Origin of the sequence: Mesonia maritima, from assembly GCF_042433895.1 — a bacterium.
Classification (GTDB): domain Bacteria; phylum Bacteroidota; class Bacteroidia; order Flavobacteriales; family Flavobacteriaceae; genus Mesonia; species Mesonia maritima.
On the sequence record NZ_JBHLUA010000006.1, the window covers coordinates 57672 to 115342 of the forward strand.

At 33.4% G+C, this 57671-nt stretch carries 51 protein-coding genes and 1 tRNA gene (2 of these 52 cut by a window edge); 23 read left to right on the plus strand and 29 right to left on the minus strand.

All coding sequences use genetic code 11. From position 1 onward, the window contains the following. The 4 genes from tamL to ACFFGL_RS04715 all read right to left on the minus strand — a co-directional run. A protein-coding gene (gene tamL / locus ACFFGL_RS04700) for a translocation and assembly module lipoprotein TamL (RefSeq protein WP_309727950.1) crosses the window boundary here: on the minus strand, nucleotides 1-1280 show its 5' portion. Its footprint begins 1003 nt before the window's first position; 1280 of the gene's 2283 nt are visible here — the first part of the coding sequence; the start codon lies at nucleotides 1278-1280; its stop codon lies beyond the left edge, outside the window. Beyond that, the gene (locus tag ACFFGL_RS04705; RefSeq protein WP_309727952.1) at nucleotides 1280-6352 is read right to left on the minus strand and encodes a translocation/assembly module TamB domain-containing protein; all 5073 of its coding nucleotides are present in this window, start codon (nucleotides 6350-6352) and stop codon (nucleotides 1280-1282) included. Before ACFFGL_RS04705 ends, tamL begins: the two co-directional genes overlap by 1 nt. Before the next feature lie 337 nt (nucleotides 6353-6689). Then, entirely contained in the window at nucleotides 6690-7361 is a 672-nt protein-coding gene (locus ACFFGL_RS04710) for a response regulator (RefSeq protein WP_309727954.1), read from the minus strand. A gap of 5 nt (nucleotides 7362-7366) precedes the next feature. Continuing rightward, nucleotides 7367-9262, minus strand: a complete 1896-nt coding sequence (locus ACFFGL_RS04715; protein ID WP_309727956.1) for a tetratricopeptide repeat-containing sensor histidine kinase — start codon at nucleotides 9260-9262, stop codon at nucleotides 7367-7369. Nucleotides 9263-9450: 188 nt separating this feature from the next. Between ACFFGL_RS04715 and ACFFGL_RS04720 the strand changes: the two genes are divergently transcribed. Continuing rightward, complete coding sequence (locus ACFFGL_RS04720) at nucleotides 9451-13059, plus strand: ShlB/FhaC/HecB family hemolysin secretion/activation protein (RefSeq protein WP_309727959.1); 3609 nt, start codon at nucleotides 9451-9453, stop codon at nucleotides 13057-13059. A gap of 69 nt (nucleotides 13060-13128) precedes the next feature. Here ACFFGL_RS04720 and ACFFGL_RS04725 read toward each other — a convergent pair whose 3' ends face one another. The 3 genes from ACFFGL_RS04725 to ACFFGL_RS04735 are packed head-to-tail and all read right to left on the minus strand — an operon-like array spanning nucleotide 13129 to nucleotide 14932. Then, nucleotides 13129-13503, minus strand: coding sequence for a response regulator (locus tag ACFFGL_RS04725; RefSeq protein WP_309727961.1), 375 nt, complete (start codon nucleotides 13501-13503; stop codon nucleotides 13129-13131). After that, complete coding sequence (locus ACFFGL_RS04730) at nucleotides 13493-14353, minus strand: phytochrome family protein (protein ID WP_309727962.1); 861 nt, start codon at nucleotides 14351-14353, stop codon at nucleotides 13493-13495. Before ACFFGL_RS04730 ends, ACFFGL_RS04725 begins: the two co-directional genes overlap by 11 nt. Nucleotides 14354-14356: 3 nt before the next feature. After that, the gene (locus tag ACFFGL_RS04735; protein ID WP_309727964.1) at nucleotides 14357-14932 is read right to left on the minus strand and encodes a carboxymuconolactone decarboxylase family protein; all 576 of its coding nucleotides are present in this window, start codon (nucleotides 14930-14932) and stop codon (nucleotides 14357-14359) included. Nucleotides 14933-15627: 695 nt separating this feature from the next. On the opposite strand from ACFFGL_RS04735, the gene ACFFGL_RS04740 reads away from it, so the two are divergent. The 6 genes from ACFFGL_RS04740 to ACFFGL_RS04765 all read left to right on the plus strand — a co-directional run bounded on the left by ACFFGL_RS04740 (nucleotide 15628) and on the right by ACFFGL_RS04765 (nucleotide 23429). Continuing rightward, nucleotides 15628-16233: a TetR/AcrR family transcriptional regulator gene (locus ACFFGL_RS04740; RefSeq protein WP_309727966.1), complete on the plus strand. Its 606-nt coding sequence runs from the start codon at nucleotides 15628-15630 to the stop codon at nucleotides 16231-16233. Between the two features lie 163 nt (nucleotides 16234-16396). Further along, nucleotides 16397-17707, plus strand: coding sequence for a TolC family protein (locus ACFFGL_RS04745; protein ID WP_309727968.1), 1311 nt, complete (start codon nucleotides 16397-16399; stop codon nucleotides 17705-17707). Between the two features lie 7 nt (nucleotides 17708-17714). Further along, nucleotides 17715-18779, plus strand: a complete 1065-nt coding sequence (locus tag ACFFGL_RS04750) for an efflux RND transporter periplasmic adaptor subunit (RefSeq protein ID WP_309727970.1) — start codon at nucleotides 17715-17717, stop codon at nucleotides 18777-18779. Between the two features lie 8 nt (nucleotides 18780-18787). Continuing rightward, nucleotides 18788-21919 (plus strand): efflux RND transporter permease subunit, encoded by a 3132-nt coding sequence (locus tag ACFFGL_RS04755; RefSeq protein WP_309727972.1) that lies wholly within the window; start codon nucleotides 18788-18790, stop codon nucleotides 21917-21919. A 59-nt stretch (nucleotides 21920-21978) separates the two neighbouring features. After that, the gene (locus tag ACFFGL_RS04760) at nucleotides 21979-23040 is read left to right on the plus strand and encodes an adenylate/guanylate cyclase domain-containing protein (RefSeq protein WP_309727974.1); all 1062 of its coding nucleotides are present in this window, start codon (nucleotides 21979-21981) and stop codon (nucleotides 23038-23040) included. Nucleotides 23041-23042: 2 nt separating this feature from the next. Beyond that, nucleotides 23043-23429: a hypothetical protein gene (locus ACFFGL_RS04765; RefSeq protein ID WP_309727976.1), complete on the plus strand. Its 387-nt coding sequence runs from the start codon at nucleotides 23043-23045 to the stop codon at nucleotides 23427-23429. A gap of 74 nt (nucleotides 23430-23503) precedes the next feature. On the opposite strand, the gene ACFFGL_RS04770 is transcribed toward ACFFGL_RS04765, so the two are convergent. Both ACFFGL_RS04770 and ACFFGL_RS04775 read right to left on the minus strand, forming a co-directional pair. Beyond that, nucleotides 23504-23577 (minus strand) — tRNA-Arg (locus ACFFGL_RS04770). A 105-nt stretch (nucleotides 23578-23682) separates the two neighbouring features. Then, nucleotides 23683-25041: an NAD-dependent succinate-semialdehyde dehydrogenase gene (locus tag ACFFGL_RS04775; RefSeq protein ID WP_309727978.1), complete on the minus strand. Its 1359-nt coding sequence runs from the start codon at nucleotides 25039-25041 to the stop codon at nucleotides 23683-23685. A 167-nt stretch (nucleotides 25042-25208) separates the two neighbouring features. Here ACFFGL_RS04775 and ACFFGL_RS04780 point away from each other — a divergent pair, with 167 nt between their 5' ends. Further along, nucleotides 25209-25616, plus strand: a complete 408-nt coding sequence (locus ACFFGL_RS04780) for a glyoxalase (protein WP_309727980.1) — start codon at nucleotides 25209-25211, stop codon at nucleotides 25614-25616. A 15-nt stretch (nucleotides 25617-25631) separates the two neighbouring features. Further along, on the plus strand, nucleotides 25632-26714 hold the full coding sequence (gene corA / locus ACFFGL_RS04785; protein WP_309727982.1) for a magnesium/cobalt transporter CorA: 1083 nt from the start codon (nucleotides 25632-25634) through the stop codon (nucleotides 26712-26714). A gap of 47 nt (nucleotides 26715-26761) precedes the next feature. On the opposite strand, the gene ACFFGL_RS04790 is transcribed toward corA, so the two are convergent. From ACFFGL_RS04790 to ACFFGL_RS04865, 16 genes are all read right to left on the minus strand, one after another. After that, nucleotides 26762-27271: a hypothetical protein gene (locus tag ACFFGL_RS04790; protein WP_309727984.1), complete on the minus strand. Its 510-nt coding sequence runs from the start codon at nucleotides 27269-27271 to the stop codon at nucleotides 26762-26764. A 55-nt stretch (nucleotides 27272-27326) separates the two neighbouring features. Beyond that, nucleotides 27327-28025, minus strand: coding sequence for a TVP38/TMEM64 family protein (locus ACFFGL_RS04795; protein ID WP_309727986.1), 699 nt, complete (start codon nucleotides 28023-28025; stop codon nucleotides 27327-27329). Beyond that, the gene (locus tag ACFFGL_RS04800; RefSeq protein WP_309727987.1) at nucleotides 28022-28813 is read right to left on the minus strand and encodes a tRNA pseudouridine synthase A; all 792 of its coding nucleotides are present in this window, start codon (nucleotides 28811-28813) and stop codon (nucleotides 28022-28024) included. The genes ACFFGL_RS04795 and ACFFGL_RS04800 overlap by 4 nt, the downstream gene beginning before the upstream one ends. Nucleotides 28814-28819: 6 nt before the next feature. Next, nucleotides 28820-29497 carry a DUF2461 domain-containing protein gene (locus tag ACFFGL_RS04805; RefSeq protein ID WP_309727990.1) on the minus strand — a complete coding sequence of 226 codons (678 nt, stop codon included), beginning with the start codon at nucleotides 29495-29497 and terminating at the stop codon, nucleotides 28820-28822. A 15-nt stretch (nucleotides 29498-29512) separates the two neighbouring features. Further along, nucleotides 29513-30328: a prohibitin family protein gene (locus ACFFGL_RS04810; protein ID WP_309727992.1), complete on the minus strand. Its 816-nt coding sequence runs from the start codon at nucleotides 30326-30328 to the stop codon at nucleotides 29513-29515. A gap of 10 nt (nucleotides 30329-30338) precedes the next feature. Further along, nucleotides 30339-32363 carry a VWA domain-containing protein gene (locus ACFFGL_RS04815; RefSeq protein WP_309727995.1) on the minus strand — a complete coding sequence of 675 codons (2025 nt, stop codon included), beginning with the start codon at nucleotides 32361-32363 and terminating at the stop codon, nucleotides 30339-30341. A gap of 23 nt (nucleotides 32364-32386) precedes the next feature. Further along, on the minus strand, nucleotides 32387-33133 hold the full coding sequence (fabG, locus tag ACFFGL_RS04820; protein WP_309727997.1) for a 3-oxoacyl-[acyl-carrier-protein] reductase: 747 nt from the start codon (nucleotides 33131-33133) through the stop codon (nucleotides 32387-32389). Nucleotides 33134-33263: 130 nt separating this feature from the next. Beyond that, on the minus strand, nucleotides 33264-36248 hold the full coding sequence (locus ACFFGL_RS04825) for a M16 family metallopeptidase (RefSeq protein WP_309727998.1): 2985 nt from the start codon (nucleotides 36246-36248) through the stop codon (nucleotides 33264-33266). 101 nt (nucleotides 36249-36349) lie between these two features. Further along, on the minus strand, nucleotides 36350-37222 hold the full coding sequence (gene sucD / locus ACFFGL_RS04830; RefSeq protein ID WP_309728000.1) for a succinate--CoA ligase subunit alpha: 873 nt from the start codon (nucleotides 37220-37222) through the stop codon (nucleotides 36350-36352). A 64-nt stretch (nucleotides 37223-37286) separates the two neighbouring features. Beyond that, a complete protein-coding gene (locus tag ACFFGL_RS04835) occupies nucleotides 37287-37691 on the minus strand; it encodes a nuclear transport factor 2 family protein (protein WP_309728002.1) in 405 nt (134 codons plus the stop codon). An 11-nt stretch (nucleotides 37692-37702) separates the two neighbouring features. Then, complete coding sequence (locus tag ACFFGL_RS04840; protein WP_309728004.1) at nucleotides 37703-38626, minus strand: UDP-3-O-(3-hydroxymyristoyl)glucosamine N-acyltransferase; 924 nt, start codon at nucleotides 38624-38626, stop codon at nucleotides 37703-37705. Between the two features lie 14 nt (nucleotides 38627-38640). Continuing rightward, a complete protein-coding gene (gene efp / locus ACFFGL_RS04845; RefSeq protein ID WP_309728006.1) occupies nucleotides 38641-39207 on the minus strand; it encodes an elongation factor P in 567 nt (188 codons plus the stop codon). Between the two features lie 10 nt (nucleotides 39208-39217). Beyond that, nucleotides 39218-40000 carry an acyl-ACP--UDP-N-acetylglucosamine O-acyltransferase gene (gene lpxA / locus ACFFGL_RS04850; protein WP_309728008.1) on the minus strand — a complete coding sequence of 261 codons (783 nt, stop codon included), beginning with the start codon at nucleotides 39998-40000 and terminating at the stop codon, nucleotides 39218-39220. Between the two features lie 4 nt (nucleotides 40001-40004). Beyond that, a complete protein-coding gene (locus tag ACFFGL_RS04855; protein WP_309728010.1) occupies nucleotides 40005-41411 on the minus strand; it encodes a bifunctional UDP-3-O-[3-hydroxymyristoyl] N-acetylglucosamine deacetylase/3-hydroxyacyl-ACP dehydratase in 1407 nt (468 codons plus the stop codon). Next, nucleotides 41404-42432, minus strand: a complete 1029-nt coding sequence (gene lpxD / locus ACFFGL_RS04860; protein ID WP_309728012.1) for a UDP-3-O-(3-hydroxymyristoyl)glucosamine N-acyltransferase — start codon at nucleotides 42430-42432, stop codon at nucleotides 41404-41406. Before lpxD ends, ACFFGL_RS04855 begins: the two co-directional genes overlap by 8 nt. A 23-nt stretch (nucleotides 42433-42455) precedes the next feature. Next, on the minus strand, nucleotides 42456-43685 hold the full coding sequence (locus tag ACFFGL_RS04865; protein WP_309728014.1) for an HD domain-containing protein: 1230 nt from the start codon (nucleotides 43683-43685) through the stop codon (nucleotides 42456-42458). 35 nt (nucleotides 43686-43720) lie between these two features. On the opposite strand from ACFFGL_RS04865, the gene porX reads away from it, so the two are divergent. The 7 genes from porX to ACFFGL_RS04900 all read left to right on the plus strand — a co-directional run bounded on the left by porX (nucleotide 43721) and on the right by ACFFGL_RS04900 (nucleotide 48541). Continuing rightward, nucleotides 43721-45271 carry a T9SS response regulator signal transducer PorX gene (gene porX / locus ACFFGL_RS04870; protein ID WP_309728015.1) on the plus strand — a complete coding sequence of 517 codons (1551 nt, stop codon included), beginning with the start codon at nucleotides 43721-43723 and terminating at the stop codon, nucleotides 45269-45271. A 5-nt stretch (nucleotides 45272-45276) separates the two neighbouring features. After that, nucleotides 45277-45687 carry a tRNA (adenosine(37)-N6)-threonylcarbamoyltransferase complex ATPase subunit type 1 TsaE gene (gene tsaE, locus ACFFGL_RS04875; RefSeq protein WP_309728017.1) on the plus strand — a complete coding sequence of 137 codons (411 nt, stop codon included), beginning with the start codon at nucleotides 45277-45279 and terminating at the stop codon, nucleotides 45685-45687. A gap of 188 nt (nucleotides 45688-45875) precedes the next feature. Continuing rightward, nucleotides 45876-46052: a hypothetical protein gene (locus tag ACFFGL_RS04880; RefSeq protein ID WP_309728019.1), complete on the plus strand. Its 177-nt coding sequence runs from the start codon at nucleotides 45876-45878 to the stop codon at nucleotides 46050-46052. Continuing rightward, nucleotides 46045-46509, plus strand: coding sequence for a hypothetical protein (locus ACFFGL_RS04885; RefSeq protein WP_309728021.1), 465 nt, complete (start codon nucleotides 46045-46047; stop codon nucleotides 46507-46509). The genes ACFFGL_RS04880 and ACFFGL_RS04885 overlap by 8 nt, the downstream gene beginning before the upstream one ends. A 57-nt stretch (nucleotides 46510-46566) precedes the next feature. Beyond that, the gene (locus ACFFGL_RS04890) at nucleotides 46567-47763 is read left to right on the plus strand and encodes an alanine dehydrogenase (RefSeq protein WP_309728023.1); all 1197 of its coding nucleotides are present in this window, start codon (nucleotides 46567-46569) and stop codon (nucleotides 47761-47763) included. Between the two features lie 4 nt (nucleotides 47764-47767). Further along, nucleotides 47768-48145 (plus strand): hypothetical protein, encoded by a 378-nt coding sequence (locus tag ACFFGL_RS04895; RefSeq protein ID WP_309728025.1) that lies wholly within the window; start codon nucleotides 47768-47770, stop codon nucleotides 48143-48145. 84 nt (nucleotides 48146-48229) lie between these two features. Then, nucleotides 48230-48541 (plus strand): hypothetical protein, encoded by a 312-nt coding sequence (locus tag ACFFGL_RS04900; RefSeq protein ID WP_309728027.1) that lies wholly within the window; start codon nucleotides 48230-48232, stop codon nucleotides 48539-48541. Nucleotides 48542-48560: 19 nt separating this feature from the next. On the opposite strand, the gene ACFFGL_RS04905 is transcribed toward ACFFGL_RS04900, so the two are convergent. Together ACFFGL_RS04905 and msrA are read right to left on the minus strand one after the other, a co-directional pair. After that, nucleotides 48561-48851, minus strand: a complete 291-nt coding sequence (locus ACFFGL_RS04905) for a hypothetical protein (protein ID WP_309728029.1) — start codon at nucleotides 48849-48851, stop codon at nucleotides 48561-48563. A 69-nt stretch (nucleotides 48852-48920) separates the two neighbouring features. Further along, on the minus strand, nucleotides 48921-49469 hold the full coding sequence (gene msrA / locus ACFFGL_RS04910) for a peptide-methionine (S)-S-oxide reductase MsrA (RefSeq protein WP_309728031.1): 549 nt from the start codon (nucleotides 49467-49469) through the stop codon (nucleotides 48921-48923). A gap of 133 nt (nucleotides 49470-49602) precedes the next feature. Here msrA and ACFFGL_RS04915 point away from each other — a divergent pair, with 133 nt between their 5' ends. From ACFFGL_RS04915 to ACFFGL_RS04945, 7 genes are all read left to right on the plus strand, one after another. After that, complete coding sequence (locus ACFFGL_RS04915) at nucleotides 49603-50265, plus strand: ABC transporter ATP-binding protein (protein WP_309728033.1); 663 nt, start codon at nucleotides 49603-49605, stop codon at nucleotides 50263-50265. Between the two features lie 4 nt (nucleotides 50266-50269). After that, a complete protein-coding gene (locus ACFFGL_RS04920; protein WP_309728035.1) occupies nucleotides 50270-51034 on the plus strand; it encodes a TIGR02757 family protein in 765 nt (254 codons plus the stop codon). A 94-nt stretch (nucleotides 51035-51128) separates the two neighbouring features. Then, nucleotides 51129-52358, plus strand: coding sequence for a sensor histidine kinase (locus ACFFGL_RS04925; protein ID WP_309728037.1), 1230 nt, complete (start codon nucleotides 51129-51131; stop codon nucleotides 52356-52358). Between the two features lie 65 nt (nucleotides 52359-52423). Beyond that, a complete protein-coding gene (locus ACFFGL_RS04930) occupies nucleotides 52424-54361 on the plus strand; it encodes a BatA domain-containing protein (protein WP_309728039.1) in 1938 nt (645 codons plus the stop codon). Between the two features lie 10 nt (nucleotides 54362-54371). Beyond that, nucleotides 54372-55622: a dihydroorotase gene (locus tag ACFFGL_RS04935; protein ID WP_309728041.1), complete on the plus strand. Its 1251-nt coding sequence runs from the start codon at nucleotides 54372-54374 to the stop codon at nucleotides 55620-55622. Between the two features lies 1 nt (nucleotide 55623). After that, nucleotides 55624-55965, plus strand: a complete 342-nt coding sequence (locus ACFFGL_RS04940; protein ID WP_309728043.1) for a DUF4870 domain-containing protein — start codon at nucleotides 55624-55626, stop codon at nucleotides 55963-55965. Continuing rightward, nucleotides 55965-56621, plus strand: coding sequence for an alpha/beta hydrolase (locus ACFFGL_RS04945; protein WP_309728045.1), 657 nt, complete (start codon nucleotides 55965-55967; stop codon nucleotides 56619-56621). The genes ACFFGL_RS04940 and ACFFGL_RS04945 overlap by 1 nt, the downstream gene beginning before the upstream one ends. Here the strand turns inward: ACFFGL_RS04945 and ACFFGL_RS04950 are convergent. Beyond that, nucleotides 56618-57118: a hypothetical protein gene (locus ACFFGL_RS04950; protein ID WP_309728048.1), complete on the minus strand. Its 501-nt coding sequence runs from the start codon at nucleotides 57116-57118 to the stop codon at nucleotides 56618-56620. The two genes, ACFFGL_RS04945 and ACFFGL_RS04950, sit on opposite strands and share 4 nt — an antisense overlap. Next, nucleotides 57118-57671 carry the 3' portion of an MBL fold metallo-hydrolase gene (locus tag ACFFGL_RS04955; RefSeq protein WP_309728049.1) on the minus strand. It continues 208 nt past the right edge of the window, so the window shows 554 of its 762 coding nt (coding positions 209-762); its start codon lies beyond the right edge, outside the window; the stop codon is at nucleotides 57118-57120. Before ACFFGL_RS04955 ends, ACFFGL_RS04950 begins: the two co-directional genes overlap by 1 nt.

The window sequence follows — 57671 nt, forward strand, 5'->3', positions numbered from 1 at the left end:
GTGAGCGAAGTATTTAATCCCAATTGCAAACTGCTTGCGCCAAGCCGATTTCCACCAAAAAATTGTTGCTCGTAACCAACATTTCCAGAAATTCGTAATAATTCTCCGCCTTTAAATAAATTGCGATTTGCATACGTGACGCCCAAACCTGGACCCGTAAAATTATTAGACTTTGTAACACCTTGCAATTCTAACCGAATTGAACGTTTGTTAAGTGGCGATAATTCAATTTCAGCATCAAGATGACGAAAACCATTTTCATCGGCTACCGAATCTTTTTCTTTATACTGAATATTTACGAATTTATAAGTTCCGATAGAAGATAATCTTCTACTGGTATATTTTGAAAGTGTTGGGTTATAACGATCTCCCGGTTTAATTAATAAGTAAGGCTCTAAACGTTTGGGTTTAAAAAAAACTTCTTTTTGAATAAAATTAATACTATCAACAACCGTGGTATCTTTTATAACTTCATCTTTAACCGTTTTATTAGGATAAACATTTACTTCATCAATTATATAAGGAACTAAGGATTTTTCGGGAACATTTTTCTTCAACCGTAAAAATAAATCAAATCTTCGGTTGTCGTAACGATTGGTATCGGCTTCAAAAAGTAAAAAATCTGAATTGAAGTTGTAATACCCTTTATCTTTCAAATACGTATCAATTCGCTGGCGTTCGGCTTTCATCGCATCAAGATTAAAACGCATATCTTTTTCTATAATCGATTCTGAAAGTGAGGCTGAAATTGCATCGTACATTGCTAAAGAATCTAACGTATCTCGCTCTAATTGAAAGGTTTCAAGTTTGTAAGGTTGTGCTAATGAAACTTGATAATTTACTTTAGCAGTTTGCGCCGAACTATCTTTTTTTACTTCTGAAGTTACGCGACTATTAAAAAACCCATTGTTATCTAATCGATTAATAATTAAATCTTCGGTAGAAGGAATTTCTACATCTGAAAAATAAACCGGCTCCTCTCCTATTTTTTTATTTAAAAATTTATTGATGAATCCCGGTTTTTCGCGTTGTGCTTTATAATAAAAATATAAGCCGGGTCGCATTCCTAAGAATTTAGTATTGGGTTTTGGAACCAACAATCCGTTTAATTCGGTTTGTAAACCACTTTTATTTTTGATATCGAGCGTATCAATTAATTTAATATTTCCGCCGTTGTAAAGTAATTCATCTTCGGGAATGAATTTTTTTACGCTACAGGAATATAAAATTCCTATTAAAAACAGCGCGAGAAAATAATATTTATATGAAGTTTTTTTCATTAATTTTCTTCGTTTTCTTCTTCAGTTGAAGTGGCTTTTTTATTGTTTTCTGAAGTATTTTCCTCTTCTGGTTTTTCTTCAGATTCTTGATTTTTCTCAGTTTCTTCTTTTACACTTCCATCCCATAATTCTTTGAATTTATTAAATTCTCGGGTGAAAATTAATGCGATCCCGCTTACAAAAACCTGTCCGTCAATTACATTTTCGTATTCACTTTTTCTGAATCCTCTTATGCGCCATCTTCCGTTTTCCGTTAACAAATATTCAATACTTACATTTCCAATTACAGGATTTGCTTCACCTGGACGATTTTCACCTTGAACGCTCACATCACTTCCAGCCTGTACAATTAAACGATCGTCTAATAATTTTTTCTGGGCATTTATAGCAACATCGGTTCGTTCTTGCGCGCTATTTCCTTGATAATCGGTATAGCTATTTACGCCAAAACTCAATTCCACACCGGTATTTCCGGTGAATTTATCAGAAAGCATATTTAATTGATCGGTTAACGCCTGATTAATATTTTCTCGTGCAATATTTGCCGCACCACCTTGACTTCCATCACTACCGGATTCAGGATAAAACCGATTCAATACCAACAATGAAAAAACCTGTTTGTTAAGCTGATCTTCTTGCTGATTTAACTGTGAAACTTTTCCGTAAACCGAACCGCCAATCGCACCTTGTGAATCTTCAGGCATATCGATACTGAACGTTAAACGCGGTTGCATTAATTCACCATCGACATTTAAATACACTAAAAAGGGAAGTTTCTGTTTATAGCGATTTCTTACCGCTAAACTTTCACCCGCAGTTTGTGATGACATTAATGAAGAAGCTGAAGTTTCTACACGATAAATGGCTTTAATATCTAAATCTGCATTCATCGGGTCGCCTTGCCAAGTTACACTACTCGATTTGTCAATCTCAAATTTTCGTTTAACCAAATTGTAAAGATTCATTTCGTAATGACCATCGCTTACATCATAACGACCAGTTAAGGTGGTTCTTCCGTTTCTCGCGATATTAAATTTTAAATCGCCTTCTCCTGTAAATTGTAAATTGTCGCCTGTACGTTCATTAATTACAATATTGAACGTAGCGTTTGGTTCAACTTTTAAATTGGCATTTAGCTCAATTCCGGTAATAATTGCTGAAGCCTCTTCATCGGTATTTTCGGTTAAGATATTATCAGGGTTTTCTTTATTCACAAAAATTACCACGCCGTCCCGTTTTTGAATACTTAATTGCGTTTCGGGAATTACGTAGGTAAGATCGGTTTTTTCGTTTACCGTTAAATCTACATCGAGTTTCGGGAAATTTAAATCGCCTCGAAGTTTTGCATCGAGGTCGAAAATGGCTTTTCCGTAATATAATTCGTTATCTTCTTTAGTTGAATTTAAAGCTTGAAAATCTTTCGCAGTAACGTCTAATTTAAATTTCGGATTGGTTAAATCTTCAGTTAACACATCGCCGGTAAGCGTGAATTTGTTACCATCGACATCGGCGATAGAAAAAGTGTTGAAATAAATTCCGTCGTTATCAATATTAATTCGTTCGTCTGCTAAGGTGAATTTCGTATTTAAACGACTTACGTTAAATGCGGCATTATTGAATTGGAAATATCCTTTATAATCGGGTTCGGTGGTAGTTCCGCTTACAGCAATTTTACCTGATAAACTACCTTCAGAATTTTTAAGTTCTTTGCTTAAAAATTTTTCAATCGTGGTTAACTGAATTTCATTAATCGCTAAATCTAAGTTCAGTTTCGGTCCGTTTTGGGAAACTGCATAATCGCCGGTTAAATCTAGATCGACTTCACTTCCTTTTAAGCCTAAATCGAAATCGTATTTTTCACTTCCTTTCGATTTTGCATTAATACTTAATTTACCGAGTGGAATTTGCGTGATTTTAAAATCATTCACGCCCAAATCAGCGATCATTCCCCAATTCGTAAACGGATCTACAATAATAAAATTCCCGTTCATTTCGCCGGAAGCCAAATATTCATCGGGATTAAAATAACTCATTAAGGTTGCTAACTTGAAATTTTTCAACTCAACGCCCCAATGTTCTTTTTCTTGCCCAAGTTGATCGCTCAAGGTTAATTCTTGTCCGTTTCTACTGACGGTAAAATCGGTAAACGCAATTGTTTCATCCTGAATTACCATAGCATTTGAAGCCGGAATTGACCACGAATTTTTATTCAAAATCAATTTTTCAGGATTTATATGAACCGCTAATTTATTTTCTCTGGTATCTATTTCAGATTGAATATGATATAATTCGGTTGTTTTATCGAAAGCGCTAAAATTTAGGGCGAGTTTTTCATCTTGAAAATTCCCGTCGATAGTAGTTTTCGCAATTTGTAGCGGACCGGCTTTTACATTGGCAAAACCGACATCGAAAACCGCACTTTTACTATCAGAATCTATATTTATTGCTAAACTATCTACCGTATTTCCTTGAAAATTTAAATGTGGTAAACGAATATTCGCTTTTAATTCTTGCTTCTGCTCACTAAAATCTACTTGCGCAGTAAGCGTATCCATTTCCTGTAAACCTTCAGCAAAAACTTCAGAAATAATTGGTGTTTCGTAAAAACGAAGATCCATTTTTAAATTTACCGGTTTTTGTAACGTATCTACTTTTGCCATAGAATCGGTAAAATAATGTTTCATATGGCGTTGCAAAGCTTTCCCGATTTGAGTAGGATTTGCATTGGAATTTAAACTCGATTTTAAAAAACTGCTCGAAATATCTAAAGAAGTACTGTCTTTTCTTACTGAAGAATTTACGGCAAAATCACCTAAATAATAAGGCTTATTATCATAAACCGCAACGCCATCGGTAAACGTACTTTGCAAATCAAATCTTTCTGCATTTCCTTTAAATGTGGCGTTCAAATTTACTTTGGTGCGAATGTCTTTTTTAGTAATTCCAAGCGCGTAAAGATTAGCGCCGATTAAATCTAAATCCACTACAAATTTTGGCGCGACAGAATCTAATTCTACTTGCGAATCGAATTTAAAATTTAAGTTATCATCTTTAAAAGCCATTTTTACATTTCCGCTTCCGTTGGTGATTTTTCCATCTAATTCTAAAGCTGAAAAATCGTACCCGCTATATTCTAATTTTGAAAATTTTGAAGAAAGTTCTGCATCTAACGTATTAATATTTTCGCCACTTCCAGAAGTTTGTAGCGTGAGCGAAATTTTCCCGATATTGGGATTTTCAAGTAATTTTCCTAAATCTAGTTCAATTGCTTCTAACGTAGAATCAAACGCTAATTTTCCTTGATTGGTGAAATTTCCGTTCACCTTAATTTCTCCTTCAGTAATTTTTAAGGTGGTATTTGTTTTAAAATCATTCATCGTTCCAGAAACCGAGCCGTTAAGCTGAATGTTTTCGGGAACTGAAATTCCTAAGTCTTTTTCAGAAACAAAACGCAACACATCTTTTCGAACCGTTTTAATGTTGAAGTTTGGTAAATTTAACCGCACATTATCGGGTTCGGTTAAATTGGCGATTGTTCCGCTAGTTGAAATTCGGGTTTGATTTCCCCAATTTAGTTGTAATTTTTTAATAGAAGCTGACGATAAAGTTCCTTCAGCTATAATTGAACCTTGAAAATCGTTTTTTGCGAGTTGCTGAAATTGCGGATTTTTTTTGAGTTCCGGTGAAAAAAGATAAGCATCGCTTGGCGCGATATTAAAATTTTGTAATTCCGCAGCAAAAGAAGTTTTTTCAGGATTTTCAATAAAATTTTCAATAGAAGTATAATTTGCTGAAAAATTTCCGCTTAAATTACTGTTTCCTGTTGCTATCGATAAATCATTCAACTGAAATGATTCGTTATTTAATTCTGCTGAAAAGGCTAATTTTTTCAGGTTAAAACCGCTTGCTTCTTGAAACGATAATTCTTCAATGGTCGCGATTGCCTTTTTATTTTTTCCGAGGAAAAGGTTATTGGCTTTAAAATTGAAATCTGCCAAATCGATCGCTTGCGGATTAAAATTGCCTTCTTGCGGTAAATTCCCATTCTGTTGAACGCAAATGGAATTGTTTTCTAACGAAATTGAATTCAGTTTCACCTTCCATTCCGGCCACGAAAATGCTTGTGAAGTTTGCTGCGATGAAGTTTCAGTATTTCTAGGCTCTTGTTCGGTTTGAAAAACTACATCGGAATTATTGAGCACCAAGTTATCTACACTAATGCTTTGCGTAGGTAAATTAGCATCTGCATTTTCTACCAAAAATTCTCGCAAATCGACCGAAGCGTAAGTTTTCTGTGGAATTGATTGGTAATTGGCATAAACTTTTTTCAGAATTAACCGATCAACTTTTAAAATTGGCATCGCTACTTCGGAAGAATCGCTGGGCGGAATGGGTTTGGTTTGCGCATAATTAATATCGGTATTCTCTAAGGATAATTCAGCAACGTGAAATTTCATTTTTTCTAAATCGACTTCTTCTCCTTCTAAAGCTAATTTTCCTAATTTAGCATCGGCTTTTAAACCGGTAACTTCATCATTATAACTTAAATCGAAATTTTCGAAATTTACCGATCCAACGCTAAGTTGCATTGGCTTTTGACTAGTTTGTTTTTTTGTAGCGGTAGAATCTGAAGCAAACGCATCAACTAAAAATTGATAATTGAATCCACTAACGGAATCTTTTCGATAAATATTCGCTTTTAGACCGTTCCAATCTACGCCATCTATCCCTATTGCATTGCCTTTAATAATGGGCCAAATAGGAATATCGGCTTCTAAACTTTTAGAATAAACTAGCGTATCGCCTTTTTTGTCTTCTAAGTATAAACCTTCTAAACTAATGTCACCTGAAAAAGTAATGTATAATTTTTCTATTTCAACCTTAGTATGGGTTTTATTAGAAACGTAATTGGTAACTTTATTTACGATAATATCTTGTCCCCACGGACTACGAAAAAAAAGCACTACCACTAAAAAAAGTAGGAGAAGAATAAAAATAAACCATGCAAAGATTTTTAAAATCTTTTTTCGTTTCGAGGTTTTCTTTTTGTTTTTATTTTCTTTTTTATGCACTTATTGGGGATGTCAAGATAAGCTCCAAATTTATTGTTTCCTTACGGTTTACAAAGATTTAGGTGTGTTTAAAATAAGTTAAAATGTAAAGATTCTCGTTAAATTTTGACAAAAAATTGGAAGAAAAAAGAATGGCTTCACGTTTACCCTACACAATACCCCAAATTCTGTGTTTGTATGTATGATTTACCAGCGAAAAAGAATGAAGAAAGTAAAACATATTCGTGTAAGCCATTCTCATTTACTAAAATGAAGTAATGCATTTTTAATGATTACTTGAATTCAAATATATAGAAGCTAATATTACTATCCTTACGGTTTTCCTCAACTTTGAAAATTAAATTATGCCAATATCTTTAGCTTTTGCAATAAGATTGACAGAATTTTTTGCTCTAAAATAAATTTTAAGTGTATTAATTCTCTTTTCTATTGCACTTATACTGGAAGGAGAAATATTTTCTGCTTTAAAACATTTTGAGATTTCAGCTTGATTTTTTCCATCGGCAAGATAAGTTAGTAAATTAACATCATAATTATCGATTTCGATAGCGTTCTTTTGCTGTAATCTCGTTTTTAATTGTGGAGAAATATACTTTTTATTTTGTTTTAGAGCTTGTATAGCTTCTATTAAATCTTTTTTATCATTTCTTCCTTTTGAAACAAAGGCTTCTACCGATTCGGTTTCAATTATATTTTTTACGAACTCCCGTCTATTTTCAATTGAAAAAACCAGAATTTTAATCGGTATTTTTTCTTCTCTAATTTTCTTAATTAAATCGACACCTTCATTCAAATTTCCTTTTCGGTAATCTTCACTAAAGGAAAGATCGGTTATTAATAAATCAAAAGCATTTTCTTCTTGAACAGCTTTTTTTAAATGAAGGTACGCGTCGTCACAATACTGGACAAAAGAAATATTATCGATTTCTTGCTCCTGAAGCGCTTGTTCTACTCCCGCATTTATAATTGAGATATCTTCAGCAACGAGTACTTTTTTGATTTTGCTCATACGTTTTACAAAGGAAATTGAATGATAATTTCTACGCCTGTCGCGTGCGTAGGCTCAAAAATAAGTTTTCCGTTGTTCATTTCAATACGGTTTTCCACATTCTCAAAACCATTTTTTTGAAGTGGTTGTTTATCAAGTCCTTTCCCATTATCTCTATATTTAATTTCTAAAAAGTTGGTTTGTTTTTGAAAGGAAATGACCACCAAATCTGCATTACTGTGCTTTTTCATATTCACCAACAGCTCTTGCAGAATTCTATAACAATTTAACTTTAGTGCATCAGAAATGCCATCCCACAATTGTGGAGTTAAATTTTGAATGAACAAGTTGATTTTTTCTGATTGAAAACTTTCGAGTAGGCTTTTTAAATTTTCAGTATAATTTTCAGTTATTTCTTCTGAATTAACTTCGCGTGATATAGCTCGCGTTCTCATATAAATATATTCCAATCGGTCAATTATATCTTTTGTAGAAATGGTCTTATTGTATTCCACTGCGTTCATTAGTTGGTAAACATCGTTGGCGACTTCATCGTGAATTCGTTTAGAAATTTCACTCTGCGTATTTAGCACCGCAATTTTTTGTTTTTTGTGATGTTGATTTCGATAAACGAAGAATAAAATTAAACCTACAATAATTATAAAAATAGAGGAAAGAAAAAAGATGATTTTTCTGTTCTCTTCACTTGCTAACATTAGTTCTTGCCGTGCTTTTTCAGCTTGTAAATTAAGGATTGTTTCTCGATTTGTTTTAGATTCATATCTTATTTTGGCAAATTGATCGGTCGCGTTTTTTCGAGCTTCAAAAATGCTATCTTTTATATGAATATATTGCTCTAAATATTCTGTTTTATCGTTCGAGAGATCGGCTAAAATTTCTAAGGCTTGCAAATCATCGTCAGGATTTAAAGATATTTGTAAACCTTTTTCTGCATATTCTTTTGCTAACGGACGATTTTTATTTTTATAAAACCGTGCTAAATTAAGATAACTGCTTACTAAACCACCAACGTCATTAATTTCTTCCCTAATCGAAAGCCCTTTCTTTAAAAGGGATAAGGCTTTGTCTTCTTCTCCGATTTTAAAATAAGTTAACCCAGAATTATCATAAAGTCGGGCTTTACTTTTGGGGTTTTCTAATAGTTTTTCTTCGGAAAATAAATCATCATAAATTTCGATTGCTTTTTTATAATTTCCTAAATTTCGGTAAGCCAACGCCATATTGGTTTTTAAAGCCGGAATATAGTTTGCGTCTGGTTTAATGGCAATTCCTTTCTTGTACCAATAAATAGCATTTTCGTAATTTCGTTGATCGTAAGAAGAATATCCCAGTACGTTATAAGCAGAAATTTTATAAATATCTTTTACATTTTCATTTAAATAAGAAATTCCTTCTACCACCGATTGTTCACAACCTAAATAATCACCTTTTGCGCTCTGGATCATTCCCATTTTAATGAGTGATTTCGCTACCGAAAGGCTGTCTTTAATTTTTAAATAGTGATTTTTAGCGGTATTGAAATGGTAATAACTACTATCGAATACAAATTGTTTTTTAAAGTATAACCCTAATTTGTAATGACTTTCTGCAATGTGTTCAATTTCATTACTCTTAACAGCAAACAACTTTAAGGAATCCAGTAATTTTTTTTGTTGAATTTCAGAAATACTATCATTAAGAACTTCGTGTTTTTTTAGTTGATATTGATACGCTTTTTTAAAGTTTCCTTTTTGGATAGCTTTACCGAGGTAATATTGTAAACTATCTATATTTTCAGTAGAAATTTCTTCTATCGCTTTAGGTTTCGTAAGTGGTATATTTTCATTTTTACCCGTATTCTCTTTACACGATAAATGAAATAAAAACACAAGAGATACAAATACAGTAAAGCTTTTTCGCATGAATATTTTTTTAGCTGGCAATCTAACGATATAGAATACGTAAATTATTTGATTTTATTTTATCTAAATTTCCGTTTTAACATTTCATTTCAGAATTAAGTTTTCAAATGTTATAGTGCGTTAAATAAAGTATTTATCTCATCTATTTTTTAGATTTTTACTTTTCTAACTACTAACTAGAATTTTATATGGTTGTTTGCTACTTAAAATCAAGACACTTATGTGTTGGCTTTTCAAAAGCTATTTTATTTACCTTTTTCTTAATTTTTTCTATCACACTTTCCGCTCAAGAAAAGTCGAAAGAAATATCCAAGACATTTTATTTATCTGGAAATACCAGTGAAAATCCGGAAGAATCTAAAGAATTATTTAAAGCCGTTAATGAATTGTCGCAATACGATAAAAACGCTACTTTATTATTAATGGGAAATATTCTACAACCGGGAGGATTTCCACCTGAAGATGAAGAAAAAAACCGTGAAGAAGTAAAAGGTTTTCTTAAAAAAAATTTACTAGATCCTGTAAAAGATTTTAATGGTGAAATTATTTTTAATCCAGGACCTAATGAATGGAATAAACTGGGACACGAAAATATTGATGATTTAGAGTCTTTTCTACAAGATAACAGCAACGCGGAATTTTGGCCAAATGATGGTTGTTCACTAAAAAATGAGAGTTATGATGAAATAGAACTCTTAATGGTAGACTCTCAATGGTTTCTTGAAGATTGGGACGATCATCCATACATTAATAATAAATGTGAAGAAAAAACACGTGAACAATTTTTTCTTCAGTTTAAAGATGATATTAAAGATGTTCAAGGTAAATTAGTTATTGTGGCGGTACATCACCCGATTATGACTTCTACCAAACTCGGCTTTTTTGAAAATCTTGGTGGTTTTACTTCATCTTCTTACTATGGTTCAAAACGCAAACAATTACGTGGAAGAATGGAAACAATCGCCCGTTCTTTTGAAGATGTGATTTTTGTATCAGCAAGCGATCATAACCTCCAATTAATGGTAGATGATGCGTTACCACAAATTATTAGTGGTGCTTCTACCAAAAAAACCGATAAATTAAGAAAACAAGATGAATCACGTTTTGGAAAATCCACACAAGGTTTTGCTAAACTAATTGTTTATAAAGATCAAACTTCTACAGTTGAATTTTATGAAGTTAATAACGGAAAAGCAAATTTAATAGGAACAGAAGATATTAAACGTGACCGAATTGCTAAAGACGAAGTAAATTATCATACCAAAGATGAATTTGGCGATACCTATAAAGCTTCTATTTATACTGAAGAAGAAACCGATAAAAGTGGCTTGCATAAATGGTTTTGGGGAGATCATTACAGACAAATTTATAGTAGAAAAATTGAAGCGCCCGTATTTTGGGCAGATGAATTACCGGGAAATCCAAAGGCAACGCGTGAAGGAGGCGGAAACCAATCGCGCTCACTCAGAATTGTTGATGACGAAGATCACGCTTATACCTTACGTGAACTTAGAAAAAGTGCATTGCGTTTTATTCAGTCTTCCATAAATACGCATTACGTTCAAGATTATATGGAAAATACGGTTGCAGAAAGTGTTGTTCAGGATTTTTATACTACCGCTCATCCTTACGCGCAATTTGCAGTTCAAGAATTGCTAGATGATGTAGATATTTATCATACCAAAACCGATATCTATTATGTTCCAAAACAAAAAAATCTTCATATTTATAATGAAGATTATGGCGATAAACTTTATATGGTTGAAAAACACATAGGTGATGAAAATAAAGAGTTTGAAATATTTGGTTCTCCAGATGATATTTTAAGTACATCTGATATGAAATTGGAAGTTAGAGAATCGAAAAAGGACGTTAAGATTGATGAAGAAGTTTTTATTCGTGCTAGATTAATGGATATGCTTATTGGTGATTGGGATAGACATTCAGACCAGTGGCGTTGGGCAGAATTTGACCAGGAAGACGGAACTAAATTATACAAAGCTATCCCGAGAGATCGTGATCAAGCCTTTCCAAAATATGACGGAGTTGCAATACATCTTTTAAAATTAGCTTCTCCACTTTTTAGAAATATGGAAAATTACGGACCTGATGTAAAAAGTGTAAAATGGCTTAATAAAGATGGATATGAATTAGATAAAATTTTTATTGAAGAAGCAGATTTGTCTGTATGGAAAAATCAAGCAGAATATATTCAACAACAACTTACCGATGAAAATATTGATGAAGCTTTTGCTACACTTTTAGATGATGTTCAAGATGAAAGTATAGAGCAAATTAAAAAGGATTTAAAAGCCAGACGTGATAATTTAGTTGATATAGCCATGCGTTATTATAAATACTTCAAAAAATTTGAAACCGTAATCGGAACCGAAAATGAAGATGAATTTATAATTGAACGTAAAGATAATGGTGTAACCACTATTCAAATTAAAGATGAAGATGGAGAAATCGTTTTTGACAATTCATATAATAAAGACGAAACCAAAGAAATATGGATTTACGGTTTAGATGATGATGATAAATTCACCATTACTGGCGAAGCAGATAAATATATTAAACTGAAAATCTTAGGAGGAGAAAATAACGATGTATACGATTTTCAAAATTCAAAAAATGCAAAAGTCTACGATTATAAAAGTAAGAAGAACACCTTTAAACAAGAAGGTACCAAAAAATGGTTAACCGATTCTTACGAAATTAATAGATACGATCCTGCAAAGAAAAAATATAATTATAATTTACTCTTACCAAGTATCGCTTTCGATCCCGATGCTGGTTTTCAAATAGGTGTAAAAGATATTTATACCACCTATGGTTTAGCTAGAAATCCGTTTACTACGCAACAAAGTTTAGAAGCAAAATATTACTCTGCTACCAATGGTTTTTCTTTTGCTTATAATGGAGAATTCGCTCATATTTTTTATAATTGGAATTTTGGGATAGAAGCTATGTTTACCTCTCCTACCTATGCAATTAACTACTTCGGAAGTGGAAACCAAACCACTTATAATGAAGATGCTGTAGATAAAGACTACAATCGTGTAGGTTTAAAACAAGCACGAATTGCTCCATCTCTAATCTGGCGTCACGAACAAGGTTATAATTTTTACGTAAAACCAATGGTAGAAACTTTTGAAGCTGAATTTACCGAAGGCGAAACAACCGATCAGTTTTTTTCTGAAGATGACGATTTATTCACTGATCAATATTATGCCGGTGGGGAAGTTGGCTTTAATTATTCTAATAAATCTAACAAACTTGCTTATATAAGAAGAGGAATGGAATTCGGTTTAATTACAGGATATAAAACAAATATCGATGATAATAACAATGAATTCGCTTACGTGCAACCCACGATTTCTGTAGATTATCCGCTTCACGAAAGTGGAATTGTAGTTTTGGCTACCAAACTTTCAGGAAAAACACTTATTGGCGATAATTATGAATTTTATCACGCTGCAACTTTAGGGGGAAATAATAGCTTAAGAGGATTTAGAAATGAACGTTTTAACGGTAAAACTTCTTTTTATCAAAGCACAGATTTACGAGTTGGAATTACACAATTTAAAACCAATTACGTGCCTTTAAGACTTGGAGTAACCGCTGGGTTTGATTATGGTCGCGTTTGGGTTGAAAATGATAATTCAGAAAAATGGCATAATAATTACGGAGGTTCTGTTTGGGTGAACGGCTTTCAAGCGTTAACCGGAAATTTAGGACTTTATCACAGTGATGAAGGGTATCGTTTAATGTTTAGCGTTGGTTTTAAATTCTAAATCTCAACAATTTTCAATAAAAAATCCCTGAGTTTTCTCAGGGATTTTTTTGTTTAGTAACGTAAAATTCTATTCAAATATACTTCTCATAACCTCTTCAGAAAGGGGTTTTGTTTTATAATCGATTACTAAATCGTATTCTTTGGCGCGTTCTCTGTCAATAGGACTATCGCTTGAAGTAACAATAATAACTTTAGAGTAAAATTCATTTTTCTTCATTTCCTCTAAAAATTGCCAACCATCTAATTGAGGCATATTTAAATCTAGTAAAATATGACTGGGCTCAAATTTTGAAAAATCTTTTAAAGCATTTATAGGATTAATAAAATCCATTATTTTTACTTTAATCTTACTTTTCTCGATTAATTTTTTATTGATAAAATTTGTTATTTTTTGATCGTCTACTAAAAAAATAACAGGATCTTCAGGTAAATTATTGGTCATTTTTTTCAGAAAGTAAATTAATATCTTCGCTGCTTTTCTTTATTAGATTTTTAAAAATATCGTCTAATTCTAAAGCGGTTTCATTAAGATAAGGTAAAATACTCATTTTAAATTCATCTTGGGTAGAATTTTCAGCTAAATTTAACAAACCTAATATTCTGCTTAAAGGTTCCTGCAGATTATGAGAAATGGATTGCAGAATATCAATTAAGCGCTCATTTCGTTCCACAACGTGTTTTGTTCTTACTTTTATAATTGCTTTTTGTGTGTTTACAATAGATTCAATTTCTCGATTTTTATGATCGATTTCGGTTAACGCAATTTCTAAATTTTTGTTCTTCTCCTCTAGCCTATTTTGAAGTCGAATTTGTTTTATTTTATTGAAAAAAGCATCTATTAAAATGCGTAAAATTTCAACATCGTCCATCCCGAATTTTCGGTTTTCATCAGAAATTATACTTACACAAATATTTACGGAATTATAGTCAAAACATGACGCATACATTTCAGGATTAGTTAAAGCATTAGTTTCTAACTGAATGTATTTTTGCGCTTCTGCGTTAGAGAGTTGCTTTACAACCGGAACTTTTCTTTCTAATAAATCTTTTTCAAATTCAAATACTTCAATTTCTTTCGATAAATACCTGAATTCTGGAACGGAAAATAAAAAACAAAGCGGAGAAACTTCAGAAATATAATTAATTCGCACGTAGTGGTAATTGAAAAAATATTTGAGGTTTTTATAAGTAACCTCAAGCGCTTCTTCTAAAGTCGTTGCTTTACTTAATTTGCTCGAGTATTTTGAAAAAGCTTCATAAGTAATGCGATATTTAGATTGATTGAAATTCAAGAATTAGGCTTGCGCTTCCATTAATTCATTATCAATCTTTATTCCCGATAAATCTGCGATGGTGTTTAACATATTTACCAAATCTGCTTGTGCCATTAATTCTTGAACTTCATCAGCATTAAAACCAGCATTTTTGAGTTCTTCAAAATCTTGATCATTTATTTCTGAATGATTTAAAGCAGCTTTGGTAACGATTTGAATCGCTTTTTTATAGCTATCTGGAATTAAAGGCGAATCTAAATTTTCAGTAATTTTAAAATTGATATTTTCATCAATCATATCGGTCATACTATTCGCGAAAATACCGTGTGCTTGCTCGCAGTAATTGCAATTTCGTTCTTTAGAAACATTAAATATAATTAATTGTTTGAGAACGTTAGGAACATCTCCTAATAATAGTGTTGCTTTCAATTTTTCCCAATTTCCTTTTAATAAAACAGGATTACTTCCTTGACACTTAAACCAGTTTAACACAAACGGAATTTGCATACTTTTCATAGTATCATCATAAATTGCTTTTACCTCGGGTTTAGCCTCTTCATAAGAAACTACTTTAAAACGGGTTGGTGTATTTTCCATATAAAATATAGTGATTTAAAAAGTTTACAAAATTAACTTACGAATACTTCAAAATATCCAAATTAATATTATTTTAACAGGATTCATCTATCATAATTGCTGATAATAGAATAATCTAGGATTATTAAGTAAAATTATTTAATAACATACGTAAATTTTAAACTAATAGATTTTTAAAAAAAAATATATTATTAATCTTAATATGCGAAATTATAAGAGGAAATACTATTGACTTATTAAAATCGTTAGACTAAAGTTATCTTTCGGTAAAAAACTCAAATCTTTAGGTAAAAAGTTGTAAAAGAAACGTTGCTACAAAAAGTTTTTATTTACATGATAAATATGTTACAAAGCTCGAACCAATTAATAGAAGATGTAAAGCTTTTAGCCCATGTATTGGCCGCTTAAAAAAGTAAATCTCTTATTTACCAATACTCAAACAAGTAATTTTGGGTAATGCCCCCTTATTGTCCCTTTGAGAAACAGAGCCTTTTCAGTATATATCTCTCGCTATAACCCCTTTTTTATTCTCAAATTATCGTTACACATAAAAAAGTAGTTATTGTCTATAACAACATGTTCTTGGGCTTCCCTACAATTATAGCGACAAGTTGTATTGATAAAGAAATAAATTTCACCTTTCCATTGGCAGTAAAAAAAATATTTCTACATTTGCATACCAAACGTTCGGTTTCATGAAAGACTCTAAAGGACAGATATTAAAAACCTCCCTGCTTCTTTTTTTACAAAAAGGTTTTAAAGAAGTAACGATGAAAGAAATTGTAAAGAGTTCCGGCTTTTCAAAAGGAGCTTTTTATCATTATTTCAGCAGTAAAGAAGAGGTTTTTAAAGAAGTGATAGACGTTTATTTTAAACAAATGCTTCATTTGGATTATGAAACGCTCCCCTCCGATTCGTTAAAGTCTTTTTATCAGGCTAATTTAGATATTCACCAAAAACGGGACAAAATGATCCGTAGCTGGTACCAGGAAACTTTTGAGGGGGATTTCCCTAATAATATATATTACATATTGTTTGATGCCCTCAGACTATTGCCGGAAGTTAGAGAACAACAACAAAACAGGATTAAAGAAGAAGTAAAAGCCTGGGAAAAAGTAATTGAAAAAGCAAAAGCTAACGGAGAAATTAAAACGATAATTTCTTCGGAAAATTTAGCTAAACAGTTTGTATATAGTAGTGACGGGATTGCTATGCATATGGTAATGTTAAGTAGTTCTGATGAACTTTTTAAGGAAGTGAAAACGGTTTGGGAAAGTCTCTATGAGAGTATAAAAACTTAAAAAAATTTAATACAATACATACCGAATGGTCGGTTTTAACAATTTAGTACTAATTAATCACATCTCTATTTTTTTTTTTAAACTTAAACATACCGAACAGTCGGATTAAACTATGAAAAGAATTAAAATACATAAAAAACTTCACCTGCTCTTCGGGGTACTGATGCATACTTTTCTGATAGCCAATGCTCAGGAATCAAAAGAGTTATCCTTAAAAGACGCGCTGAATTATGCGCTCAGCCACAAAGCAGAAGCCAAAAAAGCGCAGTTAGCTATTTCTAAAAGTGAATATCAAATTCAGGAAAAAAGATCAGAAATAATGCCCACCATAGCTTTAGATGGTAACCTGATTAATAATCCGATTCTTCAGGAAACCGCTTTGCCCGGTGAAATTCTGGGAGAACCCGGCAGCGTAGTAATGGCTCCTTTAGGACAAAAATGGAATGCCGATGGTGGAATTAATTTAACTCAGAAATTATTTGATCAATCGGTTTTTATCGGATTGAAAGCGGCAAAATCCAGCCGGGAGTTTTACCAGATCAATCAGCAACTTACCGAAGAAAATGTAATCGAAAAAGTAGCTTCACAATATTACCACACCCTCATTTTACAAGCCAATCTGACTACGGTAGATACTACCTATCAAAATACCGTAAAGATTCAGCAAATCATTATAAGTCAATTTGAAAACGGACTGGCTAAAGGAATAGATGTCAAGCGTATTCAGGTAAAAGTGGCTAACCTTCAGGCGCAGCAACAAGAACTTCGGAACTCCATTCAAATCAGTAAAAACACCCTCAAGTTTTTAACCGGTTTACCTATGGAGATGATGATTACTTTAACGGAAGAGTCCTCTCCCCGCTTACCTCAAAATGAAAAAGAAGCTTTTGACTTCAGTTCACTCAACGCTTATCAATTGCTAACGACAGAGAAAGAGTTACGCAACTATGCGTTACAGGAAAGCAAGGCAGCCATATATCCTACCCTTAGTCTTAGCGCTCAGTATCATTATCAGGGGTTAGGCGATACCTTCCCCATTGGAAAGGATGAAACCCAGCAGGTGTACTGGACGGATTATTCCAGTATCACCCTTAACCTGCACATCCCTATTTTTTCAGGATTGAAAACACGCGCTAAAATAAGACAGGCACAATTAGATGTAGAAACCCTTCAACTGGACATAGAAGATAAAAAACAATCACTTCAGGCCGATTTTGAAAACGCGAAAAATCAAATCAGAACTAGTGAAATTACGATTAAAAATCAGCAGCAAAATGTCGTGTTGGCAAAAGAAGTTGTAGAAGATATTCAGAACAACTACACGAACGGGCTCGCTCCGTTGACCGATGTACTGGATGCCGAAACTTCCCTGATCGAAGCACAAAATAATTATAACAAGGCGGTACTCGATTATCGACTGGCACAACTAGACTATTTAAAATCAAAAGGTGAATTACAAACCCTCCTAAAATAAGCAGAAAATGAAAAAAATAATATACAGCATAATCATTGGTGCCATAGTCCTTGGTGGGGCGATATACCTCCTTCTTTCCAACAAAGAGCAAAACCAGCAGGAAACCGCTTTGATTACTCAAAAGAACGACGCTATTAGCGTTAAGGTAGATACGGTAAAACGCATTACCCCGCAACTCAGCTACAGGAGTAACGGAACTTTTAAACCGGAACAGGAACTCATCGTCACCCCTGAAACTACAGGCACTATTTTAGAAATTATGGTCAAAGAGGGCGACCAGGTACACAAAGGACAAACCCTGGCCTATCTCAAAAAAGATCAGGCCAAGGTATCCTATCAAAATGCCAATGCCAACTACCAAAATGCCTTAGAAAATTACGAACGTTACCAACGGGCGTACAAGACAGGCGGAGTAACCCAGGAGCAATTAGAACAAATGCAATTGCAGTTGGATAACGCTAAATCCAGCTTGGAAAATGCCAATCTGGATATTGAGGATACCCGCATTAAGGCTTCGATAAACGGTGTGATCAATAAAAAATTCGTAGAAACGGGAGCTGTTGTAAATACAGGTACGTCCCTTTTTGAAATTGTAGATATCACTACTTTAAAACTTCAGGTAAGCGTCCCGGAACTACAGGTTTCTAATATTCAGTCAGGGCAGCAAGCGCAGATTCAATTAAACGTTTATCCTGATACCACATTTACCGGCAACGTTTCTTTTGTAGCCGCAAAAGCAGATGGTTCCCTTAATTTTCCGATAGAAATTACCTTACAAAACAGCCAAAATCATTCTTTAAAAGCCGGAATGTACGCCACGGCCATTTTTAATTTCTCTTCTGAAGAAATACAACCGATCAGCGTTATTTCCCGCAATGCCTTTACTGAAGGTTTGGGCGAAAGTGATGTTTTTGTGGTAAAAAACAACCAAGTCCACCTGCAAAAAGTACGAACAGGTAGAAACCTTAATAATCAGGTAGAAATTCTTGATGGCTTACAAGTTGGAGACGTGGTTGTGACTAGCGGACAGATCAATTTAGAAAATCAATCTGCTATACAAATTATTCAATAAAAAAAGATATGAAACTAGCAGCAATACCTATCAAACGTCCTACAATTGTAGTGGTTCTTTTTACCATTCTTATTTTAGGCGGATTTTATAGCTACAGTAGGTTGGGCTATGAATTGTTACCAAAATTCAGCCTCAATTTAATTACTATTTCCACTCCATATCCCGGAGCTTCTTCCAGCGAAGTGGAAAATTCAGTAACGAAGAAAATAGAAGATGCTATTTCTTCGGTAGAAAATGTCAAAAAAATAGAATCGAAATCTTTCGAAGGGCTTTCCACCGTAAGTTTAACCCTGACTTCGGATGCCGATGAGAATGAATCTTTGAATGATGCGCAGCGTAAAATCAATGCGATTGAAAAAGACTTACCGGAAGATGTAGATCCGCCTTCACTTAGTAAATTTTCGCTTAGCGATTTGCCCATTATCACCATTGGTGCTACTGCCAATATGGAAGAAACCGAATTCTACGATTTACTGGATAAAAAGATAAAACCGGTACTTTCCAGTACCAAAGGCGTAGGCCAGGTCACTGTGATTGGAGGTTCTGAAAGGGAAATACAGGTGAATATTGATCCTGAAAAAGTAAAAGGTTTCAATCTGACCTTGCCCCAGGTGGTCAGTACCATTTTGGCTTCTAATATTGATTATCCTACCGGAAATTTAAAGACTCGGCACAACCGGGTGCTCATCCGTTTATCGGGTAAGTATGAAAATGTGGAGGAGCTACGCAATTTGGTGGTGAGTTCCACCGATGGAATTCAGGTACGGGTACGCGACATCGCTGAAGTAAGGGATACCCAAAAAGAGGTCAATAAAATTGCCCGTGTTAATGGCAAAGATGCCATTATAATGCAGGTGATGAAACAGTCTGATGCCAATGCTGTAGAAGTGAGTGAAGCCATTCACCGCAGTTTACACCAAATGGAGGCGCAGTATGCCGGCAATCAGGTGAAATTACCCGTTGTAGATGACAGCAGTGAATTTACCTTGCAAGCCTCTGATGCGGTAATGCACGATTTGATTTTAGCGGTGGTATTGGTCGCCGTGGTAATGCTGTTTTTCCTACATACCATACGTAACGCTTTTATTGTAATGGTTTCTATTCCCGCCTCGCTTATCGCCACGTTTATCGGGATGTACCTCTTGGGATATACGCTAAACCTGATGAGTTTATTAGGCCTTTCGCTGGTGGTGGGTATTCTGGTAGATGATGCCATTGTAGTATTAGAAAACATTTACCGCCATATGGAAATGGGGAAAAACCGGGTGCAGGCCGCTTATGACGGGATGATAGAAATCGGGTTTACCGTTTCAGCAATTACCCTGGTAATTGTGGTGGTATTTCTCCCCATCGCGATGAGTACCGGATTGGTTTCCGATTTAATTGCGCAATTTTGTGTTACTGTTATCCTGGCGACCTTATTCTCCTTACTTTCTTCCTTCACCATTGTTCCCTGGCTTTCTTCCCGCTTCGGCAAACTAGGAAAAATCACCGGAAAAAATTTCTTTGAAAGAATCATTTTAGGTTTTGAAAAAGGACTGGATAGATTCACCCATTTGGTAAGTGGTTTATTAAAATGGTCGCTGGTTCACAAAGGAAAAACCACCCTGATTGTGATGGTATTATTTATAGGTTCGTGTTCGCTTTTGGTAACAGGCTTTATTGGTGGTGAATTTCTTCCTCCGGTAGATCGCGGACAGTTTGTGGTACAATTGGAACTTAACAAAGATGCTTCTTTGGAAACCACGAATCTGGCTACTCAAAAAGCGGAAAAAATACTGAGTCAACATCCTGAAGTAAACCGCTTAGTCACTACTGTGGGGCAAAGTAGTGACGGGACTGTCGGCACTCAGGAAACTCCTTTTAAATCTGAAATTACGGTAGCCTTAGTCGATAAAGCTGAGCGGAAAGATAAAACCACCGTATTTGCCGCCCAAGTGAAACGGGAATTACAAAAAGCCCTGGTTGGGGTGAAAATTAAAACCGCTACGGTAAGTATTGTAGGAGGTGCTGACGACGCCCCGATATCCTTGACCATTACTGCTCCCAATTATGCAGATGCTTTAGAATTTTCTAAAAAAGCGCTGGATTCTTTGGCAAAAGTTCCGGGAGCTACCCAAATAAAAAGCAGCGCAGAAAAAGGGAATCCTGAAGTACAGGTTTCCATAAACCGGGATAAAATGGCGGCTTTAGGTATTGCCTTGCAGGATGTGGGAATGGCTATGCAAACCGCTTTTAACGGCAACACCGACGGGAAATTTCGGGCGGGAGCTTATGAGTATGACATCAACATTAAATACAATGCAGGGCATCGGTTGTCTATTCAGGATGTACGAGATATTTCTTTTGTGAATGCTGAAGGCAAACGGGTACAACTCTCCCAATTTTCGACTATTACTGAAGGTACCGGACCTAGTTTTCTAGAACGTCGGGACAAAAGTGCCGCTGTAACTATTTCTGCACAAGCGGCAGGAAGACCTTCCGGCGATATTGCAGCCGAATGGGAAGAAGCTTTTGTCAAGATTCCGCGAGACAATGGCGTAAGTTATATCTGGGGTGGCGATATGGAAAACCAGTCGGATAGCTTCGGAACTTTACTCGTCGCTTTATTAGCCGCTATTATTCTGGTCTATCTTATTCTGGTGGTTTTATATGACAGTTACCTCTACCCATTGGTAGTGCTATTTTCCATTCCGCTTTCCTTTATTGGCGCACTTTGGGCCTTGGCACTTACTAATAATGCGCTGAACATATTTACCATTTTGGGAATTATTATGCTTATTGGATTAGTGGCAAAAAATGCCATTCTTCTAGTCGATTTCGCCAATCATCAGAAGGCAGAAGGGCAAGATACTTTTACGGCCCTGGTGAATGCCAATCACGCCCGCTTACGCCCTATTTTAATGACGACCATCGCAATGGTGATTGGGATGATTCCTATTGCGCTGGCCAGTGGTGCCGGTGCTGAATTGAACAACGGATTGGCCTGGGTAATTATTGGCGGACTTATCAGTTCACTGCTGCTCACCCTGATTGTGGTACCGGTAGTTTATGCCGCTTTCGATAAGCTGGCTCTAAAATTTAAAGGGAAAAACCATAATGCAGAGGCCATCAATAATTTGGTCACCTCAAAAAATTAAGGGAATGCCCACTCGTCTTAAAGAAAAAAACAAAACGAATAGGATAATCTGGTACAACGATGTATATCAACAATTATAAAGTAACCGAAATTGCTATCATTGTATGTAGTTGGGTGTTGGCGCTTCTTCTTTTTGTTTATTTAAAATTTGGAGATGTTAATGATGCTTTTTTAACCGAATGGTACGATAAACAAGTATTTTTTAATAAGAATATCTATAGTGTTGCCTTGGCATACGGCCTTTTGTTGGGATCGCTTTTAAGCATTATACATTTATATGTTTATCCTAGAATTATCCAGACCCCTTCTTTTACCAAAAACATCATTGCGAGAAGCGTATCTTTTTTAGTCTGTTTTAAAACCGCTGAAATTCTTATCAGCTTATTGTATAACGGACTTGATGATTTTCATTTAAGCTATTCCAACCCAAATAGCATTTTAAAAAGCTTATTTCTATACGCTGTAATTATCAATTTTCTAACTGATTTTTTTCTATTAATGCGAAAAAATTTAGGCCCAGGTTACTTTTTCAACCTTATAAGGGGGAAATACTATAGACCCCGGGAAGAAAACAGGATTTTTATGTTTTTAGATTTAGCTTCTTCCACTACCATAGCGGAAAGAATAGGCCATATTGCTTATAGTTCTTTGTTACAGGACTGCTTTAGAGAGCTTACGCCCTTACTACTTAAAAACAAAGCCAGCATATATCAGTATGTGGGAGATGAAGCTGTGATCACCTGGAAAATCAATAAGCATACGAATAGGGAGCTATGTTTAGATTTATTTTTTTCTTTTCAGCAAAGATTACAGGAAAAGAAAGAGGATTTCTGGCAAAAATACCATACTACTCCTTTTTTTAGAGCATCCATCAATGAAGGCAGGATCGTAATGTCGACCGTGGGGGAACTAAAAACGGAAATCGTATATCACGGCGATGTTCTAAATACCGCTGCCAGAATACAATCCCTTTGCAAAACGTACGATACTGCTCTTTTGATTTCTGAAAATTTCTATGAAAAAATCAACGACAAAAAAATATTCCAATTCAAGTGCTTCAGCAATATAGCCCTTACCGGAAAAGATGAAAAAATCAATATTTATAGTGTAAATCGTAACTAATAATGAAAAATATAAAATGGAAAACTAGTTTGGCCATAGCCAGTGGATTTTTTACAATTGTCTTTCTTTCCATCACCTTCGCATTGCTGGAAAGTCAGATATATCCGGAATCCACTGAATTATTTGGCAAAACCAGTCTGAACATTCACGAGTGGTATTTACTTCTTTTAAAATTAAGCGCTAATCTATTTAGTTGTTTTATAGGCGGGTTGGTCATCACTTTTATAAGTAAGAAAACACAGAATATTATTTGGGTAAGTGACTTTATTACCCTAATTATTATTTGGTTATGGTATAGCACAAAGCATCCAACCCTATTTTGGATGGTTTCTATTCTTGGGATTTTTCCCAGTATGTATTTGGGCCACCGTTTGGTAAGAAAAAAATGAGCGATTTTTATCTGATTAGATCAAATCAAAAAGCCTTCAAAATCAATGAATTTGAAGGCTTTTATTTTCTTAAGTGATCGCACCAGGATTCGAACCTGGGACCGCCTGCTTAGAAGGCAGGTGCTCTATCCAGCTGAGCTATGCGACCTAAAGCTTAAAAGCGGTGCAAATATATTAATACTTCGGAATATTACAACCCAAAGTTCTTTAAAAATTTTGAATATTTTTTAAATCGTTCAAAATCAGTTAGAAATTAATATTTATTTATATAAACCGTCTTTCTATTTACAAATTCTTTTATTCCGTGCGAAGAAAGCTCTCTTCCGTAACCTGATTCTTTGGTACCGCCAAAAGGTAACCGCGGGTCACTTTTAACCAATTCATTTACAAAAACAGCACCATCTTCAAACTGGGGAATTAATGCGTTTGCGCGTTCTATATCTTCAGTAAAAATGGAAACTCCTAAACCAAATTTAGAACGGTTTACTAAATCGATAGCTTGCATATCATTATTAAAAGAAGTTACCGAAATTAACGGACCGAATGTTTCTTCTTCAAAAATTCGCATTTTTTTGGTCACGTTTATAACTACCGTAGGTTCAAAATAAGCTTTTCTTCGCTTTCCTCCTAACACAACTTTTGCGCCTTCTTCTTTAGAATCAATAAGTTGTTCTTCTAAATCTTTCGCTAAATCTTCGCGCGCCATTACACCGATATAAGTTTCTTCATCTAACGGATCTCCACTTTTTAATTCGCGCACTTGCGTAATGAATTCTTCAATGAATTTATTGTAAATACGTTCGTGAATTAGTAAACGTTTACCAGCGATACAACTTTGCCCTGTATTTTGAAATCGCGCTTGAACACAAGTTTTAACTGTTTCAGTAATATTTGCATCTTCAAAAACAACTAAGGCATTGCTTCCGCCTAATTCTAAAACCGATTTTTTTATAATTTCTCCAGCAACAGAAGCCACTGCTCCACCAGCAGGTTTACTTCCGGTTAGTGTGACTGCTTTTACACGCTCGTCACGCAAAACAAACTCAACTTTTTTACTGCCGATAATTAAATTTTGAAAACATCCTTCGGGAAAACCTGCATTTAAAACAGCTTTTTCTATATTTTCCGCGCAACGCATTACGTTACTAGCGTGTTTTAAAACGCCCACATTTCCTGCCATTAATGCGGGAGCCAAAAATCTAAAAACTTGCCAATAAGGATAATTCCACGGCATAACGGCTAAAACTACACCTAATGGTTCAAAATTTACGTAAGATTCTGTGGCATCGGTTTTAATTTTTTCAGGTTGTAATTGTTTTTCAGCATTTTCAGCGTAATATTCACAAACCCAAGCGCATTTTTCTATTTCGGCAATCGCTTGTGTAATGGGTTTTCCCATTTCAAGACTAATCGATTTGGCGTATTCTTCTTTATTTTTCTTTAATTCTTCAGCCAATTTCTGCATTAATTCCGCTCGTTTTTCAAAAGTGGTTTCTTTCCAATTTTTAAAGGTTTTATCGGCTGTTTTTAATTTTTTATTGATTTTTGATTTGGAGAGTTCTTTAAACTTTTCAATTTTTTCTCCTGTATATGGATTTATGGATGTAAGCATATAATTTGGGTTTTAACTCTTAAAGGTAATAATTACTGAAATTATCGAATTCATCTTAAGAGGATTTTAACTTGATTTCTAAAATGTTGAAAAGATGGTTTAAAACTTGCTATAGATATAGAAAAAAGGGCTTGTAAAATTCCTAATTTTAGAAAAAAGCACTTGTTATGAATCATCGTGATACTTATTTATTGAATATTCGCCCCGAAATTCCTTCAGCTAAAGTCACCCAGAATATGTCTTCAGATGAAAAATTTCAGAATGCGACTTTACGTCCGGTCATTAAATTACAGAATGATTTATTGGTAGAAGCGTTTAGAAACTATATTAGAAAGCATAAAAATGTATTTCATGAATTAGCTTTAGATCGGCGCCTAACGTATATAGATAATGCCATTCATAAAGATATGAAGTTTAGAAATAGTTTAAAAGGAATGATTATTGGGCAATTTACTATTGAAGAATATCAGCGTTATATTCAGAATTCTTCAGCATTAAATAAGCGAATGATGAATTTGGTAAGCCAACGCCTGCAAGACAACGTTCAAATTTTAGATAATGCAATTGCTTGTTAATTGTAAACTTAACAAATGGGAAAACGAAAAAGCCATCGCAAAAAAGAGCGCATAAAATATAGCTCGATTCATCAGGTTCCAGGTCAAGTAACTTATGTAGGAAGTAAAACTTCCGAGGTTCCTTCCGTAGAAATTATTAATTACAATAAAGAACGCGTAGATAAAGTACACAGCCAAAATGTTGAAGATGCGTTTAATTTCAATAAAGAGGAAACCATTACGTGGATAAATGTAAATGGTTTAAATCATACTAAAGAAATTGAAAAATTAGGGAAGCATTACAATCTTCATCCACTAATTTTAGAAGATATTGTAAATACGCAACAACGACCCAAAATTGATGATTACGATGATTATATGTTTATTGTTTTAAAAATGTTGTATTACGATGAACATAACGAATTTGTAAATGAACATTTAAGTATCGCGGTAGGAAAAAATTACATTCTTACTTTTCAGGAAGCTGATGGTGATGTTTTTGATGGCGTTAGAGAACGAATTCAAAATGCGCGCGGAAGAATTAGAAACTCCGGTTCAGATTATTTAATGTACGCGTTAATTGATGCTGTAATCGATAGTTATTTTACGATTATTGAAACAATGGCTGAAAAAATTGAAGTTATTGAAGATAGTCTATTTCTAGAAAATCCCGAAGAAGGAATTACGCAGGATATTCAAGATTTAAAACGTGAAATTCTAAAAATACGTCGTTCTGTATTTCCGTTGCGAGAAGTAATTAGCAGATTAGAAAAAAGCGATCACGAATTAATTGACCAAAAAACCAATAGTTATTTACGTGATTTATATGATCATATTGTTCAAATTTCTGAAAATATTGAAATTTACCGCGAAATGACTTGGGGTTTAATGGATATGTATATGACCACAATTAGCAATAAAATGAACGAAGTGATGAAAGTACTAACCATTATGGCAAGTATTTTTATTCCGCTTACATTTATGGCTGGAATTTACGGGATGAATTTTGAGCATATTCCAGAACTTCATTTAAAATACGGTTACCTCTATTTTTGGATAGTTCTTATAATCGTGTTTTTAGGAATGATTTGGTATTTTAAACGGAAAAAATGGTTATAAAAAAGCTTGGAAATAAAATTCCAAGCTTTTTTATAACTTTTAATTTTTTACTGCTTTTCAAACGTCAGATAATCGGTTCCTCCGTTTCCTCCACTTACATCGATTAATTCAATTTTTGTTGAAGTTTGAGAAACTATATCCCAATCATCATTTAGATCTTCAAAATTATTTGAATCATCTACGTTAAAGAAAATATTGAAATCAATATCATCATCGTCATCATTACTTGGGTTATCATCATCACTATCGTCATCGTCACTATCGGTTACACTCCAAGTTCCGGTCATTACATTCGCCTCTTTGGTCGCGGTTAAAACACTATTATCTTCAAAAGAAAAACTATACCCATTAAAATCATTTGTTTCATCCTGACCTGAATCGATAAACTTTGTAATAATCCAATTGCCGTCTTTTACATTATTGGTAATGGTAGCAACTAATTGTGAATTATTGTTGTTATTGTTATCATCTGAAGAATCATCATCATCTGAACAACTTAAAAATACCATAGAAGTTGCCATAAAAAAAAGAACAATAAATTTAGGGTTCATTTTCATATTAGATAAAATTTTTAGATTTATAATGGAAATATACAAAAATTAATAAATGCAACTACTCTTTATTTTTCTTTCTTTTTTTATGATCTATATAAATAAAAACACCATAAATTAAAACGCCCGCACCGCCTAACCAATATAAACCGGTTTTTAACGTATTTATATCATTAGCAAATAAAGCAATTGCTGTGGCTAGCGGAACAATCCCGATCATTGTTGCGGAAATAAAACGGAAATAATTCATTTTTAATCCGCCAGCAATTACGCTAATCGCATCATTCGATAAAAAAGGAGAAATTCTAAAAATTACAATACTCCAAAAACCATAATTTGAAATCCAATAATCTAATTGGTCAAAAGTTTTTTTCTTAATGAATTTCTGCAATGAATTTTCACTGATCTCACTCCCGATAAAAAAGCCTATACTAGAAGCTAAAAAAACACCAGTTGAAGAAATTAAAATCGACGGAATAGTTCCGAAAACTAAGGCGGCAACAATCATGGGTAACCAAGACGGAAAAACCACCAAAAACATTTGCAAAACAATAAGTAAAATAATTACTACTGCGCCCCAAATTCCAAAATCATCTACTTTATTAGAAATTTTTTGCTGATCGCCGCTCCACATAACATTCCAAAACTCATTAACCGACTGCTGAAAAGTAGTGGAAACAAAATAAGCAATCGCAAAACCGATGATAATTAAACCGGTTAGAATAAATGAAGTATATTTTATAAGATTTTTTTTCTTCAATGTTCTTTTTTTAATTCCACGCTATTTAAAATTAAACCTGAAGGTTGCGCAATATGCTCTAATTTAATATTTTGCGAAGCATCTAGGGTTTTTTCAATAAAATTGAGTGTTATTTTTCCGCTTCCTAAATCAAATAATGCTCCCATCATTAAACGTATTTGGTGTCGCTTAAAACCTTCTCCCCTAACCTTTAATACATAACTTTTATCAGGAAAAAAATTTGCGGTATAAATTGTATTTTCTTCTATACTGCAATGCTCTATTTTTCCCTGCGTAATTGTATGTTCAGTCGGCTTAAAAGCGTACGATCTAAAATCATGTTCACCTTCAAATAATCGCGCTCCTTTTTTCATAAGTTCAACCGCTAAATCTTCTTTAAAAAAGACCATAAAAGGTGCACAAAACGGATGAAATTTCTCTGCGAATGCAAAAAAATATAAATATTCTTTTACTTTAGGATGTTGAATTATATTGAAGTTTTTATCGGTTTCAGTAATTTCTAACGCTCGAATATCGGGCGGTAAATTATCATTAAAAAGTGGTAAAAATTCAGCTAATTCCAACGGTTGTTCATCTACAAATAACTCGACATAGGTCTGATTTACAGAAACTTTTGCATCGGTTCTTCCAGCGGCAATGAGTTTAAAATTTTTCCGCTCCAAAACGTAAGCTAAGGTTCGTTCTACCATTCGTTCTACGGTAATTACATCGGGTTGTTTTTGCCAGCCGTGAAAACGAAAACCTAAAAATTGTAATTTTATTAAATAATAAAAACGTTTGCGTTGCATGCAAAATTATTCTATGGTTGAAACGCCATTTAAATCGGTAGTTAAAATACTACTCATATAATCGAAAAATGGACGGATAGCTTTAAAATGCGCATCAATTCTATCGATAAAATCTTCAGCTAAAACTTCTTCATCACTGAATTTTTTGGTAAAGGTATATTGCTTAAAATTGAGTAAATCAATAAAAGGATGATCTTTATCAAAACCCTTTGGCGCTTTTTTTAATTGTTCGCCTTCCATATTTCCCCAATATTTTTGAAGATTTTTCTGCTGAATTATTTCCTGAAATTCTTCGCCATCTAATTCAATTTCTTTTCGAACGCGTAAAAGATCGTCTTTCTCGGATTTCCAAAAACCTACGGCTAGAAAAGATTTATTTTCAGGTTGAATATGCAAATAATAACCCCCACGAAGCGCTGGTTTTTTTCGCTTAAAACTTGCTGCAAAATGCGATTTATATGGTGTTTTATCTTTCGAAAACCGGACATCTCGATAAATTCGAAAAGCTTTTACTTTTTCAATGGAGTCGTGTTTTTGTAAGCGCATACCAACTTCTTGGTAAAAGCTTTTCATTTTTTTTTCTAAGCTTTTAAATTCAGGTTTGTGTTCTTCAAACCAATCACGATTATTATTTTTATGGAGCTTTTTTAAAAATGCTAATATTTCAGGTGAAATTTGTTCCAAAATAAATTTCGTTTTTTAGTTATTTCCTAAAATAATTGGCATTCCGCTATCACCACTACCAATAACAATAACTTTTGAATTACTAGATTTTGATAATTCTAAAGTAGCTTGAATTCCTTTTTCTTTTAAAACTTTATCGGTTAACGATTCACTTAAAATTTTATTAGCTACTGCTTTACCTTCTGCATCAATTTTTTGACGTTCTGCTTCTTTTTGTGCTTTTGTAAGTCTGAATTCATATTCTAACGATTCTTGTTCTTGACGCAATTTGCGCTCGATTGCTTCTTTAATAGTTGGCGGAAGCGTAACATCTCTTACCAAAATTTCATTTAATTGAATGTATTGATCTTCAACAATTTTTTTAGTCTCGTTAAAAATTTCTTGTTGAATCGCATCTCTTTTACTGCTATATAATTGTTCTGGCGTATATCTTCCAACCACACTTCTAGCTGCCGAACGAATTGCGGGAAGCAAAATAGTAGTAACATAATCTTCGCCTTTTTCTTGATGTAATTTTCCAAGTTCAATAATTTCAGGTTGAAACCAAGCAGAAGCATCGATTTTTATTTCTAAACCGTTAGAAGAAAGCACTTTCATTTTTTCAAATAATTCTTGCTGTCTCACTTTGTAAACAAACACATCATTCCAAGGCGCGACAAAATGGAAACCTTCTCCCATAGGCGGTTCATCGGTTACAACACCTTCTCCTAAAGTTTCAAAAAGCACACCCGCTTCACCTGAACCAATAGTTATTGTTGATTTAAAAATGACTACAATTAGCACTATTCCTATAAATACTAAGGGAATTGCTATTTTTGGAAATTTTTCCATAATTTTTATTTTAAATTAATCCGTTATATTTTCGTAAAAACCATTCTATCGACAAGCTCAACACAATAATTGCTAAAAGATAATACCAATCGATGAGCGGCGATTTTTCGATTTTACTTTTCTGTACAGGAGTATACGCTTTATTATTTAATAAATCGGTAATTAACTCGTTTTCTTTGTCGAGAAAATAAACATTGTCGCTAGCAATTTTAGATAATTTGTCGAAATCTGCTGTTAAAAATTGTTTTTCTACATCAAAATCTACAATGGTAAATGATCCTGATTTTTTAATGTTTTCTTCAGCTACGGTAACTGTAAATTTATATTCTCCCGCAGAAAGATTGCTTAAATCTACTTCGTAATGATTATTTTTCAGTAAAAATGGAAATAATTGTTCTTCTCCACTCTCGCTGTTTTTAATTTGAATACTAATTTTCGCACGCGGATCGAATTCATAATTTCCATCTACATAATTGGCTTTAAAAATGATAGATTCGCCTGGATTATAAAACGAATCGAATTCTAAATTTAAACGATCTCTGCGTTTATTACTCGCTAAATATTGAATTAATTTGCCTAAAAATTCATCATAACTTTTAAAATCACCTTGATCTCTAAATGATTTTGCTCGCCATTGCCAACTATTTTCACCGAATAAAAATCCGTGTTTAGAAGTATTATTTTTTATAGTCGCCAATAAAGGCGTTTCTGTCTGAAAACCATTTATACGCTGAAAAAGTAAGGTTTGATATTCTGTTGAAAATTGAAGTTCCCCAAATTTATCTTCTAACGGCGGAAAATCATCAAAACCTATATCTTCAAATTGATACGCGTTATAAGAAGAATTATAGGTGGATAAATAATTTTCAGTTTGTGTATTAGCTTCTTTAGAAAAATACGTTTGTTGATTGTTTAAAAAATTATAATCGGTTTTCGTTCCCGTTACCGTTAACGTATTTAAACCCAACTTTTCAATTTTTTGATAGGCTTCTTTAAATTTTGAATCAGGTTGATATAGAATTATTAATTGGTAATCTTCAAAAGCAATCTCATCTGAAATAAATTTTATGCTCGCCGAACGTTGTTGGTTGTGTTCAATCGATTTTTTAAACATTCCCAAATCGGGATGTAAAATTGAAGAAAGAATTAATACGTTGGTTTTTTCATCTATTATTTCAACAGCAAACTTTTTGGTATTATTTGCGGTATTTTTTTCTGAAGTTAGACTTTCAATTTCGATGGAATATGTTTTTACTCCAACACTCGAAGCCGTAAGTAAAGCGGTTATTTGTTGTGAAGCGTTTTCTTTACTGAAATTTAAATTTTGCGAGAAAACCACACGATTATTTTGTTCAATTTTCAGCTTTTTATCGATCGACGCTTCGCCTTCATAATTCACAAATATTTCAACTGGAAATTTATTATTTAAAAACGCGAACCTATTTACGTTTACTTGCGCTAATTTTAAATCGGAATATGTTGTAGTATCGCCAACGACAACGGGTAAAATATTTTGCTGATATTGTTTAGCTGAATAAAGATAATCTTGCCCGTAGGTCTGATTTCCATCGGAAATAAAAACTGTGGGCGCATTTTTTTGAAGATATAATTTTTGAAATGTTGAGAAAGCTTCGTTTAAATCGCTTTGTTTTTCCATAAACGAAAGACTATCGTTAGTAGAAATTCTCTGTCCAAAAGTGTAGCGTTCTACAGTAAAACTTTCTTGAATTTCTTCGTTTTCAGAAATTGCTGAAACAAATTGCTCGATGGAATTTTTTTCAGCTAAATCGATCATCGAAGTTGAATTATCGACCGCTAGAACTAAGGTTGGTTTTTCAACAGAAAAAGAAGTTTGACTAAATTCCGGATTTATAAACAATAACAACACCGAAAAATAGGTTATAAAACGTAAAACACTGAAAAAAGCCCAGTGTTTTACGCGTTTATCTCGTTGTTTTTTAAAATACTGAACGAAAGACAATCCTAACGCTAGAATTGCAGCAATACAAATAAATAGAACAGTTTCTACAGTCATTCAGTTAACTTCTAGTTAGAAATTTAGGTTAGCATTCCGCCATCTACATTTAAAACTTGACCGGTAATGTAGCTGCTTAAATCGCTTCCTAAAAATACACAAGCGTTGGCAATATCTTCAGGAGTTCCACCTCGTTTTAATGGAATTGCATCGCGCCAACCATCTACAGTTTTTTCATCGAGTTTCGCTGTCATTTCCGTTTCAATAAAACCAGGCGCGATTACATTGGTACGAATATTTCGCGAACCTAATTCTAATGCCATCGATTTAGAAAAACCGATCATTCCTGCTTTTGAAGCTGCATAATTAGCTTGGCCAGCGTTTCCTTTTACACCAACCACAGAACTCATATTAATAATACTTCCGTGGCGTTGCTTCAACATGGTACGTTGAACGGCTTTGGTCATATTAAAAATCGATTTTAAGTTTACTTCTATCACTTTATCGAAATCTTCTTCGCTCATTCGCATCAACAAATTATCTTTTGTAATTCCGGCATTATTTACCAAAATATCGATGCTGTCAAAATCTTTTGAAACATCACTAATAAGTTGTTGTGCTTCTTCAAAATTGGCTGCGTTACTTTTGTATCCTTTTGCTTTTACGCCTAAAGCTGAAAGTTCTTTTTCAAGTTCGTTTGCGGCTTCCACAGAAGAGCTATACGTAAAGGCAACATTTGCGCCTTGTTGAGCAAATACAGTAGCTATACCTTTACCAATACCTCTACTCGCACCGGTAATAATAGCGTTTTTTCCTTCGAGTATTTTCATAAGTTTTTTAAAAATTAAGTATCCTTAGCCAAATATAACAATAAGCGGCAATTAGGACATAAAAAAACCTCCTGAAATCAGGAGGTTTTCTATTTTATTCAATAATCCTATTAAAGTTTTTTAATAAGAATTATAATTTTAAATTCTTATCGTCTGAAGATTTTTCATAATTAAATAAATAATCTACATCTAATTCTTCAACTTTTCCGAGTTTAGAAAGTGCATTCATATTTACATCTTTCTTATTTCCAATAACAAGAACGTTGTAATTTTGTCCTTTAATATTTTTGTTGAAGAATTCTTTTAAATCTGCGAGGCTCATATCTTTAATTGTATCGTACATTTCTTGACGATAATCGTGGTCTAAACCGCGCTCTTTTAAACTTTCGTAATTCCAGAAAATAGAAGTTTTTGTAATTCTATCGGCTGCGATTTGTTTTAAAGTCGCTTCTTTAGCAGATTGAAATTGCTCTTCGGCTTCTGGCATATTGGTCATTAAATCCATCATTGCATCTACCGCTTGTGGCATTTTGTTGGCTTGTGTACCGATATAAGCCATTACGTAATTTGGTTTTTCTTTTTCGCTCGCCATTTGGTAAGCTGAAAATGCTGAATATGCCAAGGATTTAGATTCTCTAATTTCCTGAAAAACAATTGATGAAAGTCCGCTACCAAAATAGGTGTTGAATAATTCTGTCGCCGCCATTTTTTTGGCATCAAAATCATCTCCTTTAGCTAAGAAAATCATTTCGGCTTGAACCATATCGTAATCTACAAAGTAAACTTTACCACCAGTTTTTTGTTCTTCATATTCTTTAGCTTCCGGATAGTCTTTTAAATTTTCTGGTAAGTTATGTTTGGTTTCAATTGCTGAAACGGCATTTTCTAGGTCTTTTCCGTAATAAAAAATACGCTGTTTGTAGTTACGCATATCTTTTATTTTCTGAACTAATTCTTCCGGATTTTTCTGTTTTAATTCCGCAGCGGTATAAATATTTCTCAATCGAGAATCCTCACCATATTTTCCGTAATTCATTAAACCGTTGAAAAGAATATTCCCTTTTTGAGTTTTATTGTCTTGACGTCCTTTTAAGATTTGCTCTACATATTTATCGTAGGTTTCTTGGTCTGCTTTCGCATTTTGCCATAAATCTTCTAATAATGCTAAACCTTCAGGTAAATTTTCTTTTAAACCCGATAAACCAACATAGGTTTTATCATCTCCAGAGCTAACAAAATAATTAATTCCTAATTTGTAAAATTCTTGTTTTACTTCTTCAGGGGAAAGTTTTTCTGTTCCTAAATAATCTAAATATCCTGCGGCTAAAGAAAGTTCCTTGTCATTATCTTGCCCCATATCGAAAATGATATATAGGTTGAATAAATCATTATTTTCATTTTCAATATAAGCTACCGGCAAACCGTTTTCTGTAGTAGAATTTTGAATTGCTTTTTCATAATCGATATGCTGTGGTTTTAATGAAGGAGAATCGGTTTCATTAAATTTTTGTAAAAAAGCAGATTGTTTATCACGATTTAATTTTACCGGCGTAATTCCTGGATTTTCAACTTTTGCAATGTTAGGATCTTCTCCTTTTCGTTTGTAAACCGCAACATAATTATCGTTATAATGTTCATTAGCATAATTCACCAAATCTTCTTTGGTAATGCTTTTTAACGATTCTATAAAATCGATTCTTGATTGCCAATCTTGAAAATGAACAAACGCATCCATATACGCATAAGCTGTTGAAGAAGCGTCTTCATATTCGCGAATTTCTGAAAGTTTAAGATCGTTAATTACCGCATCTACTAACCAATTTTCAAAATCTCCAGCTTTAATTTTGTCGATTTCAGCTAACAATAATTTTTTCACTTCATCTAAACTCTGGTTTGCTTTTGGCATTCCGTATAAAATATGAAAACCATAATCGTTATTGAAGTTTGTAAATGAAGAAGCACGCTGAACTTTTTGCTTTTGATTTAAATCTAAATCGATTAATCCAGCTTGTGAATTGGCTAAAATATAATCGATTAAAGTAACGATTTTTTCATCTTTACTTCCTATTCCGTCAGTTCGGTAAGCTACATAAATAGATTCTGAAGTCGGACCAAAAACTTCTTTTTCTACTGGCGCGGTAATAGGTTTTTCTTCAGGAAAAGTTGGGTGTGTAATTTCTTTTTTCTCATAATCACCAAAAGCGTCGTTTACTTTTTTAATAGTAGAATCGAAATCGATATCACCCACTAAAACCACCGCCATATTATTCGGAACATAATATTTATCAAAATAATTATGAATCGCTTCCATCGAAGGATTTTTTAAATGTTCAGATTTTCCGATGGTACTTTGCGTTCCATAAGGATGGGTTGGAAATAAACCTTCTAAAGTTGCTTGATATTGTTTACGCCCGTCGCTGTCTTGCCCGCGATTAAATTCTTCATAAACCGCTTCTAATTCGGTATGAAATAAACGTAGAACTAATTTGCTGAAACGCTCGCTTTCTACATCTAACCATTTATCTAATTCGTTAGAAGGAATTTTGTTCACATAAACCGTTTGCTCATTAGAAGTAAACGCATTTGTTCCCTCTGCGCCTAAAGAAGCGACCATTTTATCATATTCATTTGCGATAGAATATTCTGAAGCCTTTTGTGAAACCGAATCGATTTGACGATAAAGTTCTTCCTTTTTAGCAGGATCTGTGGCCGCTTTGTGCATTTCATATAATTCTGAAATGCTATCAAGTAAAACTTGTTCTTTTTCCCAATCTTGCGTCCCAATTTCATCGGTTCCTTTAAAAACCATATGTTCCAAATAGTGTGCTAGACCAGTATTATCAGCAGGATCGTAAGTAGAACCTGCTCTAACCGCGACAAGCGTTTGTATTTTAGGTTCTTCTTCGTTTTTACCCAGGTAAACTTTTAAACCATTATTTAAGGTGTATAAACGCAAGCCGGTGGGATCGTTTTTAAAAGTTTCATAAGAAAAACCAGCATCATCGGTATGATGAAATTGATCTTTTTCTTTGGTTTGTTTTTCTTCTTTATCTCCACAACTCATCAAGGAAAGTGTAGCGATAAAAAGAAAAATAGGTGCATAAAATTTCTTCATAAATTGAATTAGTTAAGTTAAAATAAAAAAGTTCGTTAGAGAGAAGACTCTAACGAACTTTAAACGTTACAAAAATTGAATTATTTTAACAGAATGGTTTTTTAACCTAAAACTTCTGCTACTTTCATTCCTATTTCAGCAGGAGAATCCACTACGTGAATTCCGCTTTCTTTCATAATTTTTTTCTTTGCTTGTGCGGTATCTTCGCTTCCACCAACAATAGCTCCGGCGTGACCCATTGTTCTTCCAGCTGGTGCAGTTTCTCCGGCAATAAAACCAACAACTGGTTTTTTAGAACCGCTTTCTTTGTACCATTTTGCAGCATCGGCTTCTAATTGACCTCCAATTTCACCAATCATTACTACACATTCAGTTTCATCATCATTAATTAATAGCTCAACTGCTTCTTTTGTAGTTGTCCCGATAATAGGATCTCCACCAATTCCAATTGCGGTAGTAATTCCTAAACCTTGTTTTACAACTTGGTCTGCTGCTTCATAGGTTAAGGTTCCAGATTTAGAAACGATTCCTACTTTTCCTTTTTTGAAAACAAAACCTGGCATAATACCAACTTTTGCTTCTCCAGGTGTAATTACTCCCGGACAGTTAGGACCGATTAATCGGCAATCTTTATCTTTAATATATTCTGCTGCTTTAATCATATCGGCAACAGGAATTCCTTCAGTAATAGTAATAATCACTTTTATACCTGCATCGGCAGCTTCCATAATAGCATCTGCAGCAAATGCAGGTGGTACAAAAATAATAGTTGTGTCTGCTCCGGCTTCTTTTACAGCTTCTTCAACAGTATTAAATACTGGTTTATCAAGATGTTTTTGTCCTCCTTTTCCTGGAGTTACTCCACCTACGATATTGGTACCGTATTCAATCATTTGTTCAGCGTGAAAAGTACCTTCACTACCGGTAAAACCTTGTACAATTATTTTTGAATTTTTATCTACTAAAACACTCATAATTTTTTTCTTGGATTTATGCCTTGCAAATGTAAATGTTATAAATGAACTCTAAAAGTTTTTATTATTTTTTTGGGATGAAGGAGAAAATATTTTCTAAACTATCGTCTTCTGGTTGACTTATAATATAGCCTTTATATAATTTTTCATCTTTCATTTCCCAAATCGCGATAAAATGTGCAACGGGAATTTCTTCATCTGGACTTTCAATAGTATTTACATTATATGAAAAACGAATAGTTACGTTGTTATCCTCTTGAAGAAGATGAGTAATATCGCAATTTAAGGATTCAAAAGATTTCCCCATTTCGGAGGACATCTTTTTGAAACTTTCAAAATCAAGTTTATAGAAACCTGTACTACTATTCCAAAAAATTTTCACTTCTGGATGTAGGTAGTTTTTTATTTCTTCTGAATTTGCGTAAAACTCTGACTCAAAAAAATCTTTGACCAATGTTTTTCCGTCCATATAAAAACTATTTATTTTTTTAACAATCTAGGTATTTGCCGAATTGAAGCAGCTTCTCGAAACCACTTTTTTGCTTCAATCGCTGGTGAACCGAAATATTTTTCACCTCCTTTTAAAGATTTACTTACACCTGATTGAGCAAATATTTCTACTTTTTTACCGATTCTTACATCACTACGAATCCCGACTTGACCCCAAATAGTTACCTCATCTTCAATGACCACGCAACCTGCAATTCCTACTTGCGATGCTATTAAACATTTTTTTCCTAAAACGGTATCGTGACCAATGTGTACTTGATTATCTAATTTAGAACCTTCGCCAATAATTGTATCTCCACTTACGCCTCTATCGATTGTACACGATGCGCCAATATCTACATTATTTTGAATTACCACACGACCGCCCGATTTTAATTGATCGAAACCTTCTACTCTATTTTTGTAATAAAATGCCGGAGCTCCTAAAACTGTGTTAGCGTGAATAATTGTATTATCGCCAATAAAGGAATGATCGTAAATAGAAACATTAGAATGAATAACGCAATTCTTTCCAATTTTTACGTGATTTCCAATAAAAACATTCGGTTGAATTATCGTGTTTTCACCAATTTCAGCAGAATCAGCTATATTTTTGGTAGCCTTTTCGAAAGGTTTAAAATAATGGGTAAGTTTATTAAAATCCCGAAAAGGATCATCGGAAATTAATAAGGCTTTTCCTGCTGGACAATCTACTTTTTTATTGATTAAAATTATTGTCGCTGCAGAATTTAAGGCTTTATCGTAATATTTAGGATGATCTACAAATACAATATCTCCTGAGGTTACTACATGAATTTCGTTCATTCCCAAAACTGGAAAATCTTTATCACCAATAAACTCTGCGTCAATAATTGTCGCGATTTGTTGAATTGTATGTGGTTGTGGAAATTTCATGTGAAACTTAGAAATTATTCTTTTATTCTTTCTTTATATGTTCCTTTTTCGGTTTCAACTTTAATTTTATCACCTTCATTTATAAAAAGTGGAACCATAACTTCTGCGCCAGTTTCTACAGTTGCCGGTTTGGTTGCGTTGGTTGCTGTATTTCCTTTTACACCGGGTTCTGTATGCGAAACTTCTAAAACAACGCTTGGGGGCATTTCTACTGAAAGCGGCATATTATCTTCAGAATTTATAATTACGGTTACTACTTCACCTTCTTTTAATAATCCCGGAGCGTCTAATGCAGATTCTAACAATCTAATTTGCGTGTAATCTTCAGTATTCATAAAATGGTAAAATTCGCCATCTTGGTATAAAAACTGAAATTTATGAGTTTCTACACGAACATCATCAATCTTATGTCCGGCGGAAAAGGTGTTTTCAATTACTTTTCCCGACGTTACACTTTTTAGTTTTGTTCTTACAAAAGCAGGACCTTTTCCTGGTTTTACGTGTAAAAATTCAATTACTTTAAAAATATCGTGATTATAACGAATACATAATCCGTTTCTAATATCGCTAGTTGTTGCCATAGTATTTTATTTAATTTGAAAAATAACCTTTCATTACACCGCGTTGAGAATTTTTTATAAATTCTAAAATATCATCTCGTTCGGGTGTAGCTTCCATTTCGGCTTCAATAATAGTAACTGCTTGAGAATTATTATAATTTTTTTGATATAAAATTCTATATATATCTTGAATTTCTCTAATTTTTTCTGTGCTGAAACCTCTTCGGCGTAAGCCAATAGAATTTATTCCTACATACGAAAGTGGTTCACGAGCGGCTTTTACGTAAGGAGGAACATCTTTTCTAACCAATGAACCGCCGGTTATAAATGCGTGACTTCCGATTTTACAAAATTGCTGAACGGCTGTCATTCCCGCAAGGATTACGTGATCTCCTAAGGTAATATGACCCGCTAGCGTGCTATTGTTTGAAAAAATACAATTATCGCCCACAATACAATCGTGTGCAATATGGCAGTAAGCCATTATCCAACAGTTTTTTCCGACTACGGTTTTCATTCTGTCAGAAGTTCCTCGATTAATGGTTACACATTCACGAATAGTGGTATTATCGCCAATTTCGGTTATTGTTTCTTCGTCGTTAAATTTTTTATCTTGTGGAATAGCAGAAATAACCGCACCCGGAAAAATATTTACATTTTTTCCTATTCTCGCGCCTTCCATAATGGTTACGTTAGAACCAATCCACGATCCTTCTCCAATTACTACATTATTATGAATAGTAGTAAAAGGTTCGATCACTACATTTTTGGCTATTTTTGCGCCTGGATGAACATAGGCTAAAGGTTGATTCATACTATTATGATTCTTTAGATTTTACAATTTGTGCCATTAATTCTGCTTCTGCGCAAAGTTTTCCGTTAGCAAACGCGTAGCCTTGCATATGACAAATTCCTCTTCTTATTGGAGAAATTAAATCGCATTTAAATACTAATGTATCACCCGGAACTACTTTTTGTTTGAATTTCACGTTGTCTATTTTCATAAAATAGGTTAGGTAATTTTCGGGATCTGGAACAGTACTTAGAATTAAAATACCACCGGTTTGCGCCATTGCTTCAACTATTAAAACGCCTGGCATTACCGGAGCTCCAGGAAAATGACCTCTGAAAAACTCTTCGTTCATGGTCACGTTTTTACTTCCGATTACATGCGTTTTTGATAATTCAAATATTTTATCGATTAACAACATGGGTTGTCTATGCGGAAGCATTTTCATGATTTGATTCACATCCATTAAGGGTTGTTGCGTCAAATCTACTTGTGGCACTTTATTGCGCTTTTCAGCTTTAATGTGTTTTGCTAATTTTTTTGCAAATTCAGTATTTACAAAATGTCCCGGTTTATTGGCGATTACTCTTCCTTTAATTCGTGTACCGATTAACGCCAGATCTCCAATAACATCTAATAATTTATGTCGAGCAGCTTCGTTAGGATAATGCAATGTTAGATTATCTAAAATTCCGTTAGGCTTTACCGAAATTTCATCTTTATTAAACGCTTTACGAAGTTTCTCCATTGTATCTTGCGACAATTCTTTATCTACATATACAATTGCATTATTTAAATCTCCGCCGCGAATTAGACCGTGTTCTAACAAAGTCTCTAATTCGTGTAAAAAACTAAAAGTTCTTGAATCTGCAATTTCTTCTTTAAATTCCGATAAATCTTTGATAGAAGCATTTTGAGTTCCTAAAACTTTGGTGCCGAAATCTACCATTGTAGTTACCTCGTAATTACAAGCGGGAACTACCATAATTTCACTTCCCGATTTCTCATCAACATAAGAAATGATTTCTTTTACTTCATACTCATCTCTTTCTGCTTCTTGTTCTTCAACTCCGGCTTTTTCTAAAGCTTCTACAAAAAACTTTGCTGAACCATCCATAATTGGCGGTTCGCTTGCGTTCATTTCAATTAAAAGATTATCTATCTCTAAGCCCACACAAGCTGCTAAAACGTGTTCTGAAGTTTGAATGGCAACTCCATTTTTTTCAAGCGAAGTTCCGCGTTGCGTATTTACCACGTAACCGGCTTCTGCAGGAATTAAGGGTTCGCCTTCTAAATCTATTCGTTTAAATGCATACCCGTGATTTTCTTCAGCAGGTTTAAAGGTAATGGTTACATTTTTTCCCGTATGAAGTCCTACTCCGGTTAGGGAAACTTCTTTTTTAATTGTGCGTTGTTTATTTTTAATTTCAGCCATTAGAATTCAACTTTTTGTCTAAGTTATTTAGCTTTTGAATTGATTGTGGTAAATTTTTAAAATGTACGTATGATTTGTTATAATCGCTATAGTTTAAAGCAGGTGAACCTTGCAAGGTTTCATCGTCTTTGACATTTCTACCGATTCCTGATTGCGCTTGAATTCTAACGCGATCGCCAATTGAAATATGACCGACAATTCCTACTTGACCACCGATTATACAATTTTCACCTATTTTGGTTGAACCTGCTACACCAGATTGAGCGGCGATAGCGGTATTTTTTCCGATTTCTACATTATGAGCAATCTGAATTTGATTATCTAATTTTACGCCTTTACGAATAATTGTTGAACCTAAAGTTGCTCTATCGATAGTTGTTCCAGCGCCAATGTCTACAAAATCCTCTATAATTACATTCCCAATTTGTGGAACTTTTTTGTATTCGCCATTTTCATCGGGCGTAAAACCAAAGCCATCTGCTCCAACAATTGCTCCGCCGTGAATTACACAGTAATTTCCTATTTCGGTTTCAGAATAAATTTTAGCTCCTGCAAATACAATTACATTGTCGCCAATAATGGTGTTATCTCCAATATAAGCGTTCGGGTAAATTTTTACGTTATTTCCAAGTTTTACATTTTCCCCTAGATAAGCAAAAGCACCAATATAGACGTTTTCGCCATAGGTTGCGGATTCTGAAATATAACTGGGTTGTTCTATTCCTGTTTTATTGAGTTTTACTTGGTTGTAAAATTCTAATAATTTGGTGAACGCTTTATAAGCATCTTCAACTTTTATAAGCGTAGTAGAAATTTGTTTTTCGGGAAAAAATCCTTTATTGACAATACAAGCGCCTGCTTTGGTATCGTAAATGTAAGATGTGTATTTAGGATTAGATAGAAACGTTAATGATTCTGGAGAACCTTCTTCAATTTTTGCAAGTTGAGAAACTTCCGCTTCTGGGTTTCCTTCAATTTCCCCATCTAGAATTTCGGCAATTTGTGCTACTGTAAATTTCATTCTGACAAAAATAGAAAAAATTGTTAATCTTTTGGTTTAGGATAGCAGATATAATATTTTACTACAGGTTCTGATAAAGCTTCGAGGTTTAATTGGTCTGAAGCTTTAATGACATCGGCAACTTTTCCGTTTTTGTGCAAAATATTAATATTCTCTATATCACTTCGATAAGCAAGGTTTGACACTTTTCCTTTAAAGACAAAATATTCAGCTTCGTGTTTAGAAATGTTATATTTTTCTTGAAGTTTTTGAAGATGCTTTTCGATTTTTTGTGATTCAATTTTATTTTTTTTCAGTTTAACTTTCAGCAAATCGCGATTAATAATCATTTTACAAAGGTTTTGTAATACAAAATCATCGGAAACTGTCCATTCTTTCATCGCAGAAATAATATCGTAATCGTCTAACTTACTAAAGGTATGAAGTGTGTCTTCTGAAAAATTATTTAAATCGATAGAATTTTCTAAAAAATAGACTAAAGCTTTACTTGCGGGAAGTTTTTTTCCTTCACTTACCAATTCTTTCGCTCTTTTTAATACCCGAATTAAAAGTTGTTCAGCTCCTAAACTTGTTTTATGTAAATAAACTTGCCAATACATTAAACGGCGTGCGACTAAAAATTTTTCAACGGAATAAATTCCTTTTTGCTCAACAACTAATTTGTCATTGACCACATTTAACATCGTGATTAAGCGCTCACTGTTGATATTTCCTTCTGCAACACCGGTATAGAAACTATCGCGTTTTAAATAATCTAAGCGATCTACGTCTAATTGACTCGCGATAAGTTGTTTAAAAAATTTGCGAGGATATTCGCCTTTAAAAATTTGAATAGCTAACGTTAAACTTTGGTTAAAGTCAGCATTCATTTTTTCCATAAATTGAAGTGAAATCCACTCGTGACTTACCCCATTTACAATGCTATGTTCCATCGCATGTGAAAAAGGACCGTGACCAATATCGTGCAACAAAATCGCGATTAATAAAGCCTCTTCTTCCTTTTTAGAAATCTCAACTCCTTTAAAACGAAGTACCTCGAGGGATTTTCGCATTAAATGCATGCAACCCAGCGCGTGATGAAATCTGGTATGATGCGCACCTGGATAAACTAAATAAGACATTCCCATTTGAGAAATTCGGCGCAATCTTTGAAAGTAAGGATGTTCAATAACATCGAAAATACGTTCGTTGGGAATGGTAATAAATCCGTAAATTGGATCGTTTAATATTTTGAGTTTGTTACGTGAATTCAAATCGTAAGTTTAATAATAAAAGCAAATATACATATATGAATAACATCAAGGTACTTTGGGTAGACGATGAAATTGATTTACTAAAACCACATATTCTTTTTCTAGAAAATAAAAATTATGAAGTAACCACTTGCCAAAGCGGAATGGAAGCGATTGAAGAGGTTGAAAAACAAAATTTTGATATCGTTTTTTTAGATGAAAACATGCCGGGATTAACCGGTTTAGAAACTTTATCTGAAATTAAAGCCAAACGCAATAATCTTCCGGTAGTAATGATTACCAAAAGTGAAGAAGAATATATAATGGAAGAAGCCATTGGTTCAAAAATTGCCGATTATTTGATAAAACCGGTGAATCCGAATCAGATTTTATTAAGTCTGAAAAAAAATCTTGATCATTCGCGATTGGTTTCAGAAAAGACTACCTCAAATTATCAGCAAGAGTTCAGAAAAATTGCGATGGATATGTCTACCATAAATTCCTGGGAAGGTTGGGTAGAACTTTATCAGAAATTAATTTATTGGGAACTTCAATTAGAAAATATTGAAGACACCGGAATGTTCGAAATTTTAGAATCGCAAAAACAAGAAGCCAATAATCAGTTTTGTAAATTCATTGAAAAAAATTATACAAAATGGTTTGAAAAAGATGCCGAACGACCCTCGATGTCGCATACTTTATTCCGAGAAAAAATAGTTCCAGAACTAGGAAAAGATCAACCTACACTTTTAGTGGTGATCGATAATTTACGATACGACCAATGGCGTGCTTTTGAACCAGTAATCAATAATTATTACAAAAAACAAAAGGAAACTGCTTTTTCCAGTATTTTACCAACCGCTACGCAATACGCAAGAAATGCCATTTTTTCAGGACTAATGCCTGCCGATATGGAAAAATTACATCCTGATTTATGGTTAAATGATACCGATGAAGGCGGAAAAAATATGCACGAGGAAGAATTTTTAAGAGCGCAAATGAAGCGTTTGGGCTTGAATTTTAAAACTGAATATCATAAAATAACGAGTTTAAAAGGGGGTAAAAAATTAGTCGATAATTTTAAATCGCAAAAAGAAAACGATTTAACCGTAGTGGTTTACAATTTCGTGGATATGCTTTCGCATTCAAAAACTGAAATGGAAGTAATTAAAGAATTAGCTTCTAATGACAAATCTTACCGATCGTTAACTGAAAGTTGGTTTAAAAATTCACCTTTGTTAGAAATTATTCAGCAAGCACAACAATTAGGCTTTAAATTAATCTTAACTACCGATCACGGAACTATAAATGCTAAAAATCCATCAAAAGTAATCGGCGATAAAAATACCAGTCTTAACTTAAGATATAAAACGGGTAAAAGCTTAACGTACGAAGAGAAAGACGTAATTGCAGCTAAAAATCCAAAAGATTTTTATTTACCTAGTATAAATATGAGCAGTTCGTTTATCTTTGCGAAAGGAGATTTATTTTTTGCTTACCCTAATAATTATAATCATTATGTAAGCTATTATAGAAACACTTATCAACATGGAGGTGTTTCCTTGGAGGAAATGATAATTCCTTTTTCAGTATTATCACCAAGATAAAAAATATGGAAATAAGCTATTCATTAGAAGAAATTCCGAGTGTAGCCCAAAAAATAATAAAAGCGTCTCCTTGCAAGACGCTTTTATTTTATGGCGAAATGGGTTCAGGAAAAACTACTTTAATTAAAGAAATCGTGAAGCAACTTGGTTCTACCGATAAAGTATCAAGTCCTACGTTTAGTTTAATAAATGAATATCAACTTAAAAAGGAGAAAATTTATCACTTCGATTTATATAGAATAGAAAATGAAAATGAAGTTTTTGATATTGGAATAGAAGAGTATTTAGACGATACAAACTGGCTTTTTATCGAGTGGCCTGAAAAAATAGAAAGTTTACTTCCGAAAGAAAATTGTTCAATATCAATAGTTAAAAAAGGATTTACACAAAGAAAGCTGTTTCTAAAGAAATATTAATTTAACAATACTAAATATTACATTTTAATTTAAAACATTAAATTATAAAATTCTGATAATCAGATATTTAATAATATAAAAATTTGCAAAGGTACGGCAAAGAAAATTCATGAGATTAACAAATTTCTTATTAGGTTTGTACTATGAATTAATCGAAAAATAGTAGAAAACTTAAAAAACTGTTAGTTATGAAATTAAAAAATTTTATCTTCGTTATCGCAATTGCTGGATTTTTAGCAACATCTTGTAGTCCACAAAGTATAGATGAACACACGACAAAAGAAAACATCCAAGGGGACGGTGCATTCCAACCGGGATCGACAAATATTGACAAAGGGGACATCATCATCCCTAGTAATGGGTAGTATAATTGCAGTAATTATTGCTGCAACTCCCTATATATTTTATACTTATAGAAGTTTCCCTGACACAAAAGTTTGGGAAACTTTTTTATTTACATATGAGTCTAATTGGTACCAAAAAATTTCAGTAAGCGTTTGGACAATTATGACCAAATTTATCCCTCTATTATTAATGGTGATTTGGTTTCTTACCTGTAAACATTGGTGGTATCATGTTATTCTTATTCCTACTGGCATGTTTTTTTTCCAATTAATTAGTGTTATTAATGATGATTTGGAATATACAGATGAAGTGGAAATTTGGTATCTTATCCCCATTATGGCTATTATTATTCCGCTAGTCTACTTAATTAGGGCGAAGTTATTTTCTAGAATGCACGGAAATAATTTAGACGATTTTGAAGAAGAACTTAAATCAAAAAAATCGCTAACTTCTCAGCTTAAAGATTTATTTAAATAATTCTTTGGGAATATTCTTAATTTTAGCTTACTTGTAATGAATCTTCAATAGTGATTTATGAATAATCCGGTAAGTCCGTTTAGCCACGCAGAATTGCTTCCGCAAGAAGAAATGCTGGAAATTGAAAGAAAAAAAGGGGAACTTTTTATTGGGTTGCCTAAAGAAACTTCTTATCAAGAAAAAAGAGTTTGCTTGACACCCGATGCTGTCGCAGCAATTACCGCTCACGGCCATCGTGTGCTTATAGAAAGTAATGCTGGAAAAGATGCGAGCTTTACCGATAAAGATTATAGCGAAGCTGGTGCTGAAATTACCAAAAGTACTCACAAGGTTTTTGCTTGTCCAATCATTTTAAAAGTAGAACCGCCTTCAGAAAAAGAATTGGAAATGATGAATCCTCAAACTATTCTCATTTCTGCACTTCAGTTAAAAACCCAATGCAAAAGTTATTTCCAAACGCTAGCGAAAAAAAGAATTACTGCTTTAGCTTTTGAATTTATAAAAGATGAAGATGGAACTTACCCTGCCGTTCGCGCGCTTAGCGAAATTGCGGGTACCGCTTCCGTTTTAATTGCCTCAGAATTATTGGCGAGTCCAACCGGTAGTGGACTGATGTTTGGGAATATCAGCGGAGTTCCCCCATTAGAAGTTGTTATTATTGGTGCTGGAACGGTGGGTGAATTTGCAGCAAGATCTTCCATAGGCTTGGGAGCAAATATTAAAATTTTTGATAATTCACTTACCAAATTACGTACAATTCAGAAAAATTTAGGAAGACCGCTCTATACTTCTACCCTTCAACCTAAAACTTTATTAAAGAGTTTAAAAAGAGCCGATGTTGTAATTGGTTCGGTTAGAGGAAAAAATAGATCTCCGATTATTGTTACTGAAGAAATGGTAGAAGTAATGAAAAACGGATCGGTTGTAATTGACGTAAGTATTGATATGGGCGGTTGTGTAGAAACTACCGAAATTACAAGTCATGATCATCCTACGGTAACAAAACACGGCGTTATTCATTATGGCGTTCCAAATATTCCTTCACGTTATCCGAGAACCTCCTCACAATCAATTAGTAATATTTTTACACCTTATATTTTACATATTGGTGAAGAAGGCGGATTAGAAAATACCTTAAGATTTGATCGTGGTTTACGAAATGGATTGTATTTTTACCACGGAATTTTAACCAATAAATCAGTAGCAGATTGGTTTAATCTCAGTTATCGAGATATCAATCTGTTAATTTTCTAACTTTATGAAATTAGCGCATCGGCTTGGCTACTACTTCAGTGGATTTGTAATAGGAATTATTATTTTATTTTTCTTTCTCAGCGGAAAAAAAACTTCTTGTGATTACGGACCCGACGCGAGGGTGTTAAAAAACATTCGAACTAAGAAATTAGATTATAGTTCAAATGCAGCTCTATTTTTTCAGCAGAATAAAATAGATTCAACTTCTATTTATGCTGTTCTAACGAATGGTGATGTAGATTTTGAAGAAAGTATTACAGATTTAGATAGCTGTAATATTTATGTGATCAATTCAGATAAAGAGAAAAAAAACTTGCAACTTTCCATAAAAAATTGCGATAGTATTGCGACTATTGAACAAGCAAAATTCTTAACGAAATAAAAATTGAATTTTATCCGCTAGTTTTCGTAATCTTTTTTATTATTGCTAAATAAACCGTTAAGCTCATATAAACCAACTTTTAGTATGAAAAGAGTTATTGTAGACTATAAAAAGTTAACTCCAGAAATTTTAAGCCTACTTGTAGAAAAATATCCCGACGGATATGACGATGATCACATCATTGTTTTTAAAAATGCCAAAAATGAAACGATTGAAGCTGTTGAAGTTCGTACAGAAGATTCTATCTATTTGGTAAAAGTAAGTACACGTTTAGAAAATACAATGTCGAAATTCGATGAAGACGATTACGATGAGGATGAACTGACCGAACCAATTGTAGATTTACCTGAACGTAATGAAAATGATGAGGAAGACGAAGATGATGAGGAAGAATAAATTTAATTCTTACATAGTATCATAATGTAGAAGTGCTCTTTTGAGCACTTTTTTGTTTTATAATATAGGAATAAACCCACATTAATGTAAAAGTCGGCACCACATCGGTCCACGGTAAAATTTCTTCCATAAATACAATTACCGAAGCAATTTTCCCCTGTTTGTTAGGATACATATTTTGCATTTGCTTTGTTGCCACGGGAGCCCAAATAATATCCAGAAAAGGACCAATTACAGGAATTGCCATACTTATCATTCCTATTCCGTCAAATAACAAGCCTTTAAAAAGTAAACGATATTTAGAACTCATAAAATTTCTTTTATTATTTAAAGCAAAAAACGCCCATTTCTCAAACTAATTTTTGAATGCTGAAAATTTTTAAGCTGATGTTTTTAATTTATCTGCAAATAATTCTTTTAGCTTCTTCAGTTTTGGATCTATAATTATTTGGCAATATGGCTGTTCAGTATGATTGTTATAAAAATTTTGATGCTCAAATTCAGCTTCGTAGAATGCTGAAGCTTCGGTAACTTCAGTAACTATTCTATTTTCAAAAATTTCATCATTTAATTTTTCAATCATTCCTAAAGCTTCATTTTTTTGATCCTCAGAATGATAAAAAATTGCACTTCTGTATTGTGTTCCTACATCGTTTTGTTGTCGGTTTAACGTAGTCGGATCGTGGGTGGTAAAAAACACCAACAATAATTCTTTATAACTAATTTTTTTCTCATCGTATTGAAGTTGAATTCCTTCTGCGTGTCCGGTTCTTCCCTGCACAACTTCACGATAAGGTGGATTTTTAATTTTTCCGCCCGTAAAACCAGATTTTACATTTTCTACTCCTTCTAAACGTTGAAAAACCGCTTCGGTACACCAAAAACATCCATTCGCAAAAGTGGCTGTTTTCAAGTTTTCATTATTCATAAATTTTTTCATCTAAAATAAAAATTACCAAGCACCAAAACCAATGTTTAACGTTTACTTAGGTCTTGTTTTCAAGTATTGGACAAATTTTCAAGCTTTAAAATGAAGAATTCTGCTATATTTGAAATTAATTATGATTCACGCAAAACACATTCATAAATATTACGACAATTTACACGTGTTAAATGATGTTTCCTTAGACATTGCTAAAAGTGAAATTGTCTCGATTGTTGGCGCTTCGGGTGCCGGAAAAACTACGCTTCTTCAAATTCTAGGAACGCTCGATTTTCCTTCAAAAAATAAAAAAGGCGAATTAATTATTAATGAAACTGATATTTACAAACTCTCGAAAAAAGAACTAGCGAGGTTTAGAAATAATCATATCGGTTTTATTTTTCAATTTCATCAACTTTTACCGGAATTTACCGCCATCGAAAATATTTGTATTCCAGCATTCATCAATAAAACTTCTAAAGCGCAAGCTGAAAAAAGAGCTGAAGAATTATTGGAATTTTTAGGCTTATCACACCGAAAAAACCATAAACCTTCAGAATTAAGTGGCGGCGAACAACAACGGGTTGCAGTAGCAAGAGCGTTAATTAATAATCCTGAAATTATTTTAGCCGATGAACCGTCGGGAAATTTAGATTCTGAATCTGCTGAAAATTTACACCAATTGTTTTTCAAACTACGAGAACAATTTGAGCAAACTTTTGTAATTGTAACGCACAACAAAGAACTTGCAAATATGGCAGATAGAAAATTAACAATGGTCGATGGCGCTATTGTAAATTAATTTTATGAATAAAAAAGAACTCAAAGAGTTTCTAGACTTTAAAACAAAACAATACAATCAACCGGAATTTATTGAAACAGACCCAATTCAAATTCCGCACCAATTCAGTAAAAAAGAAGATATTGAAATTTCGGGTTTTTTAACCGCTACAATCGCGTGGGGAAATCGAAAAAGTATTTTAAAAAATGCGCATCGGTTAATGGAATTGCTCGATAATGCTCCTTTTGAGTTTATTTCACAACACGAAGAAAGCGATCTTGAAAAACTTACCGGTTTTGTACACAGAACTTTTAATGAAATTGATCTTTTTTATTTTCTAAACGCGCTTCAGCATATTTATAAAAACCACGAAGGTTTAGAAAAAATTTTTACTACACACGCAACAAAAAGTGATTTGCAACTCGCTATTCACGAATTCAAGAAACTCTTTTTTGAACTTCCACATTTACCACGAACACAAAAACACGTAAGCGATCCTCTAAAAAATTCTGCTGCAAAACGTATAAATATGTTTTTACGTTGGATGGTAAGAAACGATGACCAAAATATTGACTTCGGAATTTGGAAAAATATTTCTCCCGCTGCGCTTTCTTGTCCCTTAGACATTCATAGTGGAAATGTAGCGCGAAAATTAAACCTACTTTCCCGAAAACAAAACGATGCAAAAGCTGTGAAAGAATTAGATACAAATTTGCGAAAACTCGATAAAAACGATCCCGTAAAGTACGATTTTGCTCTCTTCGGATTAGGAGTTTTTGAAAAATTCTAACCTTAAAAAGTTTATCTTTTATTGTTAATATTATCTTAAAATAACCTATCTTTGAAGAGATAATTCCTGCTGGGAAAATGAAGAAAGATAGCTTATGCAAGTTCCGCAAATACCTTATAATGAAAGAGAAAGACTAGAATCTTTATACAAACTAAATATTCTAAATACACCACCAGAAGAAGAATATGATAATTTAACTCGTCTAGCGAGCGTTATATGCAACGTTCCGGTAGCATTAGTTAGTTTAATTGATAAAGAAAAGCAATGGTTTAAATCTAAAATAGGAACCGATCTTTGCGATACCGATAGAAATCTTTCCATTTGCGCGCACGCCATTAATGCTCCTACAGAAATTATGGAAATCCCGAATACGCAAAAAGATATTCGGTTTAAAAATAATTCCTTATTAAAAAATCCAAAAGGGCCAATTATTTTTTATTGCGGTGTTCCGTTAAAAGATAAAAACGGAAATGCTGTGGGAACTTTATGTGTAATCGATCATAAGGAAAATAAACTCAGCCACGAACAAAAAGTTTCGCTTCAAGCGTTAGCGCATCAAATTGAAAAATTATTTGAACTTCGGGAGCAAAATTTACATTTACGAGCGGTTCAGAAAAATCTTGAGGAACAAAATGAATTGCTGAAAAATTTTGCCGGAATTGTTTCGCACGATATGAAAATGCCGCTCACCAGTATGATTGTTACAACCGATATTTTACGCGCAAAATATGCCGATAAATTAGACGATCAAGGCAAAAAATATCTAGGCTATTTAAAGCAAAGTTCATTTAAGTTAAGCGATTATATTTCCAGTATTTTAACGCATTATGAAACCGATAAATTAACCGACGAGCATCCGCAAGAATCGTTTTATTTAAATCATTTTTTAGAAGAAATAATCGATTTATTTAATATTGAAGAAAACTGCGAAATCAATTTTCCTGAAAACGATATCGAAATTACCTGCAACCGAATCGCTTTAGAGCAAATTATTTTAAATTTGATCGGAAACAGTTTAAAATACAATGATAAAGATAAAATTGTAATTGATTTTGATTGCTATGAAGATGCAAAACATTATCATTTTACAGTTTCCGATAACGGAATGGGAATAGAAGAAAAAAAACAAAAAGAAGTTTTTAATTTATTTTCTACCGTTGCAAGTTCAGATCGCCATGGAAATAAAGGCAACGGGATTGGACTTTCTACGGTTAAAAAATTGGTTACCAATCTTGGCGGAACAATTTCTGTAACTTCTGAAGTTGGTAAAAACACCCATTTTCATTTTTCAGTAAAGAAAGACCTTCATAAAAAAATAGCCTAAAAGTCGAGGTTTTTAAACATCTTTCCTTTTCATTTTCTATATTTGAAAAACCTAGAACAAAAGGAATGCAATTTAAAAACCCAGATTTACTTTATGCGCTGTTATTACTTGTAATTCCTATAATTGTTCATCTTTTTCAGCTTCGAAAATTTAAAGAACAAGCCTTTACCAACGTAAAATTTTTAAAACGTGTTAAGCTTCAAACTCGAAAAAGTTCGAAACTTAAAAAATGGCTTATTCTTTTTACAAGATTATGTGCTTTAGCAGCTATAATTATTGCATTTGCACAACCTTTTATTCCGCAATCTTCGGTTGCTACACAAAAAAAGGAAACTGTTATTTATTTAGACAATTCATTTAGTATGCAACAGCAAACCCAACAAGGCGAGCTTTTAAAAAACAGCGTACAAGAACTGCTTCAAAATATTCCGCCAGATCAAGAGTTTACGCTTTTCACGAACAATACTACTTTTAGAAAAACGAATTTAAACGCGATTAAAAATGAATTATTACAACTAGATTACGCCAATAATTCCTTTACTTTTTCTGAAGCTTATTTAAAAGCGCAACAAGAATTTTCAAAAAACGAAAGCTCGGTTAAAAACTTTTTGGTGCTTTCTGATTTTCAACAAAAAAACATGATCGATTTTCCTGAAATCTCGCCAACTTATAAGGTGAATTTTATTCCGCTGCGCACAGAAAATAAAATAAACTTCAGCATCGATAGTGTTTATATTCAGAATAAAAATTTAGACAATATCAATTTAAGCGTTGTGCTTAGCGCAAATTCGGCTACCAATAAAACCTTACCGGTTTCCTTATACAATCAAAATAATAAGCAATTAATCGCTAAAAGTAGCGTGGCTTTTGAAGATGAAAAAAAAGCGGAACTTCAATTTACAATTCCAGCAAATAAATCGTTACGAGGAAAAGTAAGTATCGAAGATGAAAGTCTTTTTTACGACAATTCATTTTATTTTACTATCGCTAAACCTGAAAAAATTAGCGTTGCGGCAATTTCTAATGAAAACGATAATTACATCAACAGAATTTTTAGCAACGAAGAAGAATTTCAGCTTGAAGTTTTTAAAAATGATGAAATCAACTATAATAAAATTGAAAATGCCGATTTTATTATCCTTAATGAATTGGAAACTATTCCCAATGGTTTAGAAAATATTTTAAAGAAACATCTTGAAAAAGGTGGCGTTTTGAGTATAATTCCGTCAACTGAAATCAATAATTCCAATTATAACAATTTATTGAAGCTTTTAAATGCCGGACAATTTTCTGCCGGTTTGCAAGAAAATTTAAAGATCACCAAAATAAATTTTTCGCATCCACTCTACTCCAACGTTTTTAATGCTGAAGTTGATAATTTTGAATATCCGAGCGTAGAAAAAAATTACAACTTTCAACATACGGGAAATAATATTTTAAGTTACAATAACGGAAGCGCTTTTTTAGCTGAAAAAAATAATACGTATATCTTTTCGGCGGCGATTAATAAGGAAAATTCAAATTTTAAAAATTCACCTTTAATTGCGCCAACATTTTATAATATGGCGAAACAGAGTTTGCAATTACCCAAACTTTATTTCTCGATGGAAAAAACAAACACGTTCGATGTTCCGGTGAATTTAGCGAACGACCGCGTTTTAAAAATTGAAAATGCTGAAGAAAGTTTTATTCCGCGGCAGCAAAAATTCACCAATAAAGTGCAAATTACAACAAATGAACTACCCGAAAAAGCAGGACAATTTTCTGTAATTAATGAAAATGACACGTTGCAAAAGTTGAGTTTTAATTTCAACCGAAATGAAAGCGATTTAAATTTTTCTCAGCTCGATTCGTTTAAAAATATTACGGTTTCAAATGATATTGCTTCCTATTTTTCTGAACAGAGAAGTAAGAATGAAATTGACCAACTTTGGAAATGGTTTGTTATTTTTGCATTATTATTTCTAGCTATAGAAATGTTGCTATTAAAATTTTTAAAATAAACCTCGCTGCATGAAAATTTGTATTAAATCTGCAACCCTTGTAATTCCGGGGCATTCGCTTCATCAAAAAAAGCGCGATGTTCTTATTGAAAACGGAAAAATTGCTGAAATTGCCACAAGCATAAAAACTTCAGCAGATCAAGAAATTAAGGAAAAAGATTTGCATCTTTCGTTGGGTTGGTTCGATAGCAGCGTGAGTTTTGGCGAACCGGGTTACGAAGAACGCGAAACCTTAGAAAACGGTTTACAAACCGCCGCAAAAAGTGGTTTTACCGAAATTGGCTTAAACCCGACTACATTTCCGGTGAGCGATAGTAATTCGGCGATTTCCTTTTTCCATCCGTATTCAGAAAAATTTGGTGTTAAAATTCATCCAATCGGTGCGCTAACCAAAAAAAGTGAAGGAAAAGATTTAGCCGAACTTTTTGATATGAAAAAAGCCGGCGCGATTAGTTTTGGGGATTATAAAAAACCAATTCAAAATCCGAATTTATTAAAAATTGCTTTGCAATATGCACAAGGTTTTGATGGCTTAATTCAATCGTTTCCGCAAGAAAATGCCATTGCAAGAACCGGTTTAGTAAATGAACACGACCAAAGCACAAAATTAGGATTAAACGGAATTCCAAATTTAGCTGAAGAATTACAAGTTGCCAGAGATTTATATTTATTGGAATATACTGGCGGGAAAATTCATATTCCAACTATTTCTACGGAAGGCTCGGTAAAATTAATTGCTGAAGCCAAAAAGAAAGGTTTAGATGTAAGTTGCAGCGTGAGTATTCATCATTTATTTTTTACCGATGAAGTGTTGAATGAATTTAATTCGCGCTACAAAGTTTTACCACCCTTACGAACAGAAAGCGATAGAAAAGCGCTACTGAAAGCGGTAAAAAACGGAACAATCGATTTTGTAACGAGCGATCATTTTCCAATAGATATTGAACAAAAAAAGGTAGAATTTGAAAATGCAGCTTTTGGAACCATCGGTCTAGAATCTGCTTTTGGAGCTTTAAACAAATTAGTAGGTTTAGAAAAAGCTATTGAATTATTAACTGGCGGAAGAAAACGTTTTCAACTAAAAGAACCTGAATTTAAAGATGGCGAACAAGCGAATATCACGCTCTTTAAGCCGAATGAAAAATTCAACTTTTCCGAAGCAAATATTTTCTCTTCTTCAAATAACAGCATTTTCTTAGAGCGAGAATTAAAAGGAAAAGTTTTCGGAAGTTTTGCTTACAATAAATTAACACTAGCCTAAAATGAACTATCCAGACGACGAGCATATTCGCCAAAAAGGAAAATCTACCGCAACGGTTGCTTACATAACTTTTGTGGGTGCAATTATTGCAATTTTCATGAATATGGAACCGAAAAATAAATTTTCAAGTTTTCATATAAAACAAGCTATAGGAATTCATTTAATGTCCTTTTTAATTGCGCCTATTGTAAGTGGATTTAATAGTTTACTGATTTCTATTCCGTTTTGGATTTTCTTTTTCGCCTTGTGGATTTATGGTTTTTTAGCAGCGTTGCAAGGAAAAATGAGTTTACTTCCAGTCGTTGGAAAATATTTTCAAAAATGGTTTAATAAATTAGCATAATGATTACAAAAGATCTTTCGTTAACACATATTGTAAGACCTTCAAATTTAATAGAAAAAGCACCCGTAATAATTTTATTGCACGGTTACGGAAGCGACGAACATGATTTATTCTCGTTTGCGGCCGAACTTCCTGAAAAATATTTAATCGTTTCGGCAAAAGCACCGATGAAAATGATGCCTTATGGAAATGCTTGGTACGAAATAAATTTTAACGCCGGTGGAGATAAATTTACTGACGATGAACAAGCAATTGAATCGCGTGATTTAATCGTGAAATTTATAGACGAAGTAGTCGAAAATTATTATGCTGATGAAAATGAAGTTACACTGCTAGGTTTTAGTCAAGGTGCTATTTTAAGTTACGCGGTAGCACTTTCTTTCCCCGAAAAAATTAAACGCGTAATTGCGTTAAGCGGTTATATTCACGAATCGATTTTTAAAGAAGATTACGAGAAAAATGATTTTAGTGATTTGAAAATTTACGCTTCGCACGGTTCTGTAGATCAAGTGATTCCTGTAGAATGGGCGCGAAAAAATAAACCATTTTTAGATAACTTAGGTATTGAAAATTCGTACAGTGAATTTCCGGTTGGTCACGGTGTAAATCCACAAAATTTTATGGAATTTAAAAATTGGCTAGAAAAGAATAGTTAGTTTTTAGGATAAATAAAAGCATCTACCGTTTCCAAGAAAATTTCATCATTATCATCTATAAAATAGCTAATAATCGCTTCACCCCAGTAAACGCTATCGGTAAATTCGGCTAAAACCCATTTATGATTTAAAATCTTAATGCGGTTTACCCTAAATTTTCCTTCCATTCCGCTATATGGAATAAGTTCGTTATCGGCATCGACTTTATTTCTACTAATAATTTCAGCCTCTACCCTACTTTTTATATCGGTAATATCGTAGTTTAAGTTTTCAAAATAGGTGCGCGCTTTATCATTGGTTTCTAATGAAAATCCATCGGTTTGTGCGGTATTTTCTGGTACTTCATTTTTTTGCAAAAGTGTAAGACTATCAACTTCTTTTTCTAAGGAAGTGATTTTTTCTTCTTGAACTTCAAATGTCTTTTTTACATTGGCATATTGAAAAACAATATATAAAGCCGCAAATAAAAAAAGGTACATAAAAATTTTACCCTTCATTATATTTCTATTTTTAAATTATCGTATGCTAAATGAACGCCTTTTGGCAATTTCGCTTCCACTTCATCGTGAAAACCTAATAAATGACTAATATGCGTAAGATAAGCTGTTTCTGGCTGAACTTTTGAAATAAACGCTAAGGCTTCTTCTAGATTAAAATGGGAATGATGTGGTTCAATTCTAAGCGCGTTAACCACTAAGGTTTTTACACCGGTCAGTTTTTCTATTTCTTCTTCAGCAATGGTTTTCGCGTCAGTTATATAAGCAAAATCATCAATTCTATACCCAAAAACCTGTAATGAATTATGCATTACATTTATCGGAATAATTTTTTTTTCATCAATTTCAAATGCTTCATTTTCAATTTCATTTACCGATAAATGCGGAGCGCCGGGATATTTATTTTCCACTTCAAAAACATATTCAAATCGTTTTTTTAGCGCCTTAATTACCCGTTCATGTGCGTAAATTGAAATATCGCCTTGCCGAAAGTAAAACGGACGCACATCATCTAACCCAATAATATGATCGTTATGTTCGTGCGTAAATAAAA

Coding starts and splice junctions, on each gene's coding strand:
- ACFFGL_RS04945 (WP_309728045.1), top strand. CDS start 55,965: ATGATTACAAAAGATCTTTCGTTAACACATATTGTAAGACCTTCAAAT.
- ACFFGL_RS04890 (WP_309728023.1), top strand. CDS start 46,567: ATGAATAATCCGGTAAGTCCGTTTAGCCACGCAGAATTGCTTCCGCAA.
- corA (WP_309727982.1), top strand. CDS start 25,632: ATGGGAAAACGAAAAAGCCATCGCAAAAAAGAGCGCATAAAATATAGC.
- lpxD (WP_309728012.1), bottom strand. CDS start 42,432: ATGAAATTTACAGTAGCACAAATTGCCGAAATTCTAGATGGGGAAATT.
- ACFFGL_RS04710 (WP_309727954.1), bottom strand. CDS start 7,361: ATGAGCAAAATCAAAAAAGTACTCGTTGCTGAAGATATCTCAATTATA.
- ACFFGL_RS04765 (WP_309727976.1), top strand. CDS start 23,043: ATGAAAAATATAAAATGGAAAACTAGTTTGGCCATAGCCAGTGGATTT.
- ACFFGL_RS04900 (WP_309728027.1), top strand. CDS start 48,230: ATGAAAAGAGTTATTGTAGACTATAAAAAGTTAACTCCAGAAATTTTA.
- ACFFGL_RS04885 (WP_309728021.1), top strand. CDS start 46,045: ATGGGTAGTATAATTGCAGTAATTATTGCTGCAACTCCCTATATATTT.
- ACFFGL_RS04935 (WP_309728041.1), top strand. CDS start 54,372: ATGAAAATTTGTATTAAATCTGCAACCCTTGTAATTCCGGGGCATTCG.
- ACFFGL_RS04760 (WP_309727974.1), top strand. CDS start 21,979: ATGTATATCAACAATTATAAAGTAACCGAAATTGCTATCATTGTATGT.
- ACFFGL_RS04740 (WP_309727966.1), top strand. CDS start 15,628: ATGAAAGACTCTAAAGGACAGATATTAAAAACCTCCCTGCTTCTTTTT.
- ACFFGL_RS04715 (WP_309727956.1), bottom strand. CDS start 9,262: ATGCGAAAAAGCTTTACTGTATTTGTATCTCTTGTGTTTTTATTTCAT.
- ACFFGL_RS04815 (WP_309727995.1), bottom strand. CDS start 32,363: ATGACTGTAGAAACTGTTCTATTTATTTGTATTGCTGCAATTCTAGCG.
- ACFFGL_RS04775 (WP_309727978.1), bottom strand. CDS start 25,041: ATGCTTACATCCATAAATCCATATACAGGAGAAAAAATTGAAAAGTTT.
- ACFFGL_RS04810 (WP_309727992.1), bottom strand. CDS start 30,328: ATGGAAAAATTTCCAAAAATAGCAATTCCCTTAGTATTTATAGGAATA.
- ACFFGL_RS04840 (WP_309728004.1), bottom strand. CDS start 38,626: ATGAAATTTCCACAACCACATACAATTCAACAAATCGCGACAATTATT.
- lpxA (WP_309728008.1), bottom strand. CDS start 40,000: ATGAATCAACCTTTAGCCTATGTTCATCCAGGCGCAAAAATAGCCAAA.
- msrA (WP_309728031.1), bottom strand. CDS start 49,469: ATGAATAATGAAAACTTGAAAACAGCCACTTTTGCGAATGGATGTTTT.
- ACFFGL_RS04735 (WP_309727964.1), bottom strand. CDS start 14,932: ATGGAAAATACACCAACCCGTTTTAAAGTAGTTTCTTATGAAGAGGCT.
- tsaE (WP_309728017.1), top strand. CDS start 45,277: ATGGAAATAAGCTATTCATTAGAAGAAATTCCGAGTGTAGCCCAAAAA.
- ACFFGL_RS04880 (WP_309728019.1), top strand. CDS start 45,876: ATGAAATTAAAAAATTTTATCTTCGTTATCGCAATTGCTGGATTTTTA.
- ACFFGL_RS04720 (WP_309727959.1), top strand. CDS start 9,451: ATGGTTGTTTGCTACTTAAAATCAAGACACTTATGTGTTGGCTTTTCA.
- ACFFGL_RS04745 (WP_309727968.1), top strand. CDS start 16,397: ATGCATACTTTTCTGATAGCCAATGCTCAGGAATCAAAAGAGTTATCC.
- ACFFGL_RS04780 (WP_309727980.1), top strand. CDS start 25,209: ATGAATCATCGTGATACTTATTTATTGAATATTCGCCCCGAAATTCCT.
- ACFFGL_RS04925 (WP_309728037.1), top strand. CDS start 51,129: ATGCAAGTTCCGCAAATACCTTATAATGAAAGAGAAAGACTAGAATCT.
- fabG (WP_309727997.1), bottom strand. CDS start 33,133: ATGAAAATACTCGAAGGAAAAAACGCTATTATTACCGGTGCGAGTAGA.
- ACFFGL_RS04725 (WP_309727961.1), bottom strand. CDS start 13,503: ATGACCAATAATTTACCTGAAGATCCTGTTATTTTTTTAGTAGACGAT.
- ACFFGL_RS04920 (WP_309728035.1), top strand. CDS start 50,270: ATGAATAAAAAAGAACTCAAAGAGTTTCTAGACTTTAAAACAAAACAA.
- ACFFGL_RS04800 (WP_309727987.1), bottom strand. CDS start 28,813: ATGCAACGCAAACGTTTTTATTATTTAATAAAATTACAATTTTTAGGT.
- ACFFGL_RS04750 (WP_309727970.1), top strand. CDS start 17,715: ATGAAAAAAATAATATACAGCATAATCATTGGTGCCATAGTCCTTGGT.
- ACFFGL_RS04855 (WP_309728010.1), bottom strand. CDS start 41,411: ATGGCTGAAATTAAAAATAAACAACGCACAATTAAAAAAGAAGTTTCC.
- ACFFGL_RS04895 (WP_309728025.1), top strand. CDS start 47,768: ATGAAATTAGCGCATCGGCTTGGCTACTACTTCAGTGGATTTGTAATA.
- ACFFGL_RS04755 (WP_309727972.1), top strand. CDS start 18,788: ATGAAACTAGCAGCAATACCTATCAAACGTCCTACAATTGTAGTGGTT.
- ACFFGL_RS04790 (WP_309727984.1), bottom strand. CDS start 27,271: ATGAAAATGAACCCTAAATTTATTGTTCTTTTTTTTATGGCAACTTCT.
- ACFFGL_RS04940 (WP_309728043.1), top strand. CDS start 55,624: ATGAACTATCCAGACGACGAGCATATTCGCCAAAAAGGAAAATCTACC.
- porX (WP_309728015.1), top strand. CDS start 43,721: ATGAATAACATCAAGGTACTTTGGGTAGACGATGAAATTGATTTACTA.
- ACFFGL_RS04950 (WP_309728048.1), bottom strand. CDS start 57,118: ATGAAGGGTAAAATTTTTATGTACCTTTTTTTATTTGCGGCTTTATAT.
- efp (WP_309728006.1), bottom strand. CDS start 39,207: ATGGCAACAACTAGCGATATTAGAAACGGATTATGTATTCGTTATAAT.
- ACFFGL_RS04905 (WP_309728029.1), bottom strand. CDS start 48,851: ATGAGTTCTAAATATCGTTTACTTTTTAAAGGCTTGTTATTTGACGGA.
- sucD (WP_309728000.1), bottom strand. CDS start 37,222: ATGAGTGTTTTAGTAGATAAAAATTCAAAAATAATTGTACAAGGTTTT.
- ACFFGL_RS04835 (WP_309728002.1), bottom strand. CDS start 37,691: ATGGACGGAAAAACATTGGTCAAAGATTTTTTTGAGTCAGAGTTTTAC.
- ACFFGL_RS04930 (WP_309728039.1), top strand. CDS start 52,424: ATGCAATTTAAAAACCCAGATTTACTTTATGCGCTGTTATTACTTGTA.
- ACFFGL_RS04915 (WP_309728033.1), top strand. CDS start 49,603: ATGATTCACGCAAAACACATTCATAAATATTACGACAATTTACACGTG.
- ACFFGL_RS04825 (WP_309727998.1), bottom strand. CDS start 36,248: ATGAAGAAATTTTATGCACCTATTTTTCTTTTTATCGCTACACTTTCC.